This window comes from Sinomonas atrocyanea, from assembly GCF_001577305.1.
Lineage (GTDB): Bacteria > Actinomycetota > Actinomycetes > Actinomycetales > Micrococcaceae > Sinomonas > Sinomonas atrocyanea.
Map to the genome: position 1 here is coordinate 1,695,426 of NZ_CP014518.1, position 55,678 is coordinate 1,751,103.

The window sequence follows — 55,678 nt, forward strand, 5'->3', positions numbered from 1 at the left end:
ACGGCGAGGTGAGCACACGGGCCGCCGGATCGAGGTCCCACGAGCCGACGGCCAGCAGGGCGGGGGCGGGCGGCGCGTAGGACCTCGTGAGCGCGCGGAGCCGGGCCGCCAGCTCGTCGGAGTCGAAGGGCTTGACCAGGTAGTCGTTGGCGCCGGCGTCGAGTCCCTCGACCTTGTCCGGGACGCTGCCGAGGGCGGTGAGGATGAGGATCGGGACCGCGAGTCCCCGGGCGCGGATCGACTTCACGAGGGAGACGCCGTCCACGAGCGGGAGCCCGCGGTCCACCACCAGGGCGTCCCACTCCTCCCCGAGCGCGAGCCGGAGGCCCTCGCGCCCGTCGGGGGCGAGGACCACATCGAAGTCGTCACCGAGCAGCTCCGCCATGAGCGGGCCGAGCTGGGGATCGTCCTCGACGAGCAGGACGCGGGGCGTGGCGGTCATGGCTGCCATTGTGCCAAGCGGGGGCGCCGGGCGCCCCGGTGGCGCACGGGCCGGCTCAGTCCTGCTCGGCGCCCACCGGGGCCGGATCGGGCTGCGCGGCCTTGCGGCGGCGGCGCCAGATCTCGAGGGCGATGGGGATGACCGAGGCCGCGACGATCAGCACCGAGAGGATGTCGATGTTCTTGGCGATGAACTCCACGTGGCCGAGCCACACGCCCAGCAGCGTGATGGACACCGACCATGCGACGCCGCCGAGCACGTTCCAGCCGACGAACCGGCGGTAGGGGTAGTGCGCCATGCCCGCCGCGAGCGGGACGTAGGTGCGCACGATCGGCACGAACCGGGCCAGCACGAGGGCGCGGCCGCCGTAGCGGCCGAAGAACTCCTCGGCGCTGTCGAGGTAGGAGAGCTTGAGCACGCGCGCGTCGGCGCGGAACCAGCGCTTGCCGACGAACCGCCCGAGCAGGTACCCGGCCTGGTCGCCGCCCACCGCCGCGGCCGCGACGACGAGCATGAGCACGGGCAGGCTCAGCCCCAGCTGGGCGTGGAGGAGGCCCACGGTGAACAGGAGGGAGTCGCCGGGGAGGAAGGGGAAGAGCAGGCCGGACTCGATGAAGACCATGAGGGCGACCACGCCGAGGACCCAGGGGCCGGCTCCGGTCAGGAGTGCAGTGGGATCGAGCATGGGGGATCAGCGGCTTTCGAGTCGGGTGATGAAGGGCACCTTGGCGAGCACCGGCGGGACGAGGCGGTTCCAGAGGCCGGCGAAGAGGAAGATCCCGGCAATCGAGGCGGGGAAGGAGACGAGGACGTCCATCGGGTAGTGCATACCCACGTAGACGCGGGTCCACGCAACGAAGACGGACGCCGCGAACCCGACGACGAGCACCCAGACCCCCCAGCGCGTGTGCCTCAGGAGGAAGTACAGCGCGATGGTGAGCGAGACGGCGAAGCAGACGTGGCCGCTCGGGAAGCTGTTGGGGTCCATGGCATTGGAGATGGGGTGCGCGAGGAGGCCCTGGTCGGGCCGCTGGCGGTGCACCGCGTACTTGAAGATCAGGCTGTAGACCCAGCCGAAGCCCGTGATGCCGACGACGGCGAGGGCGTCCACCGGGGTGCGCCGCACGAACCACAGAGCCGCGAGCACTACGACGAGGATCACGATGGCGCCCTTGGGGCCGAGGATCTGCTCGAGGGCCAGGGAGACGGTGTCCATCCACGGCACATGGTGCAGGCTCATCCACGCGTCGACGTTGAATTCGGCGTTGGTGTAGGCGCTCGTGGTGGCGGCGAAGCCCAGGGCCAGCACCACGACGCTCATCGCGAGGGGCACGAGGATCCAGTGCTTGAGCGTGGGCAGGTGGAGGAGCCGGCTGCGGGCCGGGAGGTCGGCCCAGGCGCTCGGCCGGGGAGACGCGTCGTGGGAGGTCGTCATGGCCCCATCATGGGGCCGGCGGTCTAAGACGGTTCTAAGAACCCGTGCTCCGCCGGCCCGGGGCCAGCGGCGGCACGATCGTGCCGGTTCCAGGTCGTCGCTGTGGCTTGACTCACACCGCGGGCCCGCGCAAGCTGGACAGCGGAACGTTCGTGCCGGTACTTCCGTCGCGGCGCGGAGCCCGGATGGGGTCGGGCGGGGAGCGGGGGAGGCGTGTGGGCAAGCTCAGCAGGACGGTCGCCGGTGAGGTGAGGGCCCGCCGTCGGGCGCTCGGACTGACACAGCAGGACCTCGCGGAACTCGCCGGCGTGAGCGAGCGGTTCGTCCGCTTCGTCGAGCAGGCCAAGGCCAGCGTCCAGCTCGACGCCCTCGAAGCGGTCCTCGACGCGCTCGGGCTCGAGCTGCGCCTCGCCGGCCGGGGCGGGGCCCCGTGACCCGGCACCGCATCGCCGACGTCTACAAGGCGGGCTTCCTCGCTGCCCGGATCGAGCGCTTCGAGGGGGGACCCGCTTCGCCTACCTGCCCGGCTACGTCCTCTCCGGCGGCGAGCCGGTCGCGAGCACCCTGCCGCTCACGGGCCGCCCGGTCGTGACCGGCGCCGGCGCCGTGCCGCCGTTCTTCACCGGTCTCCTGCCGGAGGGCCGGCGCCTTGCCTCGCTGCGCCGCGCGGTCAAGACCAGCGCCGACGACGAGCTCGGGCTCCTCATGGCCGCCGGCGCGGACCCCGTGGGAGACGTGCAGATCGTCCCCCATGGCGAGCCGCTCCCCGGCGTGGGCGCCGCCACGGGCCCCGGCATTCCGGACGGCACAGGCACCCCGGAGGGCACAGGCGCCCCGGACAGCACACGCGGCCGTCCCGAGGAGCAGGCGGTGGTGCTGGACCCGCGCCGCACCCCGGACTTCGCCCGCCTCCTGGACGATCCGAACCTCGTGGACCCCAAGGCGCTCGCCGGCGTGCAGGACAAGGTCAGCGCGGGGATGATCTCGGTGCCCGCGGCCCAGTCCGGGCGCAGCTACATCCTCAAGCTCAACGCCCCCGAGTTCCCGCACGTGGTCGAGAACGAGCACCTCATGTACCGCTATGCGGTGAGGCTGCGGATCCCGGTGAGCCCGGTCAGGCTCGTGCACGACGTCGCGGGGAGGGCCGGGCTGCTCGTCGAGCGCTTCGACCGGCCGCCCCGCGAGGCGGGCGCGGCGGGGGCCGGCGTCCTCCGCCTGGCGGTCGAGGACGGCTCCCAGCTTCTCGGCCTGTACCCCGCGGACAAGTACAACGTGAGCTACGAGGAGCTCTGCAGCGTGGTGGCCGCCCACTGCGCCGCGCCGCTGCCGGCGCTGCGGAGCCTCGCCCTCCAGGGCGCCTTCGCGTGGCTCACCGGCAACGGCGACCTGCACGCCAAGAACGTCTCGGTGGTCCGCGGGCTCGCGGTGCCGGGGGAGTGGGCGGTCGCCCCCGTCTACGACATCCCCTCGACCGTGCCCTACGGGGACAAGTCGCTCGCCCTGCCGCTGGGAGGCAAGCGCACGGGGATTTCCCGGCGCCACTTCCTCGCCTGGGCGCACGAGCTCGGGCTCCCGGCCCGCGCGGCGGAGGGGGTGCTCGCCGTCGCCCTGCGGGCGGCCGGCCCGCTCGTGGCGGACCTGCAGGCGGCCGACGGCGGCCCCTCGCCGTTCGCGGCCGCCGTCACCCGCGCGTGGGTGAAGGAACTGCGGCACCGCCGCCGCCTCATGGAGGGCTGAGGGGCCGCCGCAGACCCCGCAGACCGGGGACGTTCGGGGCCCTAGGCGGCGGGAAGTCACAGACGGTCACAGTCTTCGGGCCCCCTCTCAGGCGCCCCTACACTCGTGCCATAGGTCATGAGTGCCAGCGCCAAACCCCGGTTCGCTGGCCGGCAACCCTCCGCCGCGGTGGGGTGCCCCGGGTGAAGACCTGGGCCGGCGAGAGCCGCCGGTCAAGCGCAGCGCAAAGGAGCTTGCTATGTCCAGCAACCCCCAGTGGTCCTTCGAGACCCGCCAGATCCACGTCGGTCAGACCCCGGACGCCGAGACCGGAGCCCGGGCCCTGCCGATCTACCAGACCACCTCGTTCGTGTTCCCGAGCGCCGAGAGCGCCGCGAACCGCTTCGCCCTCGCCGAGCTCGCCCCCATCTACACGCGCATCGGCAACCCGACCCAGGACGCGGTCGAGCAGCGCATCGCGAGCCTCGAGGGCGGCGTCGCCGCGCTCCTGCTCTCCTCGGGCCAGGCGGCCACCACCTACTCGCTCCTCAACGTCGCCGAGGCGGGCGACCACGTGGTGGCGAGCGCGAGCCTGTACGGCGGCACGTACAACCTGCTCAAGCACACGTTCGCCAAGTTCGGCATCGAGGTCACGTTCGTCGAGGACCCGGACAGCCTGGACGAGTGGAAGGCCGCGGTCCGGCCGACCACGAAGGCGTTCTTCGCCGAGTCGATCTCCAACCCGCGGCAGAACGTCCTCGACATCGAGGCCGTCGCCGGTGCCGCGCACGCGGCCGGGGTGCCGCTCATCATCGACAACACCGTGGCGACGCCGTACCTCGTGCGCCCGCTCGAGCACGGCGCCGACGTCGTGGTCCACTCGGCCACCAAGTACCTCGGCGGCCACGGCTCCGCGATCGCGGGCGTGATCGTGGACGGCGGCAGCTTCGACTTCGCCCAGGACCCCGAGCGCTTCCCGGGCTTCAACACGCCGGACGAGAGCTACAACGGGCTCGTGTTCGCCCGCGACCTCGGCGTCGGCGGCGCCCTCGGGGCCAACCTCGCGTACATCCTCAAGGCGCGGGTCCAGCTGCTCCGCGACCTCGGCTCCGCGGTCTCCCCGTTCAACGCCTTCCTCATCGCCCAGGGCCTCGAGACCCTCTCGCTGCGCGTCGAGCGCCACGTCGAGAACGCCCAGAAGGTCGCGCGCTGGCTCGAGGCAAGGGCCGACGTCGAGTCGGTCGCCTACGCGGGCCTGGCCTCGAGCCCGTGGCACGCGCTCGGGAAGAAGTACGCCCCGAAGGGCACCGGCGCGATCGTGTCCTTCGAGCTCGCCGTGAACGACGGCGCGGACCCCGCCGCGGCGGGAGCGGCCTTCGTCGACGCCCTGTCGCTGCACTCGCACGTGGCCAACATCGGCGACGTCCGCTCGCTCGTGATCCACCCGGCCTCCACCACCCACGCCCAGCTGACCGCGGAGCAGCAGCGGGCCGCGGGCGTCACCCCCGGCCTGGTGCGCCTCGCTGTCGGGCTCGAGGCCATCGACGACATCCTCGCCGACCTCGAGGCGGGCTTCGCCGCCGCCGGGGCCGTTGGGCAGTCCCAGGCCGGCGCCCGGCAGGGGGAGGCCGTCGCGGAGCCCGTCGCGTGACGCTCCTCGACCGCCCGGGCGTGCCCGGCTCAGCTGCCGCGCGCCGCGGCGAGCGCACGACGGCGCCGCGGCAGGACGGCGTCGTGCTCACCGCCGGCGTGGGGGCCCTCCAGCTCGAGGCCGGCGGCGCGCTGCCCGAGGTCGAGCTCTCCTACGAGACGTGGGGCACGCTCGACGCGGACGCCTCCAACGCCGTCCTGATCCAGCACGCCCTCACCGGAGACACGCACGTGGCCCAGGGCCACGGGGCCGAACCCGGCTGGTGGGACGCGCTCGTGGGGCCGGGCAAGCCGGTGGACACCGAGAAGTACTTCGTCGTCGCGGCCAACATGCTCGGCGGCTGCTACGGCAGCACCGGGCCCAGCAGCCTCGACCCCGAGGGCGTCCCGTGGGGGTCGCGGTTCCCGTTCGTGACGATCCGCGACTCGGTCCGCGCCGAAGCCCGGCTCGCCGACCGGCTCGGGGTCCGGCGGTGGCACGCCGTGCTGGGCGGGTCCATGGGCGGTGCCCGGGCCCTCGAGTGGGCCGCCATGTACCCCGATCGGGTGCGGCACTGCGTCGTCGTCGCCATCGGGGGGTACTCCACTGCCGAGCAGATCGCACTCGCGCAGGCCCAGCTCCTCGCCATCCGCCAGGATCCGGCGTACCGCGGCGGCGACTACTACGGCGGCCCCGAACCGGTGGCAGGCCTCGGCCTGGCCCGGCGCATCGCCCACATCTCCTACCGGTCCGAGGCCGAGCTGAACTTCCGGTTCGGCCGCCGCGGCCAGGGCGCCGAGAATCCGCTCGAGGCGCCCGGCGGCGCGGCAGAGCGGGGGCGCTACCAGGTGGAGAGCTACCTCGACCACCAGGCGGACAAGCTCGTGGGCCGCTTCGACGCCAACAGCTACGTGGCGCTCACCGAGGCGCTCATGAGCCACGACGTCGGCCGCGGCCGCGGCGGGATGCAGCGCGCCCTCGCGGGGGCCAGGGCCGAGTTCTTCCTGGCCTCGGTGAACTCCGACCGGCTCTACTTCCCGGAGCAGAGCGATGAGCTCGCGCGCGCCCTGCCCGGCGAGGTCCCGGTGCACTCGATCGATGCGAAGATCGGCCACGACGGCTTCCTGACGGAGATCGGCCAGCTCGGCGCGGAACTGCGCCGGCGCGTCTTCACGCTCTGAGCCCGCCGGGGCGCCCCGCAGCCCACGGGCGCACCCCATCGGCGGAGGCACAGGAATCACACAGCTTCCTCCCGCCCAAGCTACAAGTGCGTCCTCCATGCTGGAAGAAGACCAGAGGAGGACCAGATGGGTGAGAGCATCCGCGAAACGGGCCGGCGCCGGGCGCGCCTGGCCGCTGTGGCCGTCGGCGCCACCGGCGTCTTCGGCGTCGGCGCGATCGCTGCCGCCGTGTACGTCCCGGCCGTTGTCCAGAACGTCACGACCCCCGGCTCCTCGGACGACTCCGGCCAGAGCGGGGTGTCGGGGCAGGACGGCAGCGGGACCAACAGCGCCCCGCTGGACAACGGCGGCACGCGCCACAGCCGCTACCAGCAGTACCAGTCCGGCACGCAGGGCCTTGCGCCGTCCCAGGGCGGGGGCCCCATGGGCCAGTCCTCAGGGTCCTGAGATGGCGGCCCACGCCGACTTCGAGGCGTTCACCTGCGACTGCCGGGTGGCCGTCGCGGACTCCTCGGCCCTCCCCGCCGCCCTCGCCAGCGTCACGGCACTCCTGCGCCGCGTCGACCAGGCGGCCAGCAGCTACCGCGCCGACTCCGAGCTCGCCGTGCTCCAGCGCTCCGGCGGCGGCACGGTGAGCCCGCTGCTCGCGCACCTGATCCGCGCTGCGCTCGACGTCGCCGAACGCAGCGGGGGCGACGTCGTCCCGACCCTCGGGCGCGAGCTCACCTCCTTGGGGTTCGGCCCGCTGGAGGAGGACGCGGCCCCGGAGGCCCCCGTCCTCCGGCCGGCCGAGAGCTGGCGCGGCATCAGCCTGGAGGGCAACGAGCTGACGCTGCCGCGCGGCGTCGTCCTCGATCTCGGCGCGACGGCGAAGGCCGCCGCCGCAGACCTCGCCGCCCGCGGCCTCCGCGACGAGCTCGGCACCTCCGTCCTCGTCTCGCTCGGCGGCGACATCGCCACGGCCGGCGACGACGCGTGGGAGATCCTCGTCCAGGACCTCCCCGGCGATCCCGCGACCCAGGTCCGGCTGACGGGCGGGTGGGCCATGGCCACGTCGAGCACCCAGAAGCGCCGCCGCGGGGCCTCGGTGCACCACATCCTCGACCCCTGGACGGCGCTGCCCGCTCCCGCGACCTGGCGCAGCGTCACCGTCGCGGCCCCCGACTGCCTGAGCGCGAACATGGCCAGCACCGCCGCGATCGTGCGCGGACCCGCGGCGGTCGCGCGGCTGCGCGAGTCGGGATTCCCCGCGCGCCTCGTCAGGGACGACGGCGGCGTGATCGAGCTCGGCGGCTGGCCCGCGCCGCGCACCGGGGCCGACGCGCCCCTCGCAGCGGGGGCGCGCGGATGAACGAGATCATGTGGGCCATCGGACGGGCCGGCGGGATCGTCTCGCTCGGCCTCTTCACCCTGGTGCTCGTGCTCGGGATCGTGAGCCGGTCGGGGCGCCCGCTCCTCGGGCTGCCCCGCTTCTCCGTCGCGCTCGTCCACCGCAGCACCGCCCTCACCGCCGTGGTCTTCCTGGCCCTGCACGTGGGCACCCTCATGCTCGATCCGCACGCCAAGCTCGCACTCCCCGATGTGGTGGTCCCGTTCATCGCCGCCTGGAACCCCTTCTGGGTAGGCCTCGGGACGGTGGCACTCGACCTCGTGCTCGCCCTCGTGGTGACGGGGCTGCTGCGCCAGCGCCTCGGCCAGCGGGTGTTCAGGACCATCCACTGGGCGGCGTACGGCATGTGGCCGATCGGCCTCGCGCACGCCCTCGGCACCGGCACCAACGCGGTGGACCTGTGGTTCCAGGCCTACGCGTGGGGCTGCGCCGGCGCCGTGGCCTGTGCCGTCGTCTGGCGCCTGAGCGCGGGATTCGCCGAAACGTCCGCGGCGCGGCTCGGGCGAGCCTGAGAGGAACGGCCCACTCCATGGAAGCGACAACCGAGACGGACATCAGACTCCCCGCCCTCGGCACCGGCCGGCTCTTTGCCGCAGCCGGCCCCGGCAGGGCGGCCCACGAGGCGGCCTACGGCGCGCGCCGCGACGACTGGACCCGCGAGGCACTGCTCACCGAGCTCGAGGCCTCCGGCCTTGCCGGCCGCGGCGGAGCGGGCTTCCCCGCCTGGCGCAAGCTCTCCTCCATCAGCGGGCGCCGGCCCGTGGTCATCGCCAACGGCGCCGAAGGCGAGCCCGTGAGCCGCAAGGACGCCGCACTCCTGCGCCGGGCCCCGCACCTCGTGCTCGACGGCCTCCTCGACGCCGGGGAGGCGCTGGGCGCCTCGCAGCTGTTCGTCTATGCCCCCGCGGACGCGCTCGCGGCCGTGGCCGAGGCCGTGGCGGAACGCCGGGACGCCCGCCGCGTCCGGCTCGTCGAGGCCCCGCGGACGTTCATCTCCGGCGAGGCCACGGCGGTGGTCTCCGCCCTCGAGGGCGGCCCTGCCCTCCCGCGGGACACGACCGTGCGCCTGAGCACCAGCGGATACCGCGGGCAGCCCACGCTCCTGCACAACATCGAGACCCTTGCGCAGCTCGCCCTCGTGGCCCGCTACGGGTCCGCCTGGTTCCGCAGCACCGGCACCCGGGAAGACCCCGGCACGAGGCTCGTGAGCCTGGCAGGCGATGTGCCCGCCGACGCGGTGCTCGAGGTCCCCGGCGGCGCGACCGTCCGCGAGATCCTCCAGGCCGGGGGAGTGGACGCCGCGTCCACCGCCGCCGTCCTCGTGGGCGGGTTCCACGGCGCGTGGGTCCCCGCCGGCGGCTTCGACCGACCCATGACGGCGGCGGGCCTCGCCCGCTACGGCGGCCGCCCGGGCGCGGGGGTGCTCCTCGCAGTCGCGAAGGGGCGGTGCGGCCTGACGGCCGCGGCGCCGATCGCGCGCTACCTCGCCGACAGCTCGGCGCAGCAGTGCGGCCCCTGCATGTTCGGCCTGCCCGCCATGGCTGCCGTCGTGGAGCGGATCGCCGCGGGCGAGCGCACCCCGTGGCTCGCCTCGGAGGCCGAGCGGCTCGCGGGCCTCGTCACCGGCCGCGGCGCCTGCCGGCACCCCGACGGGGCCGCCGGATTCGTCCGGAGCACCCTGTCGGTCTTCCGCGACGAGGTCCACGCGCACCTCGGCGGGGCCTGCGTCCAGGGGTGGCAGCGATGAGCCGCACGCAGCTCGAGCTGCACATCGACTTCACCCGCTGCGAGGGGCGGGGGCTCTGCACGGAGCTCCTCCCCGAACTCCTCGTCCGCGACGACTGGGGCTACCCCGTGGGCCGCGGAGGGCGCGACGTGCCGGTCCCCGGCGCACTGGGCGGGGCCGCCCAGGACGCGGTGGACCTGTGCCCCGTCCAGGCGCTCCTGCTGCGACGCGTCAGCCGCGCATGACCTCTCAGCCGCGCATGACCTCGTTGCGCGCCTTCATGTACTCCTCGAGCGAGATCTTCTGCTCGGAGAACTGCCGGTCGAGCTCCGCGAGCTTCTTGGCGCGGTAGCCCTGCGGCGCATCATCCGGCGCCCCGGGCTCCACCGATGCCGTTGCCGCCGGCCGAGCCGGCCGAGCCGGGGCTCCGGCCTGGCCCTGCGGGGTGGACTGTGCCTGCGGGTTGGGCTGTGCCTGCGGAGCAGGCTGTGACTGCTGTGTCGGCTGGCCGGGGAAACCGGGGGGCAGGGGCTGCTGCCACCACGGCACGTCCGGCCGGGCCGGGCTCTGGCCCTCCGGAATCCCGCCCTGCGGGTACTGGCCGCCCTGGGGATACTGGGCGCCCTGGGGATGCTGGGCGCCCTGGGGAGACTGGCCACCCTGGGGAGACTGGGGGTACTGGCCGGGCTGCGGATACTGCGGATACTGGCCGTACTGGTCCCGGCCGTACTGGTCCCCGCGGTCCCGGGGGTACGGCGGGCGCCCCGTCCCGGGTCCGGGCTGGCGCATCTTCCGCATCACCATGGGGATCACCCACCAGAAGATGACGACCCAGAAGATCCAGTTCCCACTCATGCCACCAGCCTACGCCGCCACCTGAGGGCCAGCTGTGGGCCGTCTGGGCAGATCCCCGCGCGCGGCTCGGGTCAGCTCGGTTCGCCCGAGCCGAGGGGAGCTCCCGCGCCGAAGACGGGCCCCGCCGTCGGCCGCTTCGCCGAGATGCCGTCCCCGCTCGACTTGTGCCGCAGCCTCCGGATCACCCACGGGACGAAGTACTCCCGCGCCCAGACAAGGTCCTCGGTCCGGGCCGTACGCCAGGTGCGCACGGGAGTCGGGCTCGGGTCCATCGGCTCGAGGCCGTGGCGGACATTGAGGGTCTCGAGGGCCATGATCGCGATGGTGTGGTGGCCGAGTGGGGAGAAGTGCAGCCGGTCGGTGTCCCACATGCGCGGATCGGAGAGCTGGCGCAGGCCCCACATGTCGGCCACGACGGCGTCGTGCCGCGCCGCAACCACACGCAGGTTCTCGTTGTAGATGGCGACCTTGCCGCGGATGGCCGAGAGCACGGGGGTCGAGCCGATGTCCGGGCCGTTGAAGAGGAGCACCGTGGCGCCCGCGTCGGCGAGGCGTCCCACGGCGGAGTCGAGCCGGAGCGCGAGGGCATCGGGATCGCTCCCCGGCCGCAGCAGGTCGTTGCCGCCAGCCGAGACCGACACGAGGTCCGGTCGGAGCTCGAGGGCCGGCTCGAGCTGCTCGTCCAGGATGCGGCCCAGGAGGCGCCCCCGGATCGCAAGGTTCGCGTACGCGAAATCCTCGGTGCCGTGCGAGAGCTCCTCGGCCAGCCGGTCCGCCCAGCCGCGGTGGCGCCCCGGGTTCTGCGGATCGGGATCGCCGATCCCCTCGGTGAAGGAGTCCCCGAGCGCCACGTACCGGTGCCACGGGTGCCGGCGCCCCTCCGGGAGACCGATTTCTGCTGGGGCCTCGCGTTCGACGGTCATGGCTGCAATTATGCCGCGCAAGTAACCTGAACGGTCTTTCAGATAGGCAGTGCCGCGCTCGGCGAGAATAGTTGATGCTTCAACTATGTGTCACAATGGGGACATGACTGATGCCCCTGCCGACGCCCGGCGCGCCGCCTTCCCCGCCCACTACCCCGAGCACGTCGCCCTGTGGAACCGCCCCGAGGAGGACCGGGAGGGCACGCCGCTCCTCGTGCTGCTCCACGGCTACGGCTCCAACGAGGCCGACCTCATGGGCCTCGCCCCCTACGTCCCCGCGCAGTTCACCGTCGCCTCGCTGCGCGCGCCGCAGGAGCTGGCCCCCGGGGCGTACCAGTGGTTCCCGCTCATGGCCGCGCAGGACTTCACCATGGACGCCGTCGAGGCCGCCACCGAGTACGTCCTCGCCTGGCTGGATGACGTGCGCGGCCGGCACAGCTCCGTGACCGTGCTCGGCTTCTCGATGGGGATGGCCATGGCGACCTCCCTCGTGCGGCGCCGCCCGCACGACTTCGCGGCCGTGGTGGGCCTGTCCGGCTTCGCTGTCGATCCGTCCTCAGCCGGCGCCCCGGCGGAGGACTACGGCTACTTCCTCGACGGGGACCTCGACGGGACGCTCCCCATGTTCTGGGGCCGCGACCAGGCCGACCCCGTCATCACGCAGGACAAGGTCGAGTACACGATGGGCTGGGTGCGCAGCCACGTGCAGCTGACCAAGGTCACGTACCCGGGAATCGGGCACAGCGTCAGCGCGCCCGAGATCGCCCACGTGAAGGAGTTCCTCGAGCTCTCGGTCCTCAAGGGCTGAGCCCCGCGGGGCGCGACGGCGGCTGCCCGCCTCGGGCGGCTGCCCAGCCTCGCGCTCAGGCCGGGCCGGCGCTCCGGCCGGGCCAGGCGCTCCGGTCAGGACTGCGGCACGAGGCGGACGCGCTGGCCGTTGACCTCGACCGAGTCGCCGACCCCCAGCTGCCGCCCGCGGCGCTCCTCGATCTCCCCGTTGACCTTCACCAGGCCGTGGCGGATGAGCTCTGCGGCCTCGACGCCGTCCTCGACGAGCGAGGCGAGCTTGAGGAGCTGTCCGAGCCGGATCGTCCCCTCGCGGATCTCGACGGTCTCCTCGGCGCCGCTGCCCTGGGACGGGGGCTGGCCGGTGGCACGGGAGGATTCGCGGCGCGTCATGCTGCAACTCTAGGCTAGGCGGATGACTGATGCCCCCGCGCGCCCCTGCCCGTGTGGCTCGCAGCGGCCGTCCTGGCAGGCATCGCCATCCCGGCCCAGGGGCGCGTCAACGGCGCCCTCGGCCTCAGGGTCGGCGACGGGCTCGAGGCGGCGCTCGCGAGCTTCTCCACCGGGCTCGTCCTCTTGATCGGCATCGCCCTGGCACTCCCGTCCGGCCGGGCGGGCCTGAGCGAGATCGTGCCTTCGCTGCGTGGGGGCCGCGTCCCCTGGTGGTACCTCGGCGCGGGCCTGTTCGGGGCGCTGTTCGTCGTCGCCCAGACCTTCACCGTGGGAATCCTGGGCATCGCCGTGTTCACCATCGCCGCGGTCACCGGCCAGACCATCAGCGGTCTGCTCGTGGACCGGGTGGGCTTCGCGCAGGGGCGGAGGCGCCCGGTCACCGGAATCCGTCTCCTTGCCACGGTCCTCACGCTCGCCTCAGTCGCGTACACCGTGGCGCCCAAGCTCTCGGTCGCCGATCCCGCCGCGCTCCTCGCGGTCATCGTCCTCCCGGCGGCGGCAGGCTTCGGGCAGAGCTTCCAATCGGCCATGAACGGCGCAAGCGCCCGCGCGTACGGCAGTCCCCTCGCGGCCACGCTCATGAACTTCGTCTCGGGAATCGTGGGCCTCGCGCTCGCCTGGGGTGTCAAGCTCGCCGCCTCGGGCCCTGGCCGGCCGCTGCCCGGGGACTTCCCGGGGGACTGGTGGTACTACACCGGAGGCGTGCTCGGAGTCGTGTTCATCGGCGCGGCCGCCGTGCTCGTTCGGCACCTCGGCGTGCTCCTCACCGGCCTGGGCATGATCGGCGGCCAGCTCCTCGGCTCGCTCGCCCTCGATGCTGCGGCCCCGGTGCCGGGCAGTGTGGTTGCCCTTCCGACCGTGGTCGGCACCCTCGCCACGCTCGGGGCCATGGTCGTGGCGACCCTCCCGTGGGACCGGCGCCAGTTCCGCCGGTAGTCTTGGAGGCACACACCCGACGGACCGCACCCAGCGGCCTGAGCACTCTCGGAGGATTCCCCTTGGCACCCAAGACCGCACTGGACTCGATTGTCTCCCTGGCCAAGCGCCGCGGATTCGTCTACCAGGCGGGTGAGATCTACGGAGGGTCCCGCTCGGCGTGGGACTACGGTCCACTCGGCGTCGAGCTCAAGGAGAACATCAAGGAGCAGTGGTGGCAGACCTTCGTCCGCGGCCGCGAGGACATGGTCGGGCTCGACTCCTCGGTGATCCTGCCCAAGCAGGTCTGGGAGGCCTCGGGCCACGTCGCGACGTTCACCGATCCGCTCGTCGAGTGCCTCCAGTGCCACCACCGCTTCCGCCAGGACCACCTCATCGAGGCGTACGAGGCCAAGAAGGGCCGCGCGCCCGAGGAGGGCATGGACTCCATCACGTGCCCGAACTGCGGCACCGCCGGGAAGTGGACCGAGCCGCAGATGTTCTCCGGCCTGATGAAGACCTTCCTGGGCCCGGTCGACAACGCCGAGGGCCTGCACTACATGCGCCCCGAGACGGCGCAGGGCATCTTCGTCAACTTCAACAACGTCGTCACGACCTCCCGGAAGAAGCCGCCGTTCGGCATCGGCCAGATCGGCAAGGCCTTCCGCAACGAGATCACCCCCGGCAACTTCATCTTCCGCACGCGCGAGTTCGAGCAGATGGAGATCGAGTACTTCACCGCGCCGGCTGACGCCGACGCGTGGTTCAAGCACTGGGTCGACGCCTGCTGGAACTGGTTCATCGACCTCGGCATCAACCCCGAGAACATGCGCCAGTTCGACGTCCCCGAGGACGAGCGCGCCCACTACTCGGCGGGCACGATCGACATCGAGTACCGCTTCGGCTTCCAGGGCAACGAGTGGGGCGAGCTCATGGGCGTCGCGAACCGCACGGACTTCGACCTCTCGAGCCATTCGAAGGCCTCCGGCCACGAGCTCGCCTACTTCAACCAGGCCACCAATGAGCGCTACACGCCGTACGTGATCGAGCCCTCGTTCGGCCTCACCCGGTCCATGATGGCCTTCCTCGTCGACGCCTTCACCGAGGACGAGGCGCCCAACACGAAGGGCGGCGTGGACAAGCGCACGGTCCTGCGCCTCGATCCGCGCCTGGCCCCCGTCAAGGCCGCCGTCCTCCCGCTCTCGCGCAACGAGGACCTCTCGCCCAAGGCCCGCGACCTCGGCGCCGAGCTGCGGCGGCACTGGAACATCGAGTTCGACGACGCCGGCGCGATCGGCCGCCGCTACCGTCGCCAGGACGAGATCGGCACCCCGTTCTGCATCACCGTGGACTTCGACACCCTCGAGGACCAGGCCGTGACCATCCGCGAGCGCGACTCGATGAGCCAGGAGCGGGTCTCCCTCGACAAGGTGACCGGCTACCTGTTCGAGCGGCTCGGGAAGTGACCCGGGCGTGGCACAGCTGACCTACCGGCCCTGGCGCGAGGGCGACGACCGCACCCTGCTGCAGCTGTGGGGCGACGCCGAGGGCGCGTCGCCGGCGCAGTTCCGCGGTGCCTTCGCGCCGGACTCGGACGGTGCGGACGACGCCGCGCCGTCGCCTGCCGCCGCATGGCGCCGCTGCATCGTGGCGGAGGACCAGGGCATTCCCGTGGCGGCCGGCGTCGTCTACGAGGCGGCGCTCCATCCGGCGCGGCTGTGGGTGTACGTCGAGGTTGCCCGGGACCATCGTCGGGCAGGCATCGGGACCGAGCTCCTGCGGCGCCTGCGTGAGCGCACCGCCGACGTGCCCGCCCGCATCGCCGCGGCCGCGGGCGGAGGGGTCCCGCGCCTGCGCTCGAAGGTCGAGGCCGGGAGCGCGGGGGCGGCGTTCGCCGAGGCCAGCGGGTTCGGCCTGCTCCAGCGCTCCCGCGAGGTCGTCGTGCGGCCGGGGGCGCTCAAGCTCCCCGTCTTCGGCGACGGGCCGGCGGCGGAGACCGGGCTGGGCGATGACACTTCCCCGCTCGTCGAGGATCTGGCGACCGGCTCGGTCGAGCTGAGCGACGCCGTCGGCCGCTACTATGCCGCGGTGCACGAGTGGGACCCGCCGGCTGCGCTCAGCGTGGGCCGTGCCCAGCAGCTCTTCCTCTCTGACGCCGCGGGGGCCCACGGCGCCGTCGTGCTGCGAGCCCCGGCCGTGAGCGCGTTCGGCGCCGGGGTCGCGCCGTCGAAGAAGGGCCGGCTGCGGGCCTTCGCGGTGAGCTATGCCGGCCCGGCGAGCGCCGCCGCCGAACAGCCGAGCGAAGTGCTGCTCGGCCACGAGGTCCGTCTCGACCGGGCCGACGCCCAGGACGCGGTGCGCGGCCTCCTCGCGCTCGTGGCCTACCAGCATCCGGTGCGGCTCGAAGTCGACGACTCCATGGCCGCCGTGCGGGCCGCGGTCGATCCGCTGCTCGAGACGGGCACGGCAGAGCAGGTGGGGCCCGAGACCCTCACCGTCGGGGACTGACCGCCGGCTCCCGGCCCCGGGCGACTTACATCTTGTCGCGGTCGGGACGCAGCCCGTTCATGACGTCGCGAGCATCCCAGATGTCGCGCTCGGCCTCGGTCGGAGCCCCTCCGCCGAATTTCGCCGGCACCCACCACGCCCCGGCGGGGTGGCCCAGCGGGAAGTCGAGCACCGCGACGTCGGCGGCGGACTGGAGGGCCGTCTGGAGTCGCCGTCCGGCGTCCTCGGGGCCGGTGGTGCCGGCCACGTCCACGGGGGCGCCGAAGTGGATCCGGACCGGAGCCTGCCACAAGGCCCTGAGCGAGCCCGCCCCCCGCCTCGCCCTGGCCCCATGGCCCCGGGTCATGATGCGGTGGCCGCCCCAGACCGCCACGGGCACGAGGGGGACGCCGGTCTCGAGGGCCATCCGCACCGCACCGGTATGGCAGGCGCGCACGGTGAAGCTCCGGCTCACCCCGGCCTCGGGGAAGAGGGCAACGCTCCAGCCCGCGTCCAGGGTCCTCAGGGAGGCGTGGAGGCTCGCGTGGTTCGGCTTGCCCACGACGGCGAGCCCTCCGCAGGCATTGATCGCTGCGCCCAGCAGACGGCTGCGATAGGGGCGGGGGCCCACGAGGAACCGCAGCCTGTCCCGCCGGAGCTCCCACCACAGCAGGGCGACGGGAACGAAGTCGAGATACCCGAAGTGCGTGATGGTGAGGACAACCTGCCCCTCAGGGACGGCGTCGTGGCCCGTGGAGACGACGTCGACCCGAAACAGGTCCCGCAGGGCGGTGAACGCCAGGCGGGCCAGATCGTAAAGCCAGAAGTTGTCCGGCCGGAGACGGCGCGCCTGATCCGGGAGCCGCGGGCGGCCCGGAACGCGAGGTGTCGCCATGGCGCCCACCCTACAGGCGGCAGAGCCTCCGACGGGGGCTGCGTTGCTGGCAGGCGGCTCGCTGGCGGCTTGTCCACATAGGGCCTCTTCTCGGTTCCGGCCGGGCCGCCAGCTCCGTAGCGTCGGGAACCAGGTGCCGAAGGGGCACCGGACACCAGGGAACCCGGGGGTTGGCATGGCCAAGGCACAGCGCAATCGCACACGCAGAGGCGGGAGGACGCTGCCTGCTGGCCCCGGCGGGCTACCTGGACCCTCGGGCCCGAGCGGGCAGGGTGGACCTCGGGACCCGCATCTGCCCGAGTTCAGCCAGCGCCAGGCCGACGCCCTTACAGCCCACGCGGCAGAGGCCGTCCGCAGCCGCGGGTACCGGGCCAAGGACTGCGGGACGCACCTGGCCGTGACGGGAGGCCCCTTCACGGGCCCGGGCGCACAGCTGGGGTTCTCGACCATCGCCCGCGAGGCAGGGCGTCTTCCCGAAGCGGAGTGGGGCGCCATGGTCGCGGCCGTCGTCACCCAGATCCTCGACGTCGCCGTCCACGGCTGCCGAACCCGCGGCGGCCTCGGGTACGCGGGGCAGGCTCTGCGCGAACGGCTCTTCCCCCGCTTCGTGGCGCCAGAGCGGATGCCGCCGGGCCAGCTCGCCGAGGCCCACACGTACGCCCGCCACGTGGGAGGGCTGCCGCTGATTCTGGCCCTCCGCCACGACCAGGCCTCCCTCTACCTCGCCGACGACCACCTCGCCAAGGCGGGCGCCCCCGACGCGGCCTGGGCGGCCGCGGAGTCCAACCTCTTCGCAGCGGGCCTCGGGAGGGGAGAGGCCGTCGTCCGCGAGGGCACGGCCGTTCTGCTGCTCGAGTCCGATCATCCGCGCCAGGCATCGTGGATGGCCTATCCGGAGCGGCTCATGGACCACTTCGGGATCGAGCCCGGCCCCCTCGGGGTCCTCTTCAGCGTTCCGGCGCTGAGGATGATCGCCTTCACCGTGACCGAGGACAGCGTCTCGAGCGAGGGCATCCGTTCGATGCTCGAACTCAACGCCGTCCTCGCCCAGGACGAGGTGGCGCCGCTGAGTCCGCACGTCTACTGGTGGCGCCCGGGCGCCCCCATGCAGCAGGCAACGGCATGGGAGGACGGCGCGGTCGTCGTCTCCGCGCCCGCGGAACTGGTCCGCCTCCTCGGCGGACAGGACGGCTCACAGGACGGCAGGGCGGTCGCGTGAGAGGGGGCACGCCGCCCGCGCCCAGAGCGGGTGCGCCGGCGTTTTGCATCGCTTTGACACAATGGAGGGGTGACTGCTGTGCCAACCGTCCTTCCCGGAACCCCCTCGGGTGCCCCAGCCGAACCCGTTCGACTCGAGCTGCCGCCCCTGCACCTGGGGCGCCTCACCGTCGACACCCCCGTGGTGCTCGCGCCGATGGCGGGCATCACGAACACGGCCTTCCGGCGCCTGTGCCGCGAGTTCGGCGGGGGGCTGTACGTCGCGGAGATGGTCACCTCGCGGGCACTCGTCGAGCGGCACCCCGAGTCCCTGCGCATGATCAGGCACGACGACGATGAGGCCGTCCGCTCGGTGCAGCTCTACGGGGTGGATCCCGTCACCGTGGGCCAGGCCGTCCGCATGCTCGTCGAGGAAGACCTTGCCGACCACATCGACCTCAACTTCGGCTGCCCGGTCCCGAAGGTCACCAAGCGCGGAGGCGGCTCGGCCCTGCCCTGGAAGACGGACCTGTTCACGCAGATCGTCACCACCGCGGTCCGCGAGGCGGACCGGGGCGGCCTCCCGCTGACCGTGAAGATGCGCAAAGGCATCGACGAGGACCACCTGACCTACCTCGACGCCGGCCGGATCGCGCGGGACGCCGGCGTCGCCGCGGTGGCACTGCACGGGCGCACCGCGGCCCAGTTCTATTCCGGGACGGCGGACTGGAGCGCCATTGCCCGCCTGCGGGAGGCCCTCCCGGACGTGCCGGTGCTCGGCAACGGCGACATCTGGAGCGCCGAGGACGCGGTGCGCATGGTGCGCGAGACGGGGGTCGACGGGGTCGTCGTCGGGCGCGGCTGCCAAGGCCGCCCCTGGCTCTTCGGCGACCTGCAGGCGGCCTTCGAAGGCCGCGCGGACCGCATCCAGCCCGGACTTGCGGAGGTCGGCGAGGCGTTCTTCCGCCACGCGCAGCTCCTGGTCGAGTACTTCGAGGACGAGGGCAAGGCGCTGCGGGACATCCGCAAGCACGTCGCCTGGTACTTCAAGGGATACGCGGTGGGAGGGGAGCTGCGGGCCCGCCTCGCGCAGGTGAACACGCTCGAGGAGCTCCGCGGCCTCCTGGGCACGCTCGACGCGGACGCACCCTACCCGGGCGCCGATGCCGAGGGGCCGCGGGGCCGGGCGGGGTCGCCGAAGCGCCCCGCCCTCCCGGACCGCTGGCTCGAGAGCCGGACCATGGACAGCGCCCAGACCCGCGACATCGCCGCCGCAGAGCTGGACGTGTCCGGTGGCTGAGGCCGTCGCCGAGGGCACGCGCGGCTACGCGTCGCAGGACACGCAGCGCTGGGTCGAGGAACCGACCAAGAAGTCCTACCGCAGCGACTTCGAGCGGGACAGGGCCCGCGTCCTCCACTCGTCCGCCCTGCGCCGGCTCGGGGCGAAGACGCAGGTCGTCGCACCGGACACCGATGACTTCGTCCGCACCAGGCTGACCCATTCGCTCGAGGTCGCCCAGGTCGGCCGCGAGCTCGGGCGCGTCCTGGGATGCGATCCGGACGTCGTCGACGCGGCGTGCCTGAGCCACGACCTCGGCCACCCGCCGTTCGGCCACAACGGCGAGAGCGCCCTGAACGACATCGCCCACGCCATCGGCGGCTTCGAGGGCAACGCCCAGACCCTCCGCCTGCTGACGCGGCTCGAGCCGAAGGTCCTCGACGCCGCAGGGCGCCCCGCCGGGCTGAACCTGACGCGCGCGAGCCTGGACGCCGCGTGCAAGTACCCCTGGACCGCCGTCGACGCGCCGCTGGTCCACGGCCATCGCACCAGCAAGTTCGGCGCGTACGAGGACGACCTCCCGATCTTCTCCTGGATCAGGGACGGCGCCCCCACCGGGCGGTCGTGCATCGAAGCCCAGGTCATGGACCTCTCGGACGACATCGCCTACTCGGTCCACGACGTCGAGGACGCGATCGTGGCCGGGAAGTTCCAGCTGCGCTGGATGGAGAACCCGGACCACCGCGCCCGGGTCATCGGCTACACCCAGCAGTGGTACCTGCCGCACAGCGACGCCGCCGCCATCGACGCGGCGCTCGCCCGGCTCGAGGCGACCCCTGTGTGGGTCCGCGAGGCGGACGGCTCGCGGAGGTCCATGGCCGCGCTGAAGAACATGACGAGCCAGCTGATCGGGCGCTTCTGCGACAGCGCGCTCGCGCTGACCAGGGCCGCCTACGGGTCGGCGCCGCTCACGCGGTACAACGGCGAGGTCATGGTCCCGGAGGAGACGGTCCTGGAGATCGCGGTCATGAAGGGCCTCGCGACCACCTTCGTCATGACCACCGACCACCGGCAGCCTATCTACGAGCGTCAGCGCGAGGTCCTGCACGCCCTCGTCACCGCCCTGAGCGCCACCGGCGAGCGGCATCTCGAGCCGATGTTCGCCGCGGACTGGCGCGCTGCGGAGGACGACGGCGCGCGCCTGCGCGTCATCGTGGACCAGGTCGCCTCGCTCACGGACGGCTCCGCGCTGGCCTGGTACGAGCGCCTCGTGGGGAGCCTGCCGAGCCTGTGGTGAGCCCCGAAGATGCCGGGCAAGGACTGACGGCGGCAGTGGCTAAGGTAGATCCGTGGCTGGCCTGATCAAATCCGAGGACATCGCGGAAGTCCGCGCGCGCACGGACATCAGGGAGGTCGTCGACGGCTACGTGACCCTCAAGGGAGCGGGCATCGGCTCGTGGAAGGGCCTGTGCCCCTTCCACGACGAGCGCAGCCCCTCCTTCCACGTCCGCCCGCAGGTGGGCACCTATCACTGCTTCGGCTGCGGCGAGAGCGGCGACGTCATCAGCTTCCTGATGAAGATGGACCACACCGCGTTCGCCGAGACCGTGGAGAAGCTCGCGGCGCGCATCGGCTACGAGCTGCACTACGAGGAGGGCGCCGGCCCCCGGCGCGAGGAGGTCGGGCGTCGGCAGCGGCTGCTCGACGCCCACAAGATCGCCGCCGAATTCTTCCAGGCGCAGCTGCTGACGCCCGCAGCCGCGGCCGGGCGGCAGTTCCTGTTCGAGCGCGGCTTCGAGCGCAACGTCGCGGAGCAGTTCGGCGTCGGCTTCGCCCCCCAGGGGTGGGACTCCCTCCTGAAGCACCTGAGGTCCAAGGGCTTCCGCGACGACGAGCTCAAGCTGACGGGCATGTTCTCTGAAGGCAACCGTGGCCTCTACGACCGCTTCCGCGGCCGGCTCATCTGGCCCATCCGGGACATCACGGGGGACGTGATCGGGTTCGGCGCCCGCCGCCTCTTCGAGGACGACCAGGGGCCCAAGTACCTCAACACCCCGGAGACGACGCTCTACAAGAAGTCGCAGGTCCTCTACGGGATCGACCTCGCCAAGCGCAACATCGCCAAGAAGCGCCAGCTGGTCGTCGTCGAGGGCTACACCGACGTCATGGCCTGCCACCTCGCCGGCGTCGACACGGCGGTGGCCAGCTGCGGGACCGCGTTCGGCGCCGAGCACATCAAGGTCGCCCGCCGGCTCCTCTCCGACGACGGCACCGGGGGAGAAGTCGTCTTCACCTTCGACGGCGACGCCGCCGGCCAGAAGGCGGCGCTCAAGGCCTTCGATGAGGACCAGCGCTTCGTGGCCCAGACCTACGTGGCCGTCGAGCCGAGCGGCATGGACCCGTGCGAGCTGCGCCAGCACCGCGGCGACGCGGCGGTGGTCCAGCTCATCGGGACGCGGCGCCCGCTCTTCGAGTTCGCGATCCAGGCCACGCTCCGCAAGCACAACCTCGACTCGGTCGAGGGCCGGGTGTCGGCCCTGCGCGAGGCCGCTCCCGTCGTCGCCCAGATCCGCGACCCGGCGATCCGTCCCGCCTATGCCCGGGAGCTCGCGAAGTGGCTGGGGGTGCCCCTTGAGGACGTCACGCGGGCGGTGCAGTCGGCAGCCCGGCGGGGCGCGCCGTCGTCCGCGCCGCGCCAGGGACCGTCCCAGCAGGAGGGCCCCGCGCACGACGGCGACGGCGCGGCCCCCGCCGCCTTCTCGCCGGCCGCGTGGCGGCCGGACCCGCGCGACCCGGTCGCGGTCATGGAGCGCCAGGCACTCGAGGTCGTGCTGCAGCAGCCCCAGATGCTCGCCGACTCGGCCTGGACCGAGTTCGCCGCGGCGCGGTTCGCCGCGCCCGCCCACGCGGCCCTCCACGCCGCCATCGTGGCCGCGGGCAGGCCGGCGCCGCAGGAGCCGACCGCCGGCTGGATCGAACGGGTGCGCCACGAGCTGCCCGAGGCCCTGCGGCCCCTCATGGCCGAACTCGCCGTGACCCCGCTGCCGGCCACGACCGAGGAGTCCCTCGAGAGGTACTGCCGGGACATCCTCGCGGGGCTCGCCGAGCTCCAGATCACCGCCCAGAAGGCCGAGATGATGGGCCAGCTGCAGCGACTCGGCCCCGACAGCCCGCCGGAGGAGTACCAGCGGCTCAACCGGGCGCTGCTGGACCTCGAGCTGCGCCGCAGGGCCCTCCGTTCGCCCGACTGATCGGCCCGGAGGGCGCGTCGCGGCGGCCCCGGGCGCCGATTTCGCTCGAAGCGCGCGCCCTGATAGGGTAGAACCCGCTGCAATCCCCCGTAGCTCAATTGGCAGAGCATTCGACTGTTAATCGAAGGGTTACTGGTTCGAGTCCAGTCGGGGGAGCCACTTGCAGCCATTCCCCCGTAGCTCAATTGGCAGAGCATTCGACTGTTAATCGAAGGGTTACTGGTTCGAGTCCAGTCGGGGGAGCCATGGTGTGCGCCACCGGCCGGAAGGCCGGTGCAGCGCCGCCCGCGGCCTCTATCATGAACGTATGCCCGAGCCGTCGGCTTCCCTCCCGGCAGGGTGGACACGCTATGAGGGTCCACTCCTGACCGTGTGGCGCGCCCGGTTCGAGAGCGTGTACGGCGAGGGGTCCGCCGCTGGGTTCAGTGACGGCATACTGCTGCGGGACCATCGCCGCCCCATCGCCCAGTGGGTCAACTTCGCCCTCAGGTCTGCGGTCCTGGTCGCCCCCGAGACGCCCGCGGGGTGGCCCGTCCAGCGCTTTGCGATCTACTACGCACCCCCGCGCGAGGGATTCGAGACCATCCGGACCGAACGCCACGAGTGGCTCCCGCGCGGCCCCCGCGGCTCGGCCACCGACACCGACGCCTTCGACGCCGCGGTCCACGCTGCCGAGCAGTTCCTGCAGGTCGAGGCGGCCTTCGGTGCGCTCGGGACCGGGAGCGCACCCGGCTGAGGCCGGCTGCGCGGCGGCGGCCTTCCGCGCGTCCCCGGGTGGTAGTTTGGTCACGGATTGCGCCTCGCGCGTTCTGGACCGACTGGAAGGAACCCGACGACGATGAGTGGACGCCACAGCATGCCGGACGATCGGCGGCCGAAACTGGCGGCTCTGCCGGACCTCGCAGGCCAGGCCGCACGGCTCGCACCGCGCCAGCTGAACGATGAGCTGACGCTCGCGAAGATCGAAATGAAGCAGAGGGGGAAGCAGGCCGGCATCGGTGCCGGCCTGTTCGGTGTGGCGCTCGTGTTCCTCGGGCTCCTCGTGATCGCGCTCGTCGTGGCGGCGATCCTGGGCCTCGCCACCGTGATGCCGGGCTGGCTCGCGGCACTCGTGGTGAGTGCTGCCTTCCTCGTGATCCTGGCGATCGCGGCGCTCATCGGGCTCCGCTGGGTCAAGAAGGCCATGCCGCTCGTCCCGGCCGACGCCATCCGCGGGCTGCGGTACGACGTCGGCATCGTGACCGAGGGCCGCAGCTTCGACCCGCGCCTGCTCGACCCCTCCACGATCCAGTACAAGCGCGCCCAGGCCACCAAGGAGGCCGAGAAGGCGCGGCAGCAGCTGGAGAAGGAGGCCCAGGACCGGGCCCACGGCAAGGTCAAGCTCCCGACCCCCACTGAGGCCGAGCTGCGCGAACGCCTCGCCAAGCGCCGCGAGCATCTCCTCGACGTCCGCGAGGGACTTGTCGCCGAGATGGACGTCAAGCGCCAGGCCGGCTACCTCGCGGATGATGTGCGCTCGGCGCTGGCCGGCGCCTCCGGCCGCAGCCCCTTCGCGAAGGGCGCCCCGGGCGCCCAGCACAACGAGGACGCCGCGCGCCGCGGCGCCGAGGCAGCCGAGATGATCCGGGAGCGCTGGGCGCCCCTGACGGTCTTCACCGTCTCGGCGACTGCGTTCGTCGTCTTCCTGCGCAAGCTGGTCAAGAGCTGATCGGCCGGGGGAGCTCGAGTGCACGGCAGTACGTCGGCCGTGGGGGGAACGGAAGCGATGCGGGGGCATGAGCGGGCGGAGCGGTCCCCGTGAGGCTCTTCAATGCCGGTGCGCGTCCGGGCCGCGGTCAGACCGAGACGGACGCGGTCCTGACCCTGCCGAACGTCATCACCATCCTGCGCTTCCTCGGCGTGCCGCTGTTCATGTGGCTCGTCCTCGGACCGCGGGAGTACGGGTGGGCCGTTGTGGTGCTCGCCGTCATGGGGAGCACTGACTGGGTCGACGGGTACATCGCGCGGCGGCTCGGGCAGACCTCGACCCTCGGGCGCGTCCTCGACCCCGCAGCGGACCGGCTCGCGCTCCTCGCCGTCGCCCTCACGCTCGTGCTTGCCGGGGTCGTCCAGTGGTGGTACCTCGCCGCGCTCCTCGTGCCCGATGTCGCCCTCGGCATCGCGTCCCTCTTCTACTTCCACAGCCACCCCGACCTGCCGGTGTCCAAGGTCGGCAAGGTCCGCACCGCCCTGCTCCTCGTGGGGACCCCGCTCCTCGTCCTCTCCAAGCTCGCCCTGCCGGGCGCCTCGCTGTACTCGGCCGTGGCGTGGTCCCTCCTCGTGCTCGGCCTGCTCGGACACTGGGTCGCGGCCATGGACTACTTCCGGGCGATCGTCGTCAAGGGACGGCCGATCCGGAAGGGCCGGCGCGGAGACGGCGGCAGGGAGGCGGGGCGCTGATGGTGTGGTTCGCCGTGGTCCTCGCGGTCCTGGGCGCCTTCTTCCTCGCCATCGGAGCCCAGCGCCAGGGAAGCGCCGTGAAGGCCGACATGGGAGGCCTCGCGCTCAGCTCCCGCGGGTTCGTCCGCCTCGTGAGGAACCCGCGCTGGATCCTCGGGCTGGCGCTGCTCGGGGCGGGAATGCTCTGCAACATGGTCGCGCTCGTCTCGGCGCCGCTCACGGTCATCCAGCCGATCGGCGCCATCGCGCTCGTCATCACCACCGTGGTCAATTCGAAGGACCAGGGGATCACGATCAACCGGCCCACCGTCGTCGCCATCAGCGCCTGTGTCACGGGCTCGGCCCTGTTCGTGCTCCTCGCCGTGAACGCGACCGTCGAGAACCACCATGTGGGGCCGGACGCCGAGCTCGCCATCGTCCTGCTGCTCGCGCTCGCCGTGGGGATCTTCGGCTCCCTCGCCGCGATGTTCCGCCACCGGCTCGGTGCGTTCGTCTACATCCTCGGAGCCGGGGTGCTGTTCGGGTTCGTCGCGGTCCTGACCCGGATCATCGGCCGCGACCTCCTCGCAGCCAACGGCCAGTTCCTGCTCAACGTCCAGTGGTACTCGGTGGTCGCGATCGCCGCGGCCGGGGGACTCGGTTCGTGGTTCGTCCAGAATGCCTACTCGTCCGGTCCGCCCGATCTCGTCATCGCGGGCCTGACTGTCATCGACCCGATCGTGGGCATCGCGATCGGCATCACGATCCTCGGTGAGCTGCGTCCCGATGTGCCGCCAGTGCTCGCGGTGTCCATGGGTGCGGCCGCGGTCGTTGCTATCGTGGGGGTCATTGCCCTGTCCCGGCACCACCCCGAGGTCGCGAAGCGGAGAAAGGACGCCGCCCGTGAACTCCGCGGAGGATCCGGGCCCGATGCACGTTCCCACGCCGGCTGATGCGCCCGCCGCCGCCGGCACCGCGGGCCGGAACCGCCGGCCTGCCCGACCAGGAGAGCCCTCGTGACACTGCCTGACTCCGACACGGACCTGACCAGCAAGCCACTGACGATCCTCATCGGTGCCGACACCTACCCGCCGCACGTCAACGGCGCCGCGCAGTTCGGCTACCGCCTCGCCAAGGGCATGACCGCTCGCGGGCACCACGTCCACGTCGCCGCCGTGCGTTCCGACAAGGGCAAGAGCTTCACCGAGGTGCGACCCGAGGCCACCGTGCACCGCCTCCGCTCCCACTCCGTGCCCACCCACGAGTACTGGCGCATCGTGTTCCCCTGGGAGGTCAAGAAGGAGATCGCGCTTCTGTTCGACCACGTCCAGCCGGACGTCGTGCACATCCAGAGCCACTACATGATCGGCGAGCACGTCCTGTACGAGGCGGTCAGGCGCGGTATCCGCGTAGTTGCGACGAACCACTTCATGCCGGAGAACCTCAATCCGTTCCTGCCCTTCCCGCAGTGGTTCATCGACATCATCGGCCGGCAGTCGTGGAAGGACATGGGCAAGGTCATGGGCCAGGCCGACGTCGTCACGACACCCACGCCGCTCGCGGCGAAGGCGATGCACGACCACGCGTTCCTGACCGACGTCCTGCCGCTCTCCAATGGCATCGACATCGCCGCCTACGAGCCGCGGCCAGACGAGGTCGTCCAGAAGAACCCGTACCCGACGGTGCTGTTCGCCGGCCGGCTGGCCGAGGAGAAGCACGTGGACGTGCTCATCAGGGCCATCGCGAAGACGCCCGCCGAGCTCAACGTGCACCTCGAGATCGTCGGCGGGGGAGAGGTGCGCCCCTCCCTCGAGAAGCTCGTGGAGAGTCTCGGCGTGCGCGACCGCGTGCGGTTCCTCGGGCTCGCCCCCGACGACGAGCTGCGGCTCGCGTACCTGCGCGCCGACCTCTTCTGCATGCCCGGCACCGCCGAGCTCCAGTCCCTCGTCACGCTCGAGGCGATGAGCGCCTCGACCCCCGTGGTCCTCGCGAATGCCATGGCGCTGCCGCACCTCGTGGCCGACGGCGAGAACGGCTATCTCTTCACGCCCAATGACAGCGACGACCTTGCCTCGAAGATCACCGCCGTGCTCGGCTTGCCGGAGCAGGAGCAGGCCCGCATGGGCGCGGAGAGCCACCGCATGGTACAGAAGCACGGCATCAAGGCGACGCTGGACACCTTCGAGGCCCTCTACCGCGGGACGGACCTGGGCGGCGACCTGGCCCGGGCGTAGTCCAGCGCCGCGGTGCCACTAGGATGAGATGGTCCTGCCAGCGCGGAGACGCGGGGCGTTAGCTCAGCCGGTTAGAGCAGGGGACTCATAATCCCTTGGTCGTGGGTTCAAGTCCCACACGCCCTACCCGCAAGGCCCGGAGCCACCAGTGGCTCCGGGCCTTCGGCGTCTCATCGCGCACCGTGCCGCGGGAAGACGGGTGTTGTGGGAACCGGGCAGGCAGCGTATGTTACTGACCAGTAGTTACCCATCAGTAGCATCATGACCGGGAGACCCCATGCCCCAGCACCGCACCGCGGCCGACCTTCCCTACGCCGACGGCGACTTCTACTCCTTCGAGGCCCTGCTTGCGGACAAGGAGCGCGACCGCCTCCACGAGGTGCGCGACTGGCTGGCCCGTGAGGTGGCACCGATCGCGGTCGACTGCTGGAACCGCGCCGAGTTTCCGCACGAGCTCGTCCCGCGGCTGGCGGAGCTCGACGTGATGAGCCCCATCCGCAGGCAGGGGCATTCGAGCCTGCTCGCCGGGCTCCTCCACGCCGAGTTCACGAGGGCCGACGCGTCGATCGCGACGTTCATGGGGGTCCATGACGGCCTCTTCACCGGCTCGATCGAGCTCCTCGCCTCCGAGGAACAGAAGGCGAAGTGGCTCCCGGAGGCGTACACGCTGGAGAAGATCGGGGCGTTCGCGCTCACTGAGCCCCTGGGCGGCTCCGATGTCGCTGGCGGCACCCGGACCATCGCCCGAAGGGAGGGCGACGAGTGGGTGCTCAACGGCGCGAAGCGGTGGATCGGGAACGCGACCTTCTCCGACTGGGTCGTGGTCTTCGCCCGGGATGTCGCGGACGACCAGGTCAAGGGCTTCCTCGTCGACACCACCCTACCCGGCTACCGGGCGACCAGGATCGAGAACAAGATCGCACTGCGCACCGTGCAGAACGCGGACATCGTCCTGGAGGACGTCCGCGTCCCGGCCGAGTTCAAGCTCGCCCACGCCAACAGCTTCCGGGACACGAACAAGGTCCTCAAGGTCACCCGGCTCGCGGTCGCCTGGCAGGCGGTGGGCCAGCAGTTGGCGGCCTTCGACGTGGCGCGGCGGTACGCGGTGGAGCGCGAGCAGTTCGGCCGTCCCATCGCCTCCTTCCAGCTGGTCCAGGACCAACTCGTGACCATCCTCGGCAATGTGGTGAGCTCGCTGGGCATGATGGTCCGACTCGCCCAGCTCGAGGATGCCGGGCAGGCCCGCGACGAGCAGTCCGCCCTTGCCAAGGCCTTCACCACGGCCCGGATGCGCGAGAGCGTCGCGATCGGCCGCAGCCTGCTCGGCGGCAATGGGATCGTGAGCGATTTCGGCATGGCCAAGGTGTTCGCCGACGCCGAGGCCATCTATTCCTACGAGGGCACCCACGAGATCAACACCCTCGTGACCGGCCGCGCGATCACCGGCATCTCCGCGATCGTCTGACCCGCGGCGGGCGCTCGCCGCCGGTGCGGCGCCGGGCTCAGGGTGCCCCGTCCCACGGGAGGAGCACCGAGGGCCGGCGGTCCCCGAGGAAGGCGAGGGGGTCGACGTAGTCCTCCCCGCGGCGCACTCCCCAGTGAAGGCAGGCGCCGTCGGCGCAGTGGGCCGTCCCCGGCGCCGACACCACCCCGAACTCCTCGCCCTGCGCCACCGCGGAACCGACCGGGACCGTGGCCTGGACGGGCTCGAAGCTGCTGCGGAGCCCGTCCCCGTGGTCGATCGTGACGACCGGCCGGTCCACGACCCAGCCGCTGAAGGACACCGTCCCGGCCTGGGGAGCCCTGACCGCCGCGCCGGGCGCGCCGGCCAGGTCGACCCCGCGGTGGCCCGAGAGCCAGGGGCGGGCCGGCGGGTCGAACGGGTGGGCCACCGCGGGCTGCGGCTCGAGCGGCCAGGTCCAGCCAGCCTCTGTGGCCGGACCCCCGGGCAGCGCCCCAGCGGCAGCCGGGACCGGCGGCGCCAGCAGCGCTCCCACGAGGGCCAGCGCCACTGCGAGGTAGGGGGCTGCCCGCGTGCGGGCCGTCCGGTGGGAATCGTCCATTCCCTCAGCATGGCCGCGGCTCCGTCGGCTGCGCGTGGCGCCGGGCGCCCATGTGGACGACCCGCCGGGGACCGGGCCTGTGGAGGCCATGTCCAGGCAGGAAGGGGGGCGCCGGCGCCGCTCCCGGGCGTGTCGCGCTGTAGTACACTGGAAACCGCGGCTTTCGAGCCCGCTTCGCTGTGCCGGATTCAGTGCTCTGCCACCTCCGGCCCGGTCTGCGGGGGAGGAGGCCGACTCCGCGCATCCAGCGCCCCGTCTCCCTGATCGTCCGGCCCCGGCCGGAGCGTGCCGGGAGGGGGCACTGCCAGCCCATCGGTCCGCGACTGCGGTAGGGCAGGGAGGGGATGCCAGGGACGGACGGCCACCCGGCCGTCGTCGTCAGTAACCGTCAACTATGGCAGGGGCAAGGGCGTACCCAGGGTCGTCCTCGGAGAAAGACCTGCCGGAAGGAGCGTCGGCATGCCCGTCGTTACCATGCGCCAGCTGCTCGACAGCGGTGTCCACTTCGGCCACCAGACCCGCCGCTGGAACCCGAAGATGAAGCGCTTCATCCTCACCGAGCGCAACGGCATCTACATCATCGACCTCCAGCAGTCGCTGTCGTTCATCGACCGCGCCTTCGAGTTCGTCAAGGCGACGGTCGCCCACGGCGGCACCGTGCTCTTCGTCGGCACGAAGAAGCAGGCCCAGGAGGCCATCGCCGAGCAGGCCACCCGCGTCGGCCAGCCGTACGTCAACCAGCGCTGGCTGGGCGGCATGCTCACCAACTTCTCCACTGTTGCCAAGCGCATCCAGCGCCTCAAGGAGCTCGAGGAGATCGACTTCGAGGATGTGGCCGGTTCGGGCCACACCAAGAAGGAACTCCTCATCCTCCAGCGCGAGAAGGACAAGCTCGAGAAGACCCTCGGCGGCATCCGCAACCTCTCCCGCACTCCGTCCCTCCTCTGGATCGTGGACACGAAGAAGGAGCACCTCGCGGTCGACGAGGCCAAGAAGCTCGGCATCCCGGTCGTGGCCATCCTCGACACGAACTGCGATCCCGACGAGGTCGACTTCCCGATCCCGGGCAACGACGACGCGATCCGCTCCGTGAACCTCCTCACGCGCGTCGTCGCCGACGCCGTGGCCGAGGGCCTCATCGCCCGCCAGAACCGCGGGTCCGGGTCCGAGGGCACGCAGGCCGAGCCGCTCGCCGAGTGGGAGCGCGAGCTCCTCGAGGGTGAGAAGGCGGAGGCTCCCGCGGAGGCACCGGCCGAGGCTCCTGCCGCTGCCGAGCAGCCGGCCGAGGCTCCTGCCGCCGCCGAGCAGCCGGCCGAGGGCACGAACTAACTCGACCAAGACCCTCTCCGGGTGCTCCTGAAGGACCCGGAGGCCGCCGGCAGGATGGCCGCCCCCGACGAGGCTGCCATCCTGCTGGCGGAAAGACCTGCAGAACATACGAGACGAGGGGTTCATATGGCGAACTACACCGCCGCTGACATCAAGGCCCTGCGCGAGCGCACCGGCGCCGGCATGATGGACGTCAAGAAGGCTCTTGACGAGGCCAACGGCGACGCTGAGAAGGCCGTCGAGATCATCCGCATCAAGGGCCTCAAGGGCGCCACCAAGCGCGAGGGCCGCTCCACCGCCGAGGGCCTCGTGGCCGCCAAGGTCGAAGGCGGCGTCGGCGTCATGGTCGAGGTCAACTGCGAGACCGACTTCGTGGCCAAGTCCGCCAAGTTCATCGAGCTCGCCGACAAGGTGCTCGCCACGGCCATCGCCTCCGGCGCTGCCGACCTCGAGGCCCTCCTGGCCGCGGACGTCGACGGCAAGCCGCTGAGCGAGTACGTCGTCGAAGAGGGCGCGGTCCTCGGCGAGAAGGTCGCCGTCCGCCGCATCGCCCGCATCGAGGGCACCACGGTCGACGCCTACCTCCACAAGACGTCCAAGGACCTCCCGGCGCAGGTCGGCGTCCTCCTCGCCGTGAACGGCGAGGGCGAGGCCGCCGATGCTGCCGCGCACGATGTCGCTGTGCACGTGGCCGCGATGGCCCCGAACTACCTCCGCCGCGAGGACGTCCCGGCCGACCTCGTCGAGTCGGAGCGCCGCATCGCCGAGGAGACCGCCAAGGCCGAGGGCAAGCCCGAGGCTGCCCTGCCGAAGATCGTGGAAGGCCGCGTGACCGGCTTCTACAAGGGCGAGGTGCTCGTCGACCAGGCGTTCGCCAAGGATGCCAAGAAGTCCGTCGGCCAGGTGCTGTCCGAGGCCGGTGTCGAGGCGACCGCGTTCGCCCGCTTCCGCGTCGGCGCCTAGCACGCACACCACAGGGGCGGCCACTTCGGTGGCCGCCCCTTTGCTGTGGCTGCCGCCGCGCAGGCCGTCGGCAAGTGCCGCTACTCTAGACCCAGGCTCCCGCCCAGACGCTCCACACGAGGGGACACATCCATGGAATCCGTAACGACTGCCGACCCCACTATCCCCTCCACCGCCGACGAGCCCCTGGACGAGACGGCGGTGGACGCCTCGGGCATCGACGACCCGCAGCCGCGCCGCCGCCGGGTCCTGCTCAAGCTCTCGGGGGAGGTGTTCGGCGGCGGCAAGCTCGGCGTCGACCCCGGGACCGTGCGGGCAGTGGCAGAGCAGATCGCCGCGGCAGTGGACGAGGTGGAGATCGCCATCGTCGTGGGCGGCGGCAACTTCTTCCGCGGCGCCGAGCTCTCCCTCTCCGGCATGGACCGCTCGCGCGCGGACTACATGGGGATGCTTGGCACCGTCATGAACTGCCTCGCCCTCCAGGACTTCCTCGAGCAGGCCGGGGTCGAGACCCGCGTGCAGAGCGCCATCACCATGGGACAGGTCGCCGAGGCCTACATCCCGCGCCGCGCGATCCGGCACATGGAGAAGGGCCGGGTGGTGATCTTCGGCGCCGGGGCCGGCCTGCCCTACTTCTCGACCGACACCGTTGCCGCGCAGCGCGCCCTCGAGGTCCACGCCGACGAGGTGCTCATGGCCAAGAGCGGGGTCGACGGCGTGTACACGGCGGACCCGAAGAAGGACCCCACCGCCATCAAGCTCGAGCACCTCACCTACGACGAGGCGCTGCGCCGGGACATCCGGGTCATGGACCAGACGGCGATGACCATGTGCAAGGACAACAAGCTCGACATGGTCGTGTTCGGCATGGAGGGCGAGGGCAACGTCACGAAGGCGATCCGCGGCGAGTCCCTCGGCACCCGTGTGACCGCCTGACGGCCACCCACATACAGCTAGGATGTTCCTAGTCCCCTCCGGCGGGGGCCGGCGCTGCGCGCCCGGCCCCTGCCGTACGCTGCAAACGAAGTCCACAAGGAGTGCGACGTGATCGAAGAGACCCTGCTCGAAGCCACCGAGAAGATGGAGAAGGCGGTCGAGGTGGCCAAGGAGGACTTCGCGTCGATCCGCACGGGCCGTGCCAACCCCGCCCTGTACGCGAAGGTCATGGTGGACTACTACGGCACGCCCACCCCGCTGCAGCAGCTGGCCTCCTTCCAGGTCTCGGACGCCCGGACGATCCTCATCACCCCGTACGACAAGAGCGCGCTGCGCGACGTCGAGAAGGCGCTCAGCGACTCCGAGGTCGGAGCCAACCCGTCCAACGACGGCAACGTGATCCGCGTGGTCCTGCCGGAGCTCACGCAGGAGCGCCGCAAGGAGTACGTGAAGATCGTCAAGGGCAAGGGCGAGGACGCCAAGGTCTCGATCCGCAGCATCCGCCGCAAGGCCAAGGAGTCCCTTGACAAGCTCGTCAAGGACGGCGAGGTCGGCGAGGACGACGGCGTGCGCGGCGAGAAGGAGCTCGACTCCCTCACCAAGAAGCACGTCGATGCGGTCGAAGACCTGGTCAAGCGCAAGGAAGCCGAGCTGCTCGAAGTCTGATGAGCGAGCCCCAGCCCGACGCGCCGAGCCCGGGGCCCCCCTCCTCAGACGGACAGGCACCGGGGGGCGGGCTCCCCGGACTGCGCCGTGACCGCAGGCCTAAGCCGCTCTCGCGCGCCGGCCGCAACCTGCCCGCCGCCATCTCAGTGGGCCTCGCCCTGCTGATCCTCCTGCTCGCGGGCCTGTTCCTGTGGCCTCTGGGCTTCGTGCTGATCGCCGTCGCGGCAGCGCTGCTGGGGGTCTGGGAGGTGTACCGGGCGCTCGAGACGCACGGCACCCGGATTCCGGCCGTGCCGGTGCTGGCGGCAGCCGTGGCGATTCCCGCCACCGCCTACTTCGGCGGCCAGGAGGCGCAGCTGTTCGCGCTCCTGGCCAGCTGCGCGGCCGTGCTCCTGTGGCAGAGCCTCGAGCACCCGGAGGGCGCCGCGCGGGGCGTCTTCGCCGGCGTGTTCGTGGTCCTGTGGATCCCGTTCCTCCTCGGATACGCCGTACTGCCCCTGCATGCCACGGCCCCCCCTCCGGGCCTCGGCCTGTGGCAGGGCGGCACGGTGCCGCACCCCACCCTCGAGCTCGCGCTGACGCTGCTGCTCGTCGTGGCCAACGACACCTTCGGCTACATTGTGGGCGCGAGCCTCGGCCGGCACCCGATGGCCCCCAAGATCAGCCCGAAGAAGTCCTGGGAGGGCTTCGCGGGCTCGGTCGGCGGAGCGATGGTCGTGGGGGTGCTCGGGGCGGTGCTCCTGCTGGGGCGCCCCTGGTGGGAGGGCCTCGTCCTCGCGGTCGTGATGGTCGGCGCTGCGACGGCTGGCGACCTCGCCGAGTCGATGGTCAAGCGCGAGCTGGGGATCAAGGACATGAGCAGTATCCTCCCGGGCCACGGCGGCATGATGGATCGTCTCGATTCGATCCTCTTCGCCACGCCGGCGGCGTTCCTGGTCTTCAGTCTCCTGCCGGGCTCCTAGCCGGCGGGTTCCCATGATGGTCTTTCGAGCACTCCAGAGAGGACGCACACACGTGGCGCACACCGAGGACAGCGCGGCGGCAGGGTTCGATCGTGTCGCCCGCGGCGAGCTGGGCTACAGCCCCAAGCAGGTTGAGAAGTTCATGTCGGCGGCCCGGGACTTCCTCGAGGACCCGTCCGCCCCAGCGGTGACGAGCCACGACGTGCGCACGGTCTCCTTCGACGCCGTCCGCGGCGGCTACGACGCCGCCGAGGTCGACGCCGCGCTGGACCGCCTCGAGGACGCCTTCGCCCGCCGCGAGCGGGACGAGCTGATCCAGCATTCGGGCGAGGACGTCTGGCTGCGCGAGATCGGACAGCTCGCCGGGATCCTGCGCGGGCGGCTCGTGCGCGCGGACGGCGAGCGGTTCCGGCGCCCCTCGAGCCCGAAGGCCCCCAGCTACCACGTCGACGACGTCGACAGCCTGTGCATCCGCCTCCTCGACTACCTCGAGCACGGCTCGCCGATGACGGCCGACGACGTGCGCACGGCCGTGTTCCGCACCGTCACGGGCCGGGAAGGCTACGAGGAGACCCAGGTCGACGCCTTCCTCGACCGCGCCGTCGAGCTCATGGCCGCCATCGACTGACGCACGACGCCGGCCGGCCGCCACGCGCTGCCGGCCAGCGTCAGCTCCGCGGCTCGGGCGAGTGGAGCCGCACCAGGAAGCGGTCCGCGCCCCGGGGGACGCTGCGCCTGCTCGCGCGTGAGACGACGATCATCACCGCGAATGCGAGCGGCACGGTCCAGGCCGCCGGCTGGGCGCACGCGACGGCGAGCGCGGAGACGCGGGCCGCCTCGCCCCAGAGGCCCGCCCCCAGCGCCGCAGAGGCCACGAGCGCGCCGCCGCACGCCACGGCGCCGACGCCCATGCCCGCGATCGCGCCCGCCGGCGTCAGCCGCCGCCACCAGATGCCCAGCACGAGCAGGGGACAGATGGTCGAGGCCGTGAAGGCGAACACGAGCCCCACGCTCCCGGCGAGGCCCTGGCCGCCCATGCCCAGGGCGGCCACGAGGGGAACCAGGGCCGAGAGCGCCGCGGCCGTCCTGAAGCCGCGCACGCTCCCGCCGAACAGCTCCTGGCTGATGACCCCTGCCACCGAGACGAGCAGCCCCGAGGTCGTGGACAGGAAGGCGGCCATCGCGCCGGCGAGCACGAGGGCCGAGAGCGCGGTCCCGAGCGGGCCGGCGAGCAGCCGCTCGGGCAGGAGGATCGCGACCGCGTCGCCGTGCGCCGCGAGGTCCGGCGCGGCGAGCCGGCCGATGAGGCCCACCGCGGTGGGGAAGACGTAGAACACCGTGAGCAGCCCGAGCACGATCACCGTGGTCCTCCGGGCCGTGACTCCGTCCGGGTTGGTGTAGAAGCGGACCAGGACGTGCGGGAGCCCGAGGGTCCCGAAGAGCAGGGCGAGCAGCAGCGAGAAGGTGCGGTAGCCGCCGTCGGACGCCCCCGGCACGGCGGCCAGGGCCGCGAGCCCCTCCCCAGGGGCCGCCGGCAGGCCCCGGCCGGCGATCAGCAGCACGAGGAAGAAGACCGGCACGGCCAGGCACGCCAGCTTGAGCCAGAACTGGAAGGCCTGGACGAACGTGATCGAGCGCATGCCGCCGAGCATGACCGCGAGGACGACGACGGCGACCACGGCCGCCGAGCCGATCCAGCCGGGCAGCCCGGTGGTGATCCGCACCGCGAGCGCCGCCCCCTGCAGCTGCGGGATGATGTACAGCCAGCCGATCAGGACCACGAGGACGCTCGTGGTGCGACGGGCCGCGAGGGAGCCGAGCCGCGCGGCCGCGAAGTCGGGGATCGTGTACGCCCCCGAGCGGCGCAGCGGAGCGGCCACGAACAGCAGGAGCATGAGGAAGCCGGCGGTGTACCCCACCGGGTACCACAGGGCCTGGGAGCCGCTGACCATGATGAGCCCGGCCACGCCCAGGAAGCTCGCCGCGGAGAGGTACTCCCCGCCGATGGCCGAGGCGTTCCACCAGGGGCGCACCGTGCGGGACGCGACGTAGAAGTCGCTCGTGGTGCGGGAGATCCGCAGCCCGTAGAAGCCGACGAGGACCGTGGCGACCGCCACGGCGCCGAGCGCCGCGAGGCCGATGGCCGCAGTCACGGGTGGTCCTCGAGGAGCTCGGCATAGCGCTGCTCGGTGCGGTTCGCGGCCCGGTAGTAGGCCACCGCCGCGACGAGCGCCGCGGGGTACGGCAGTGCCCCCACCAGCAGCCACACGAGCGGGACCCCGGGCAGCCAGGGCAGGTCCCCCGCGGCCTCGGAGATGACCCACAGCACGGCCACGGCCGTGAGGAAGGCGCCCGCGACGAGCGCCGCCAGGCGGAACTGGGAGCGCAGGAGCGAGCGCAGCACCACGCCGCCGAGCTCCGACTGCTCGGCCACCTCGCGCGCGAGCGGCGGAGTCCTGGGCGCCCTGGCGGCGCTCGAGGCCGGCGCGGTCACCCGCACCCGCCGCGAGCGGTCGATCCGCCGGTCCCCGGCCTCCGGCGCCGTCACGGCAGCGGCCGGATCCGGCCCGCTGCGAGCCGCTCGCGCAGGCCCGGGAGGCAGCGGCGGCTCACCGGGAGCTCCGAGCCGCCGGCCAGCACGGTCGGCTGCGGGCCGCCGAGCCGCAGCTGCTGCACGGCGTCCATGGCCACGAGGTAGGAACGGTGGATCCGTACGAAGCCCGCCGCGCCCCACTGCCGCTCCAGGTCCGTCAGGGGGACCCGTACCAGGTAGCTGCCCTCCGCGGTGTGCAGCCGGGCATAGTCGCCCTGGGCCTGCACGAAAGCCACCTCGTCCCGGCGGATCATCCGGGTGATCCCGCCCTGCTCGACTGTGATGACCTCGGGGGCATCCGCCTGCGGGGCCCGGGTGCCCTCGCGCGCCTCGGCGACCCGCGCCACGCACCGCTCGAGCCGCTCGGGGCGGACCGGCTTGAGGAGGTAGTCCACGGCGGCGAGGTCGAAGGCCTCGACGGCGTGGTCGTCGTCGGCGGTGACGAAGACGACGGCGGGCGGGGCGGCGAAGCGGGCGATCACGCGGGCCAGCTCGAGCCCGCTCAGGCCGGGCATGTGGATGTCGAGGAAGAGGGCATCGATCTCCTCGCGCTCGAGGACCTTGAGGGCCTCGGTCCCGGAGGTCGCCGAGTGGACCGCGCCGATGCGCTCGTCGCGGCCCAGGAGGTACGTCAGCTCCTGGACCGCGGGCAGCTCGTCGTCGACGACGAGGGCACTGATCATGCGGCTCAGTCTATCGGCGGACGCACCTCGTGCTCCGGCTGCGACTTGGGGACGCGCACGGTCACGAGCGTGCCGTGCCCAGGCGCGGTCTCGATGACGAGGCCGTGGTCGTCGCCGTAGACCTGCCGCAGCCGCGCGTCCACGTTCCGCAGGCCCACGTGGAGGCCGCCGGCGCGTCCGGCCAGGACCTCGCGGAGCCGTTCGGGGTCCATGCCCGCGCCGTCGTCCTCGATCTGCACGAGCGCCTCGTGCGGGGAGTCCTCGGCGGTGATGCTGATGTGCCCCGTTCCCTCCCGGGCCTCAAGACCGTGCCGCACCGCGTTCTCGACCAGCGGCTGGAGGCTCAGGAAGGGGATGGGGACGCCCAGCACCTCCGGAGCAATGCGCAGGCTCACCTGGAGCCGCTCGCCGAAGCGGGCCCGTTCGAGCAGGAGGTACTGGTCGATGCTCTTGAGCTCCTCCGCGAGCGTCGTGAAGTCGCCGTGCCGGCGGAACGAGTACCGGGTGAAGTCGGCGAACTCGACCAGGAGCTCCCGCGCCCGGGCCGGGTCGGTGAGGATGTAGGAGGCGATCGCGGTGAGCGCGTTGTAGATGAAGTGCGGGCTGATCTGCGCCCTCAGTGCGCGCACCTCGGCCTCCATGAGCAGCGTCCTGGACCTGTCCAGCTCGGCGAGCTCGGCCTGGGCCGCGACCCAGTCCGCCACCTCGCGGGTGGCCCGCACGAGTCCCGCTCCGGCCGAGGGCGAGAACGCCACGACCGTGCCGATCACGCGGGCGCCGACCCGGACGGGCGCGACGACGGCGCCGCGCAGGCGGCAGTCCGCCTCCGTGCAGCCCACCGCCGCGCAGCCGACCTCGTCCCCGCCGGCCACGCGGGCGCGCCCGTGGGCGAGCGTCCTCGCGGCCAGCGCCATCACGGCATCCGCGTGCGCCGGGCTCTCGCCGTCCCAGGCGAGCAGGCGCGAGTCGTCGGTCAGGGCGAGCGCGGGCGCGCCGAGCATGGAGCGCAGGTGGTGGGCGGCCTTCGCCGCGCCCTCGGGGCCGAGGCCCCCGCGGAGGGAACGGCCCGCCTGCGCGGCCGAGTGCAGGATCGTGTAGCTCGCCCGCTCCGCATCGCTGCCGAATTCCCGGCGTGATCCCCACGTCCGCCACGCGACGGCGCCCACGGCCACGCCGGCCGCCAGCACGAGGGCCAGGGCGACGAGCGTCAGTGCATCGGGGGACATGGTGCAAGGCTAGCCGCACGCGGCAGCCACTCGGCGTGGGCGCGGCACCGTTCGGCGCACGCTCGCGGCCGCTCGGCGCTCGCCCCTCGCGCGGCTCTGGCTGGCACCGCCGGGGGACGCAACAGTGATGTGCATCACGCATCCGCCGGGCACCGCGCCGGCATACCTCAGGAGGACTCATGGGCAACGACGCCTCCCGGGACGCGAGGGCCGGCACGGCCCCGCACCCGGACTTCCAGCTGGTCCAGTCCAGCGACGAGTTCCGCGCGCTGCGCGCCAGCCACCGCAGCTTCGTGTTCCCGATCGCCGGAGCGTTCCTGCTCTGGTACTTCCTGTACGTCCTGCTGGCCGACTACGCGCACGACTTCATGTCGATCAAGCTCGCCGGCAGCATCACGGTCGGCCTCGTGCTCGGCCTGGCGCAGTTCGCGAGCACGTTCGCCATCACCGCCTGGTACGTCCACCACGCCAACAAGAGGCTCGACCCGGCCGCAGAGGCCATCCGGAACGAGATCGAGCAGGGCGGCGCCTCGTCGGGCGCCCACGCCGCAGGCAGCGAGGAGAGCACCCGATGAACGTCGCAGCAAGCCTGCAGAGCAGCACCTGGCTCAACATGTCGATCTTCGCCCTGTTCGTGGCCGTCACGATCGTGATCGTGATCCGCGCGGGCAGGAACAACAGGACCGCGGCGGACTACTACGCGGGCGGCCGGTCCTTCACCGGCGGCCAGAACGGCACGGCCATCTCCGGCGACTACCTCTCCGCCGCCTCGTTCCTGGGGATCACCGGCGCGATCGCCGTCAACGGCTATGACGGCTTCCTATACTCCATCGGCTTCCTCGTCGCCTGGCTCGTCGCCCTGCTGCTCGTCGCCGAGCTCCTGCGCAACACCGGCAAGTTCACCATGGCGGACGTCCTCGCGTTCCGCCTCCGCGAGCGCCCCGTGCGCATTGCGGCCGCCATCTCGACCCTCGCCGTGTGCTTCTTCTACCTCCTGGCCCAGATGGCAGGGGCCGGGGGACTGATCGCGCTGCTCCTGGGCATCTCCGACTGGGGCGGCCAGGCGGTCGTCATCACCGTGGTCGGCGCCCTCATGATCATGTACGTGCTCCTCGGCGGCATGAAGGGCACCACCTGGGTGCAGATCATCAAGGCGATCCTGCTCATCGCGGGGGCGTTCGTCATGACGATCATGGTGCTGGCGATGAACGGCTTCAACCTCTCCACGCTCCTGGACAGCGCGGTGCACACCGCCGGAGCGGGCGGCGAGAAGCTGCTGAACCCGGGCCTCGCCTACGGCAAGGACGGCACCTCCAAGCTCGACTTCGTCTCCCTCGGCCTCGCGCTCGTCCTCGGCACCGCGGCCCTGCCGCACGTCCTGATGCGCTTCTACACGGTGCCGACCGCGAAGGAGGCCCGCAAGTCGGTCGTGTGGGCGATCTGGATCATCGGCGCCTTCTACCTCTTCACGCTCGTGCTCGGGTACGGCGCGGCGGCCCTCATCGGCGCGGACGCGATCAAGAAGGCCCCCGGCGGGGTGAACTCGGCGGCGCCGCTGCTCGCGTTCCAGCTCGGCGGCCCGCTCCTGCTCGGGTTCATCTCGGCGGTCGCCTTCGCGACCATCCTCGCCGTCGTGGCGGGCCTGACCATTACCGCGGCGGCCTCGTTCGCCCACGACATCTACGCGAACGTCCTCGCCAAAGGCAGGACCACCCCGGCCTCGGAGGTCAAGGTGGCGCGCCGCACCGTCGTCGTGATCGGCATCTTCGCGATCGTCGGCGGCATCTTCGCCAACGGCCAGAACGTCGCCTTCCTCGTGGCCCTCGCCTTCGCGGTGGCGGCCTCGGCCAACCTGCCCACGATCCTCTACTCGCTCTTCTGGAAGAGGTTCACCACCCAGGGCGCGCTCTGGAGCATTTACGGCGGCCTGGCCTCCGCGGTCCTGCTCATCGCCTTCTCGCCGGTGGTCTCCGGGTCGAAGACGTCGATGATCCCCGGTGCGCACTTCGCCTGGTTCCCGCTGAGCAACCCCGGCATCGTCTCGATCCCGCTCGCCTTCGCCCTCGGCTGGCTCGGCACGGTCCTCGACAAGCGGCGGGAGGATCCGGCCAAGCAGGCGGAGATGGAGGTCCGGTCCCTCACCGGCGTGGGCGCCGAGAAGGCGGTCTCGCACTAGCGTCACCCTCGCGCACGACGGCGGGCGGCGGCTCCCAGCGGGGGCCGCCGCCCGCCGTGGTTCCGGGCAGCGCGGGCCGGGCACGCGCCGTCGTGCGTCAGCGGGGCTGGATCCTGATGCCGTCGAGCATGAGCGGGTCGCCCTCCCAGCGGTAGGAGAGGTCGAACGCCCGGCTGCCGCAGACGAGGACCCCCTCGGCGGTGCCGCGGGGCCGCTGGCCGGCGCGGGCGAGCGAGTCGGCCCGCTGGATGTCGGCGGCGCACGTCGGATCGATCTGGAGTTCGGTGAGCCTGCTCGTGAGCTCGGTCTCGCTCAGGTGCTGCTTGAGGGCCGGGGTGAACTCGCCGTAGGCGCGGGAGAGGTTGCCCGAGGCGAGGTCGGCGCTCATCTGCTCGGAGGCCCGCTTGACGCCCGCGCCGGGGCTGAAGACCACGAGCGCCAGGACCACCGCCGCGGCCACGGCGAGGAGGGCTGCGGCGCCGCCCACGCCCAGCCCGATCCACAGCCACGGGCTCCGCTTCCTCGGCGCCCCGCCCGGCCCCGCCCACAGCTCCTGCGGGGTGGGCTCGCGGGGCCGCTCCATGCGGGCCTGGCTCTGGTTGGGCAGCTGGGGGAACGTCATCGTGCGGGTCAGTCCTCGGCGCTAGGCGGGCGGTCGGGGGCCCCTCGCGAGGAGCGGGTCCATCCTGAATGGTATGAGGTCGCCCATCGCGAGGGCGGTATCGGTCCGCTCGACGCCGTCCACGGCGAGGATCTTGCCGTTGATCCTGAACAGGTCCTCGGCGTCGAGGGCCACGACCCGGAGCAGCAGGTCGGCTGTCCCGGTGAGGCCGTGCCCCTCGAGGACCTCGGGAATCCCGGCGATGTGCTCGGTGATCTCGGCGAGCTTGCGCTGCTGGACGTGGACGGTGATGAACGCCAGCAGGGGATAGCCGAGGGCCGCCGGGCTGATGCGGCGGTCGAAGCCGAGGAACACGTGGCCGGCCTCGAGGCGCGCGAGCCTCGCCTGCACCGTGTTCCGGGAGAGGCCCAGTTCCTGGGCGAGGGCCACGACGGTGCGGCGGGGATCCTCGGACAGCGCCCGCAGGATCCGGGCGTCGGTGGCGTCGACGACGTGCATGGTGCGCAGGCTAGCACGCTCCGGACCTGTCAGTTTGGGCACCGTGCGCAGTGTGCGTGCGATTGGTTGTACCCCCTGATGGTTGTGAGTATCGTCACATTAACCCGGCGGCCCACAGGCCTCCCGAGATCAGAGAGGGATGCGTACCCAGTGTCCAGCTACCAGATGTCGACCGGCGACGACGGCTCGCCGATCCAGCTTCTCTCCCCCCACGGCGAACGCCGGCCCCATGAACGGTACGACGCCCTCGTGGCCGACCTCGGCCCCGAGGCCCTCGCCTCGCTCTACGAGGACATGGTGGTCGCCCGCCGCATCGACGCCGAGGGGACGGCCCTCCAGCGCCAGGGCCAGCTCGGCCTGTGGCCGCCGTTCCTCGGCCAGGAGGCCGCGCAGATCGGCTCGGCCCACGCCATTGCACCCGATGACTTCATCTTCGCCAGCTACCGGGAGATCGCGGTCGCCTACGCCCGCGGCATCCCGCTCCCGGACCTCATGCGGCAGTGGCGCGGCGCCGCGAACGCGGGCTGGGACCCGTTCCGGCACAACATGGCACCGACCCAGGTGGTGATCGGCGCCCAGTCCCTGCACGCCGTCGGGTACGCCATGGGCGTCCAGTTCGACGGCGCGGAGACCGCCGTCATCACCTACTTCGGCGACGGCGCCACGAGCCAGGGCGACGTGAACGAGTCGATGGTCTTCGCGGCCAGCTTCCAGGCCCCGGTCGTGTTCTTCTGCCAGAACAACCACTGGGCGATCTCCGAGCCCGTGGGCGTGCAGGCCCACGTGCCGATCGGGCTCCGCGCGCCCGGGTTCGGCATCCCGAGCGCGCGGATCGACGGCAACGACGTCCTCGCCTGCCTCGCCGCGACCCGTGAGGCCCTCGGGCGGGCCCGCTCGGGCAACGGACCCTCGTACATCGAGGCGGTCACCTACCGGATGGGCGCCCACACCACCGCGGACGATCCCACGAGGTACCGCGACGCGAACGAGCTCGAGGACTGGCGCGGCCGCGACCCGATCTCCCGGCTCGAGGCGTACCTGCGCGCCGAGGGCGTCCTCGACGACGGCCTCCGGGCCCGGGCCGCCGAGAAGGCCGACGACGTCGCCGCCGCCCTGCGCGAGGCCACGATCCACATGCCCGATCCCGCGCCGGGGGAGCTCTTCGAGCATGTCTACGCCGGGCCGCACGCGGCCCTGGACCGGCAGCGCGAGCACTTCGAGCGGTTCCACGCCGGGTTCGACGACCACGCCGCGCACGCCGCCGGCGCACACACGGAGGGGGCCCGCTGATGGCCGGGATGACGTTCGCCAAGGCGCTCAACGCAGGCCTGCGCAAGGCGATGGAGCGGGACCCCAAGGTCGTGCTCATGGGCGAGGACATCGGCCGCCTCGGCGGGGTGTTCCGCATCACCGACGGGCTCCAGAAGGACTTCGGCGCCCACCGGGTCATCGACACGCCGCTCGCGGAGTCCGGCATCATGGGCACTGCCATCGGCATGGCCTACCGGGGCTACCGACCCGTCGTGGAGATCCAGTTCGACGGCTTCGTGTACCCGGCCTTCGACCAGATCGTCTCCCAGGTCGCCAAGATGCACTACCGCACCCGGGGCGCCGTGACCCTGCCGATCACCCTGCGCCTGCCCTACGGCGGGGGCATCGGCTCGCCCGAGCACCACTCCGAGTCGCCGGAGGCGTACTTCGCGCACACCGCCGGGCTGCGCGTCGTCTCGCCCTCCACCCCGCAGGATGCGTACACGATGATGCAGGAGGCCATCGCCTGCGACGACCCGGTGGTGTTCCTCGAGCCCAAGCGCCGCTACCACGACAAGGGCGAGGTCGACGAGGGCCTCGGGCCGGGCGCCGGGGCGCTGCCGATGGGCTCGGCCCGGATCGCCGCGGAGGGGAGCGACGTCACCCTCCTCGCCTATGGGCCGATGGTGAAGACGTGCCTCGACGCCGCGGTCGCGGCCTCCGACGAGGGGGTGTCCATCGAGGTGATCGACCTGAGGTCCCTCTCGCCGGTGGACTACGGCCCGCTCGAGGCGTCGGTGCGGAAGACGGGCCGGCTCGTCATCGCGCACGAGGCCTCGCAGACGCTCGGGCTCGGCGCCGAGCTGGCCGCCGTCCTCACCGAGCGGTGCTTCTACCACCTCGAGCACGCCCCGGTGCGCGTGACCGGCTTCGACGTGCCCTACCCTCCGTCCAAGCTCGAGTTCCACCACCTGCCTGACCTGGACCGGATCCTCGACGGCGTGGACCGCGCCCTGGACAGGCCCAACTCCCTCAGCGGACTGGAGGATGGGGCATGAGCGCGGCCACGGTCGGGCCGGGATCCGGCGTGACGCGCCCGTTCCTGCTCCCGGACCTGGGCGAGGGCCTCACGGAATCCGAGATCGTCTCCTGGCGCGTCGCGGTGGGAGACTCCGTCCGCCTCAACCAGGTCATCGGCGAGGTCGAGACCGCCAAGGCCGTCGTCGAGCTCCCGAGCCCCTACACCGGCACCGTCACGGCGCTGCTCGCCGAGCCGGGGGACGTCGTGGCCGTCGGGGCACCGATCGCCGAATTCGAGGTCGCGGCCGACGCCGGCCGCCCGCCTGCCGCTGCCGCCTCGCCTACGTCCTCGGGTGCGGCAGGGGAGGCGCCCCAGCGCCAGGCGACGCTCGTGGGCTACGGCGCCATGCCGGAGACCGGAGCACGGCCCGCGCGCCGCGCCCGCCTCTCGGTCGTGGGGCCGGCCCCGGCAGCCGAGCCGGGCGGAGCGCAGCCGGCACCCGCTCCGGCACCAGGGCCCGGCGCGGGGGAGACCGAGCCCCGCCCCGCGGAGCGTCCCCGGTCCACCCCTCCTGTGCGCAAGCTGGCCAAGGACCTCGGGGTGGACCTCGCGGGCCTGGCCGGCACGGGCCCGCGAGGGCTCATCACCCGCGACGACGTGCTCGCCTCGATCGGAACCGGTGCTGCCGGCACGGCCCCTGCGGGCACCGCCCCGGCGGCAGGCGCCCCGGCCGCCCAGCCGCCCGCCGGCGCCGTGCGCGAATCCAGGACGCCCATCAGGGGCGTGCGCAAGCACACGGCGGCGGCGATGGTCGCGAGTGCGTTCACCGCCCCCCACGCCAGCGAGTTCCTCACCGTGGACATCACGCCCGCGATGGAGCTCCTCGGGCGGCTGCGCGAGAGCCGCGCGTTCGCGGGCCAGAAGATCACCCCGCTCACGCTCGTCGCGAAGGCCGTGCTCATCGCTCTGCGCCGGAGCCCGTCGCTCAACTCGCGCTGGGACGAGGACGCGCAGGAGATCGTCCAGTACCACTACGTGAACCTCGGCATTGCCGCCGCCACGCCCCGCGGGCTCGTGGTGCCGAACGTCAAGGACGCCCAGGAGCTCTCGCTCGCCGACCTGGCCGCTGGGATCGCCGCGCTCGCCGAGACGGCGAAGGACGGCCGCACGGCGCCGGCCGACCTGTCCGGGGGAACGATCTCCATCACCAACGTCGGCGTCTTCGGAGTCGACGCGGGCACCCCCATCCTCAACCCGGGCGAGGCCGCCATCCTGGCCATGGGCCAGGTCCGCAGGCTCCCCTGGGAGCATCAGGGCCAGATCGCCCTGCGGCAGGTGATGACGCTCTCGCTCTCCTTCGACCACCGCCTCGTGGACGGCGAGCAGGCCTCCCGGTTCCTCACCGATGTCGGTGCCATCCTCGCCGATCCGGGCATGGTACTCACCATGGTGTGACGCCCACCGGAAGCCCGGCTGGCCCGCGGAATCGCGGGCCCGCCGGGCTTCCGTGTGTCCGGCTCCCGCTGGCCCCCGTAGTGGCACTCTGTGCAGCCGAGTACCCGGCCAGTGGGGCCCCCGCGGTCCCCTGCGTACACGGTCAGAAATCGCCCGAGTAGGGCCCCCTGGAGTCCCCGGAAAGACGGGTACGGATTACTCGGGCGCCTCATGGGCCCCAATTTTTACGCTCCTTCTATCACGCCGCCAGCAGCCCGCCGGCGGCGGCGACGGTAGGGGAGCCTGCTCATGGAGCCCATCGGAAGCCTACGGATCCGCGGCCCGCGCCATGCCCGGCACCGCACCGCCAGAGTGCCCCGGAGAGCCATCTCCGCGGTGCTGGCCGGAGCGCTCGTCGGGGCGGGGCTGCTCGTGGGCACGACGGCCTCCGCGGACGTCGGCACGATCGCGGTGGACAGCCTGCGGACGGGCTGGGACAGCAGCGAGAGCGCCCTCTCCCCGTCAGCCGTCGGGTCTACGAACTTCGGCAAGCTGTTCTCCACCGCGGTGGACGGGCAGGTGTACGCGCAGCCGCTCGTGGTCGGCCAGACGGTCGTCGCCGCGACCGAGAACAACGCGGTCTACGGCCTCGATGCCACGACCGGCGCGGTGAAGTGGACCCGCTCCGTGGGTCCCGCGTGGCCGGCCTCGACGGTGAGCTGCGGGGACCTGGTGCCCAACATCGGCATCACCTCCAGCCCGGTCTACGATGCGGCGACGAACAGCGTCTTCCTGACCGCGAAGACCAACGACGGGGCGAATGCGCAGCTGCCCCACTGGTACATGCACTCGATCGACATCACGACCGGCGCCGAGCGGGCCGGCTTCCCGGTGATGATCAACGGCGCCCCCACCAACGACCCCACCCACCCCTTCAACGCGCTGACCGCGATGCAGCGGCCAGGCCTGCTGCTCATGGGCGGGGTGGTGTACGCCGGCTTCGCGAGCCACTGCGACTACAACCCCTTTGTGGGCTATGTGGTCGGGGTCTCGACGGCGGGCAAGCAGACCACGATGTGGGCCACCGAATCCGGGGTCAGCAACGCCGAGGGCGGCATCTGGCAGTCCGGCGGCGGGCTGGTCTCCGACGGGCCCGGGCGGATCCTCTTCGCCACCGGCAACGGCATCGCCCCGCAGGCCTCGCCCGGATCCTCTCCGCCGGCCACCCTGGCCGAGTCCGTGGTGCGGCTGCAGGTCGGCACGGACGGCAACCTGACGGCGAAGGACTTCTTCAGCCCGGCCGCGAACGTGAAGCTGAACCAGAACGACGCGGACCTGGGCTCCGGGGCGCCGATCGCGATCCCGGACGGCTACGGCACCTCCGCGCACCCGCACCTGATGGTGCAGACCGGCAAGGACGGGCACATCTACCTGCTCGACCGTGACAACCTCGGGGGCATGGCCCAGGGCACCGGCGGCACCGACGCCATCGTGGACACGGCCGGACCCTACAACGGGGTGTGGGGGCGCTCCGCGTTCCTCGGCACCACGCAGGGCGGGTACGTCTACCAGGTCGAGAACAACGGCTACCTGCGCGCCTCCAAGATCGTCCCCACGAGCACGGGCGGGGTCCAGCTCGCCTCGGTCGGGACCTCGAGCGGGACCTTCGGCTTCTCCTCCGGGTCCCCCGTGGTGACCTCCTCCGGCACCGACCCGTCCACGGCGCTCGTGTGGGTCGTCTACGCCGGCGACGGCACGGGCACCAACGCCCAGCTCCGCGCGTACCGGGCCATCCCGGACAGCACCGGCAAGCTCGCCCAGGTCTTCAGCGCCCCGATCGGCACGGCGGCGAAGTTCGTCTCTGTCGCCACCAACGCCGGCAAGGTCTACGTGGGCACCCGGGACGGGCACGTCCTCGCCTTCGGCATCCCGACGCAGGCTGCCGTGGGCTCCACGAACAGCGACCTGGGCCAGGTCGCGGTCGGCACGAGCTCCACGACGGCCGTGACCATCACGGCCACGCGCGCCGTGACGATCAGCTCGATCACCACGAGCGCCCCCTTCGGGATCGGCACCTCGGCCACCTTCCCCACGTCCCTGGCCGCCGGGGCCAGCCTCTCCCTCCCCGTGACGTTCGCCCCCACGACCACCGGCGAATCAGACGGCACTCTGACCGTGAAGACCTCCGACGGCGAGACCGACCTCCTGGGCGTCCACGGCATCGGCACCAAGGACGGCCTCGGCGCCACGCCGACGTCGCTCACCTTCACCAACGTCCCGACGGGCGCAGTCAGCCGACAGACCGTCAACATCGTCAACACCGGCACGACGGCGGTCACCGTCAGCGCCGTGACCCTGCCCACGAACTCGGCCCTCGTGGTGGATCCGACCACGGTGCCCGCGATCGGGTCCACGATCCAGCCGCTCGCCTCCGTCCCCGTGTCGGTCACGTTCACCCCGACGGTCGCGGCCACCGTGAGCGACTCGTTGACCGTGACGAGCAACCTCGGCGGAGTGACGGTGCCGATCAGCGCCACGTCCATCACCGGGGCGTCCCACCTGCAGGTCCCCGCGTCCCTCGACTTCGGCAACGTCCCGGTCGGCGGCTGGGCCACCAGTTCCTTCCAGATCCAGAACACCGGCAACATCCCGATGACGATCACCAAGGCGAAGGCGCCGCAGGGCGTGTTCACCACCACGACCCCCGTCTCCGAGGGCCTGGTGATCCCGCCCGGGGACTCCGTGTTCCAGAGCGTGACCTTCTCCCCGACCGCGGTCGGGCAGGCCGGGACCGCGGACACCTACTACCTCATCACGGCCGACGACGGCTCCGGCGCCCAGGAGGTCATGCTCACCGGCTACGGCGTCAACGATCCCGTCGCCGCGTACGCGCAGAAGATCGGCGCGGGGACCTGGTCCTCGCCGCTCGGACAGGCCCTCACCGCCGAGTACAGCGTGGGCACCGGCACGTGCCAGGACTACACCTCCGGCATCATCTGCTGGTCGCCCACCACGGGGACCCACGAGGTCAACGGGGCCATCTACACCCGCTACGCCGCGGCGGGCGGCCCCAAGGGCTTCCTCGGCTTCCCGACCACGGACGAGACCAAGACCCCGGACGGCATCGGGCGGTACAACCACTTCTCCGGCTCGGGCGGCGCCTCCATCTACTGGACGTCCACGACCGGGGCGCATGAGGTGCACGGCGCCATACGGGCCAACTGGGCGGCCTCGGGCTGGGAGCGGGGCCCCTTGGGCTACCCGACCACGGACGAGCTGGGCACCCCGGACGGCAAGGGCCGGTACAACCACTTCAACGGCTCCGGCGGCGCCTCCATCTACTGGACGTCGACGACGGGTGCGCACTCAGTTCGCGGGGCGATCCGGTCCAACTGGGCGGCCTCGGGCTGGGAGCGGGGACCGCTGGGCTACCCCACGACGGATGAGATGGGCACGCCGGACGGGATCGGTCGCTACAACCACTTCAACGGCTCCAGCGGCTCCTCCATCTACTGGACCCCGACCACGGGGGCGCACTCGATCCGCGGCGCGATCCGGGCCGAGTGGGCAGCGTCCGGCTGGGAGCGGGGACCGCTGGGCTACCCGACGACCGACGAGAAGGGGACCCCCGACGGCTCGGGGCGCTACAACCACTTCTCCAAGGCGGCCTCGATCTACTGGACCCCGTGGACCGGAGCGCACTCGGTGCTCGGCGCGATCCGGGCGACGTGGGCTTCGATGGGCTGGGAGCAGAGCTGGCTCGGCTACCCGACCTCTGACGAGTACTCCGTCCCCGTGGGACGCGCGGAGGACTTCGAGAACGGCAGCCTGACCTGGAGCTCCACCACCGGAATGGTGAACGCCTCCAGCTGAGGGCCTGGGCCAGCGACCTGTCCCGTCTGCTGGCCTGAAGGGGGAGCGGCGCTCACGGCCTGGCCGTGAGCGCCGCTTCCGCCATGACGGCCAGTGTCGCCCGGGCCGAGGAGGCCCCCAGGCTGCCCCCGGGCCTGCGCACCGAGTGCGGCGTCGAGTTGATGAGGCCGAACACGGCCTGGGCCCGCATCCGCAGCTCGGCGGCGCTCGCCGCCGGGTGCACGGGCCGCAGCGCGTCGCACCACACCTCGACGTAGGCGAGCTGGAGCGAACGCACGCGCCTGCGGTCGGCGTCCGCGAGGGAACCGAAGTCCCGGTCCTGCACCCGGATGACGTCCGGCTTGGCGAGGGCGAAGTCCACGTGGAAGGCGACGAGCGCGCGGAGGGGGGCGGCGTCGTCGGCCGCGTCCGAGGCTGCCTCGAGCGCCACCCGGCGTCCCCCCTCGAGCAGGTCCTCGCTCACGCCGACCAGCAGCGCCCCGAGGACCGCCTGCTTCCCGGGGAAGTGGCGGTAGATGGCCGGTCCGCTCACGCCCGCCGCCGCACCGAGGTCCTCGAGCGAGGCCCCCGCGTAGCCCTGGGCGGCGAACAGCCCGGCCGCCGCGTCGAGGATGGCCTGCCGCCGCTCGGCCTTGGCCTGCACGCGCGGGCTCACGCTCTCGCCCATATCCCTCCCCGGTCCGGCGGAAAATCCCTGTGCTGGACATCACAGTTAATCCACATTAACTTAGAACTCAGTTAGCCGTCACTAACCGAGTTGATGCGGGCGCTGCCCGTCCCGGAGGACAGATGGAGACCCTGACCAGCCGGATCGATCCGGCAGGCCCCGACTTCGCCGAGAACGATGCCGCCCAGCGCGCCCTCGTCGACGAACTGCGTGCGCGCCTCGCCGCCGCCGCGCTCGGCGGCCCCGAGCGGTCCCGCGAGCGCCACGTGGCACGCGGCAAGTTGCTCCCGCGCGAGCGGATCGACGTGCTGCTGGACGAGGGCTCGCCGTTCCTCGAGGTCGCCCCGCTCGCTGCGGACGGGATGTACGACGGCGAGTGCCCGGCGGCGGGGGTCATCGCCGGCATCGGCCTCGTCCACGGCCGCCACGTGATGGTCGTGTCGAACGACGCGACGGTCAAGGGCGGCACCTACTACCCCCTGACGGTCAAGAAGCACCTGCGCGCGCAGGAGATCGCCCTCGAGAACCGGCTTCCCTGCATCTACCTCGTCGACTCGGGCGGGGCGTTCCTGCCCAAGCAGGACGAGGTGTTCCCCGACCGCGACCACTTCGGCCGGATCTTCTACAACCAGGCGCGCCTCTCCGCCGCCAAGGTCCCCCAGATCGCGGCCGTCCTCGGCTCCTGCACCGCCGGCGGGGCCTATGTGCCGGCGATGAGCGACGAGACCGTGATCGTGCGGAACCAGGGCACGATCTTCCTCGGCGGGCCGCCGCTCGTGAAGGCGGCGATCGGCGAGGTCGTCACCGCCGAGGAGCTGGGCGGGGGAGAGGTCCACGCGAAGGTCTCGGGCGTGGCCGACCACCTCGCCGACAACGACGAGCATGCGCTCGAGATCGTGCGCAGCATCGTCGAGACCCTCCCGCCCCCCGGACCGGCCCCGTGGGAGGTGCGCGCCGCCGTCGAGCCCAAGGTCGAGCAGTCTGAGCTGTACGGCGCGGTGCCGGTCGACGTCAATGCGCAGTACGACGTCCATGAGGTCATCGCCCGACTCGTGGACGGCAGCGAGTTCCACGAGTTCAAGAAGGACTACGGCCCCACGCTCGTCACCGGGTTCGCGCACCTCGAGGGGCACCCGGTCGGGATCGTTGCCAACAACGGGGTCCTGTTCTCCGAGTCGGCGATGAAGGGGGCGCACTTCATCGAGCTGTGCGACCAACGGGGCATCCCGCTCGTCTTCCTGCAGAACATCTCCGGCTTCATGGTGGGCCGCGACTACGAGCACGGAGGCATCGCGAAGCACGGGGCGAAGATGGTCACGGCAGTGGCCACGACCCGCGTCCCCAAGCTCACGGTGGTGATCGGCGGCTCCTTCGGCGCCGGCAACTACTCCATGTGCGGGCGCGCGTACTCGCCCCGGTTCCTGTGGATGTGGCCCGCGGGCCGCATCTCGGTCATGGGCGGCAACCAGGCCGCATCCGTGCTCGCGACCGTCAAGCGCGATCAGTTCGAGGCCCGCGGCGAGGAGTGGGCCGCTGCCGAGGAGGACGCCTTCAAGGCCCCGATCCGCGCCCAGTACGAGTCCCAGGGGAGCCCCTACTACTCGACCGCGAGGCTCTGGGACGACGGCGTGATCGACCCGGCCGACACGCGCCGCGTCCTCGGCATGGCCCTCGCCGTCGTTGCCCAGTCACCCCTGCCGGAGACGTCCTTCGGCGTCTTCAGGATGTGAGCCGCATGACCGCCACCACTGCTTCCGTCCGGCCCTTCGCCAAGGTCCTCGTGGCCAACCGCGGCGAGATCGCGTGCCGCGTGATCCGCACCCTGCGCCGGCTCGGCATCTCCTCAGTCGCGGTGTACAGCGACGCCGACGCCGGGGCGCGCCACGTCCACGAGGCCGACGAGGCCGTCCGCATCGGCCCCGCCGCCGCGGCCCAGAGCTACCTGAGCATCCCCGCCATCGTCGACGCGGCGCGCGCCACCGGGGCAGAGGCCGTCCACCCCGGCTACGGCTTCCTGAGCGAGAATGCCGAGCTCGCCCGCGCGCTCGCGGACGCCGGCATCGTCTTCGTGGGCCCCGGCGCCGAGGCCCTCGCCGTCATGGGGGACAAGATCCGGGCCAAGAACCACGTGGCCGGCTACGGCGTCCCGGTCATCCCCGGCGTCGCGGAGCCCGGGCTCACTGACGCGGAGCTCATCGAGCGGGCCGCCGAGGTGGGGTTCCCGATCCTCATCAAGCCCTCGGCCGGCGGGGGCGGCAAGGGCATGACCGCCGTCGAGTCCGCGGCAGACCTCCCGGCCGCCCTGGCGACCGCGCGCAGGGTCGCGACGGCCGCCTTCGGTGACGGCACGCTCCTCCTCGAGCGGCTCGTCCGCGCCCCGCGGCACATCGAGGTCCAGGTCCTCGCGGACACCCACGGCACCACGATCCACCTCGGCGAGCGCGAGTGCTCCCTGCAGCGCAGGCACCAGAAGGTCATCGAGGAGGCCCCCTCGCCGCTGTTCGCCACGGACCAGGGCGCCCGCACCCGGGACCGCATCGGGGCCGCGGCCTGCGAGGCCGCCCGCTCCGTCGGCTACGTCGGCGCCGGCACGGTCGAGTTCCTCGTCTCCGACGAGGCCCCGGACGAGTTCTTCTTCATGGAGATGAACACCCGCCTCCAGGTCGAGCATCCCGTGACGGAGATGGTCACCGGCATCGACCTCGTCGAGCAGCAGCTCCGCGTCGCCGCGGGCGAGCCCCTGGCCCTGCGCCAGGAGGAGATCCGCCTCGACGGCCACGCGATCGAGGCCCGCATCTACGCGGAGGTCCCCGCGCGGGGCTTCCTGCCGGCGACCGGCACCGTCGCGCTGCTGCAGGAGCCGGCCGGGGAGCACGTGCGGGTGGACAGCTCCCTCGAGCCGGGCCTGGCCATCGGCTCGGACTATGATCCGATGCTCGCCAAGTGCATCGCGTGGGGCCGCACCCGGGGCGAGGCGCTCGGGACGCTCGACGCGGCGCTCGGGCGCTACACCGTGCTCGGCGTCGAGACCAACATTGAGTACCTCAGGCTCCTGCTCGCCGACGAGGACGTGCGCGCCGGGCGTCTGGAGACGACCCTGATCGAACGCCGGCTGCCCGGCCTGTCCTTCCGGGGCCCAGGGGAGGCCGAGTACGCCGCCGCGGCGCTCCTGGCCGCCGGGGCCGTGCCGGCCGCCGGCAGCGGCGCCGCCCCGGCTGCCGCCCTCGGCCCCTGGGCCCCGGACGGCTGGCGCCTGGGCGCCCCGGGCGCCCGGCGCGTGAGCCTCTCAGCCGCGGACGGCGGCGTCGTGACCGTCACCCTGCGTGGCCCCGTGGGCGGCGCGGACCCCTGCGCCGCCACGGTCCGCATCGACGTCGGCAGCGAGCGCGGAACCGAGCGGACGGCGAGCCTGCGGCGCGAGGGACCGGCCGGCGTCGTGCTCGCCCTGGAGGGCGCAGAGCACCGCTTCGCGTGGGCCCTCACGGAGGGCCCGGCGGGGGAGCGCACCGTGCACCTCGGCGACACGGGCTGGTCCGCCGCCCTCCCCGTCCTCGGCCGCGCGGAGCGGCTCGAGCGGCTCCGCGCCGCCGTGCACCGGCACGAGGGCGAGGCAGCCCCCGAAGTCCGCACGCCGATGCCCGGCACGGTCGTCTCCGTCGCCGTCGACCACGGCCAGGCCGTCGAGGCCGGCCAGCCGCTCGTCTCCGTGGAGGCCATGAAGATGGAGCACCAGCTCGTCGCGGCCCTCGCCGGGACCGTGGCACTGCACGTCACCCCCGGCGCCCTCGTCAAGGCCGACCAGGTCGTTGCCACCGTCACCCCCCACGAAGCCACACCGCGCGATGCGCACGAAGGAGCCTGACCCATGGACTTCCAGCTCACCGACGAGTACCAGGAGCTCTCCGACACGGTGCGCGAGTTCGCCGACGAGGTCGTCGCGCCCGTGTCCGCCCGCCACGACGAGGAGCACAGCTTCCCCTACGAGGTGATCGCCCAGATGGGCGAGATGGGCCTGTTCGGCCTGCCGTTCCCCGAGGAGTACGGCGGGATGGGCGGGGACTACTTCGCGCTCGCCCTCGCGCTCGAGCAGCTCGGGCGCGTGGACCAGTCGGTCGCGATCACGCTCGAGGCTGGCGTCTCGCTCGGGGCCATGCCGATCCACCGCTTCGGCACCGAGAAGCAGAAGGAGGCGCTCCTGCCCGACCTCGCCGCGGGCCGCGCGCTCGCCGGCTTCGGCCTGACGGAGCCGGGGGCCGGGTCGGACGCCGGCGGGACCAAGACGACCGCACGGCTCGAGGACGGGGCAGACGGGCGCGAGTGGGTCATCAGCGGGTCGAAGGAGTTCATCACGAACTCCGGCACGGACATCACGAGCTTCGTGACCGTCACGGCGGTCACCGGCACGGAAGAGCGGCCCGACGGGACCGCCCGCAAGGAGATCTCCACGATCATCGTGCCCACCGGCACGCCGGGTTTCCGTGCGGAGAAGGCATACAACAAGGTGGGCTGGAACGCCTCGGACACGCACCCGCTCTCCTTCAAGGACGCCCGCGTCCCCGAGGAGAACCTCCTCGGCGTGCGCGGCCGCGGCTACGCCAACTTCCTCTCCATCCTCGACGAGGGCCGCATCGCGATCGCCGCCCTCGCCACGGGCGCCGCCCAGGGCTGCGTCGACCTGTCCGTGAAGTACGCCAAGGAGCGCACCGCGTTCGGGACGAACATCGGCAAGTACCAGGCCATCCAGTTCAAGATCGCCCGCATGCAGGCCCGCGCCCACACCGCCAGGCTCGCCTACTACGACGCGGCCGCGCGCATGCTCGCCGGCAAGCCGTTCAAGACCGAGGCCGCGATCGCCAAGATGGTCGCGGGGGAGGCGGCGATGGACAACGCCCGCGACGCTACCCAGGTGTTCGGCGGATACGGCTTCATCAACGAGTCCACGGTCGCCCGGCACTACCGCGACTCGAAGATCCTCGAGATCGGCGAGGGCACCACCGAAGTCCAGCTCATGCTCATCGCGCGCGAGCTGGGGCTGTGAAGCCGCCCCTAGCCAAACGGGGCGCCCTGACGTTGGATGAGGGCAGGTGCGGCGCGGCAGAGCGGGCGCAGCGCCGCCGGCAGCTCGGAACGAGGAGGGGCACGTGATCGACAAAGTGGTGGCGAGCGCCGAGGAGGCGGTCGCGGACATCGGAGACGGGGCCTCGCTCGCCGTCGGCGGGTTCGGCCTGTGCGGCATCCCGGTGGCCCTCATCGACGCCCTGCACGCCCAGGGCACCACGGGGCTGACCACCATCAGCAACAACTGCGGCGTGGACGACTGGGGCCTCGGGATCCTCCTCGCGGACGGCCGGATCACCCGCACCATCAGCTCCTACGTGGGCGAGAACAAGGAGTTCGCACGCCAGTTCCTCGCGGGAGAGCTCGAGGTGGTGCTGACCCCGCAGGGCACGCTCGCCGAGAAGCTCCGGGCCGGCGGCGCCGGCATCCCCGCCTTCTACACGG

54 protein-coding genes, 3 tRNA genes and 1 riboswitch (2 of these 58 only partly in view) are annotated in these 55,678 nt (G+C 72.2%); of the genes, 42 read left to right on the top strand and 15 right to left on the bottom strand.

The window, feature by feature from the left end; all coding sequences use genetic code 11:
* The 3 genes in view from SA2016_RS07765 to SA2016_RS07775 are tightly spaced (at most 55 nt apart) and all read right to left on the bottom strand, a layout consistent with a single transcriptional unit that may run on beyond the window.
* Nucleotides 1–442: the 5' portion of a response regulator transcription factor gene (locus SA2016_RS07765; protein ID WP_066497120.1), read on the bottom strand. Its footprint begins 227 nt before the window's first position; 442 of the gene's 669 nt are visible here — the first part of the coding sequence; its start codon is at nt 440–442; the stop codon falls past the left edge of the window.
* A gap of 55 nt (nt 443–497) precedes the next feature.
* Nucleotides 498–1,127, bottom strand: a complete 630-nt coding sequence (locus tag SA2016_RS07770; RefSeq protein WP_066497121.1) for a VTT domain-containing protein — start codon at nt 1,125–1,127, stop codon at nt 498–500.
* A gap of 6 nt (nt 1,128–1,133) precedes the next feature.
* Nucleotides 1,134–1,877, bottom strand: a complete 744-nt coding sequence (locus SA2016_RS07775; protein ID WP_084249398.1) for a phosphatase PAP2 family protein — start codon at nt 1,875–1,877, stop codon at nt 1,134–1,136.
* Between the two features lie 215 nt (nt 1,878–2,092).
* Between SA2016_RS07775 and SA2016_RS07780 the strand changes: the two genes are divergently transcribed.
* From SA2016_RS07780 to SA2016_RS07820, 9 genes are all read left to right on the top strand, one after another.
* Nucleotides 2,093–2,311 (top strand): type II toxin-antitoxin system Y4mF family antitoxin, encoded by a 219-nt coding sequence (locus tag SA2016_RS07780; protein ID WP_066497122.1) that lies wholly within the window; start codon nt 2,093–2,095, stop codon nt 2,309–2,311.
* Between the two features lie 85 nt (nt 2,312–2,396).
* Nucleotides 2,397–3,614, top strand: coding sequence for a type II toxin-antitoxin system HipA family toxin (locus SA2016_RS07785; protein WP_169803100.1), 1,218 nt, complete (start codon nt 2,397–2,399; stop codon nt 3,612–3,614).
* 113 nt (nt 3,615–3,727) lie between these two features.
* Nucleotides 3,728–3,839, top strand: a riboswitch (SAM riboswitch).
* A 13-nt stretch (nt 3,840–3,852) separates the two neighbouring features.
* The gene (locus SA2016_RS07790; protein WP_066497123.1) at nt 3,853–5,244 is read left to right on the top strand and encodes a bifunctional o-acetylhomoserine/o-acetylserine sulfhydrylase; all 1,392 of its coding nucleotides are present in this window, start codon (nt 3,853–3,855) and stop codon (nt 5,242–5,244) included.
* Between the two features lie 20 nt (nt 5,245–5,264).
* Nucleotides 5,265–6,404: a homoserine O-acetyltransferase MetX gene (gene metX / locus SA2016_RS07795; RefSeq protein ID WP_066502177.1), complete on the top strand. Its 1,140-nt coding sequence runs from the start codon at nt 5,265–5,267 to the stop codon at nt 6,402–6,404.
* Nucleotides 6,405–6,530: 126 nt separating this feature from the next.
* Nucleotides 6,531–6,851: a hypothetical protein gene (locus SA2016_RS21750; protein WP_066497127.1), complete on the top strand. Its 321-nt coding sequence runs from the start codon at nt 6,531–6,533 to the stop codon at nt 6,849–6,851.
* Nucleotide 6,852: 1 nt separating this feature from the next.
* Nucleotides 6,853–7,755, top strand: coding sequence for an FAD:protein FMN transferase (locus SA2016_RS07805; protein ID WP_066497129.1), 903 nt, complete (start codon nt 6,853–6,855; stop codon nt 7,753–7,755).
* Nucleotides 7,752–8,306 (top strand): ferric reductase-like transmembrane domain-containing protein, encoded by a 555-nt coding sequence (locus SA2016_RS07810; protein ID WP_229710969.1) that lies wholly within the window; start codon nt 7,752–7,754, stop codon nt 8,304–8,306. The genes SA2016_RS07805 and SA2016_RS07810 overlap by 4 nt, the downstream gene beginning before the upstream one ends.
* Nucleotides 8,307–8,323: 17 nt before the next feature.
* Nucleotides 8,324–9,541 carry an NADH-ubiquinone oxidoreductase-F iron-sulfur binding region domain-containing protein gene (locus SA2016_RS07815; RefSeq protein ID WP_066497131.1) on the top strand — a complete coding sequence of 406 codons (1,218 nt, stop codon included), beginning with the start codon at nt 8,324–8,326 and terminating at the stop codon, nt 9,539–9,541.
* Nucleotides 9,538–9,765, top strand: coding sequence for a ferredoxin (locus SA2016_RS07820; protein WP_066497133.1), 228 nt, complete (start codon nt 9,538–9,540; stop codon nt 9,763–9,765). The genes SA2016_RS07815 and SA2016_RS07820 overlap by 4 nt, the downstream gene beginning before the upstream one ends.
* A gap of 4 nt (nt 9,766–9,769) precedes the next feature.
* Here the strand turns inward: SA2016_RS07820 and SA2016_RS21400 are convergent, their stop codons facing one another.
* Both SA2016_RS21400 and SA2016_RS07830 read right to left on the bottom strand, forming a co-directional pair.
* Nucleotides 9,770–10,375, bottom strand: coding sequence for a hypothetical protein (locus SA2016_RS21400; RefSeq protein WP_066497134.1), 606 nt, complete (start codon nt 10,373–10,375; stop codon nt 9,770–9,772).
* A gap of 71 nt (nt 10,376–10,446) precedes the next feature.
* Nucleotides 10,447–11,298 carry an SGNH/GDSL hydrolase family protein gene (locus tag SA2016_RS07830; protein ID WP_066497137.1) on the bottom strand — a complete coding sequence of 284 codons (852 nt, stop codon included), beginning with the start codon at nt 11,296–11,298 and terminating at the stop codon, nt 10,447–10,449.
* A gap of 103 nt (nt 11,299–11,401) precedes the next feature.
* Between SA2016_RS07830 and SA2016_RS07835 the strand changes: the two genes are divergently transcribed.
* The gene (locus SA2016_RS07835) at nt 11,402–12,106 is read left to right on the top strand and encodes an alpha/beta hydrolase (RefSeq protein ID WP_066497138.1); all 705 of its coding nucleotides are present in this window, start codon (nt 11,402–11,404) and stop codon (nt 12,104–12,106) included.
* 95 nt (nt 12,107–12,201) lie between these two features.
* Here SA2016_RS07835 and SA2016_RS07840 read toward each other — a convergent pair whose 3' ends face one another.
* On the bottom strand, nt 12,202–12,477 hold the full coding sequence (locus SA2016_RS07840; protein ID WP_084249401.1) for an RNA-binding S4 domain-containing protein: 276 nt from the start codon (nt 12,475–12,477) through the stop codon (nt 12,202–12,204).
* Nucleotides 12,478–12,528: 51 nt separating this feature from the next.
* On the opposite strand from SA2016_RS07840, the gene SA2016_RS07845 reads away from it, so the two are divergent.
* The 3 genes from SA2016_RS07845 to SA2016_RS07855 all read left to right on the top strand — a co-directional run bounded on the left by SA2016_RS07845 (nt 12,529) and on the right by SA2016_RS07855 (nt 15,960).
* Complete coding sequence (locus SA2016_RS07845) at nt 12,529–13,473, top strand: DMT family transporter (RefSeq protein WP_257125856.1); 945 nt, start codon at nt 12,529–12,531, stop codon at nt 13,471–13,473.
* A gap of 62 nt (nt 13,474–13,535) precedes the next feature.
* Complete coding sequence (locus tag SA2016_RS07850) at nt 13,536–14,918, top strand: glycine--tRNA ligase (RefSeq protein ID WP_066497141.1); 1,383 nt, start codon at nt 13,536–13,538, stop codon at nt 14,916–14,918.
* Nucleotides 14,919–14,925: 7 nt separating this feature from the next.
* Nucleotides 14,926–15,960, top strand: coding sequence for a GNAT family N-acetyltransferase (locus SA2016_RS07855; protein WP_084249402.1), 1,035 nt, complete (start codon nt 14,926–14,928; stop codon nt 15,958–15,960).
* 25 nt (nt 15,961–15,985) lie between these two features.
* On the opposite strand, the gene SA2016_RS07860 is transcribed toward SA2016_RS07855, so the two are convergent.
* The gene (locus SA2016_RS07860) at nt 15,986–16,834 is read right to left on the bottom strand and encodes a lysophospholipid acyltransferase family protein (RefSeq protein WP_066497142.1); all 849 of its coding nucleotides are present in this window, start codon (nt 16,832–16,834) and stop codon (nt 15,986–15,988) included.
* Between the two features lie 397 nt (nt 16,835–17,231).
* On the opposite strand from SA2016_RS07860, the gene SA2016_RS07865 reads away from it, so the two are divergent.
* The 13 genes from SA2016_RS07865 to SA2016_RS07925 all read left to right on the top strand — a co-directional run bounded on the left by SA2016_RS07865 (nt 17,232) and on the right by SA2016_RS07925 (nt 28,678).
* Nucleotides 17,232–18,053 (top strand): hypothetical protein, encoded by an 822-nt coding sequence (locus SA2016_RS07865; protein ID WP_066497144.1) that lies wholly within the window; start codon nt 17,232–17,234, stop codon nt 18,051–18,053.
* 78 nt (nt 18,054–18,131) lie between these two features.
* Nucleotides 18,132–19,331: a tRNA dihydrouridine synthase DusB gene (dusB, locus tag SA2016_RS22195; RefSeq protein WP_066497146.1), complete on the top strand. Its 1,200-nt coding sequence runs from the start codon at nt 18,132–18,134 to the stop codon at nt 19,329–19,331.
* Nucleotides 19,324–20,607, top strand: coding sequence for a deoxyguanosinetriphosphate triphosphohydrolase (locus SA2016_RS07875; RefSeq protein WP_066497147.1), 1,284 nt, complete (start codon nt 19,324–19,326; stop codon nt 20,605–20,607). The genes dusB and SA2016_RS07875 overlap by 8 nt, the downstream gene beginning before the upstream one ends.
* A gap of 52 nt (nt 20,608–20,659) precedes the next feature.
* Nucleotides 20,660–22,561, top strand: a complete 1,902-nt coding sequence (gene dnaG / locus SA2016_RS07880) for a DNA primase (RefSeq protein WP_066497148.1) — start codon at nt 20,660–20,662, stop codon at nt 22,559–22,561.
* 83 nt (nt 22,562–22,644) lie between these two features.
* Nucleotides 22,645–22,720, top strand: a tRNA-Asn gene (locus tag SA2016_RS07885).
* A gap of 11 nt (nt 22,721–22,731) precedes the next feature.
* Nucleotides 22,732–22,807, top strand: a tRNA-Asn gene (locus SA2016_RS07890).
* A gap of 61 nt (nt 22,808–22,868) precedes the next feature.
* On the top strand, nt 22,869–23,297 hold the full coding sequence (locus tag SA2016_RS07895; protein WP_066497150.1) for a hypothetical protein: 429 nt from the start codon (nt 22,869–22,871) through the stop codon (nt 23,295–23,297).
* A 102-nt stretch (nt 23,298–23,399) separates the two neighbouring features.
* The gene (locus SA2016_RS07900; RefSeq protein ID WP_084249404.1) at nt 23,400–24,269 is read left to right on the top strand and encodes a phage holin family protein; all 870 of its coding nucleotides are present in this window, start codon (nt 23,400–23,402) and stop codon (nt 24,267–24,269) included.
* Nucleotides 24,270–24,358: 89 nt separating this feature from the next.
* Complete coding sequence (locus SA2016_RS07905; RefSeq protein ID WP_066497153.1) at nt 24,359–25,000, top strand: CDP-alcohol phosphatidyltransferase family protein; 642 nt, start codon at nt 24,359–24,361, stop codon at nt 24,998–25,000.
* Complete coding sequence (locus SA2016_RS07910; RefSeq protein WP_066497154.1) at nt 25,000–25,932, top strand: DMT family transporter; 933 nt, start codon at nt 25,000–25,002, stop codon at nt 25,930–25,932. The genes SA2016_RS07905 and SA2016_RS07910 overlap by 1 nt, the downstream gene beginning before the upstream one ends.
* A 63-nt stretch (nt 25,933–25,995) precedes the next feature.
* The gene (locus SA2016_RS07915; RefSeq protein ID WP_066497156.1) at nt 25,996–27,213 is read left to right on the top strand and encodes a glycosyltransferase; all 1,218 of its coding nucleotides are present in this window, start codon (nt 25,996–25,998) and stop codon (nt 27,211–27,213) included.
* Nucleotides 27,214–27,265: 52 nt separating this feature from the next.
* Nucleotides 27,266–27,339: transfer RNA gene (locus SA2016_RS07920), tRNA-Ile, on the top strand.
* A gap of 151 nt (nt 27,340–27,490) precedes the next feature.
* The gene (locus SA2016_RS07925; RefSeq protein WP_066497157.1) at nt 27,491–28,678 is read left to right on the top strand and encodes an acyl-CoA dehydrogenase family protein; all 1,188 of its coding nucleotides are present in this window, start codon (nt 27,491–27,493) and stop codon (nt 28,676–28,678) included.
* Nucleotides 28,679–28,715: 37 nt separating this feature from the next.
* On the opposite strand, the gene SA2016_RS07930 is transcribed toward SA2016_RS07925, so the two are convergent.
* Nucleotides 28,716–29,276 carry a M23 family metallopeptidase gene (locus tag SA2016_RS07930; protein ID WP_066497160.1) on the bottom strand — a complete coding sequence of 187 codons (561 nt, stop codon included), beginning with the start codon at nt 29,274–29,276 and terminating at the stop codon, nt 28,716–28,718.
* A 459-nt stretch (nt 29,277–29,735) separates the two neighbouring features.
* Here SA2016_RS07930 and rpsB point away from each other — a divergent pair, with 459 nt between their 5' ends.
* The 6 genes from rpsB to SA2016_RS07960 all read left to right on the top strand — a co-directional run bounded on the left by rpsB (nt 29,736) and on the right by SA2016_RS07960 (nt 34,760).
* Nucleotides 29,736–30,605: a 30S ribosomal protein S2 gene (gene rpsB / locus SA2016_RS07935; RefSeq protein ID WP_066497161.1), complete on the top strand. Its 870-nt coding sequence runs from the start codon at nt 29,736–29,738 to the stop codon at nt 30,603–30,605.
* Nucleotides 30,606–30,731: 126 nt separating this feature from the next.
* Complete coding sequence (gene tsf, locus SA2016_RS07940; protein ID WP_066497163.1) at nt 30,732–31,568, top strand: translation elongation factor Ts; 837 nt, start codon at nt 30,732–30,734, stop codon at nt 31,566–31,568.
* A 132-nt stretch (nt 31,569–31,700) separates the two neighbouring features.
* Nucleotides 31,701–32,504 carry a UMP kinase gene (gene pyrH / locus SA2016_RS07945; RefSeq protein ID WP_229710953.1) on the top strand — a complete coding sequence of 268 codons (804 nt, stop codon included), beginning with the start codon at nt 31,701–31,703 and terminating at the stop codon, nt 32,502–32,504.
* 108 nt (nt 32,505–32,612) lie between these two features.
* On the top strand, nt 32,613–33,170 hold the full coding sequence (frr, locus tag SA2016_RS07950; protein ID WP_066497164.1) for a ribosome recycling factor: 558 nt from the start codon (nt 32,613–32,615) through the stop codon (nt 33,168–33,170).
* A complete protein-coding gene (locus SA2016_RS07955; protein WP_066497165.1) occupies nt 33,170–34,132 on the top strand; it encodes a phosphatidate cytidylyltransferase in 963 nt (320 codons plus the stop codon). The genes frr and SA2016_RS07955 overlap by 1 nt, the downstream gene beginning before the upstream one ends.
* A gap of 52 nt (nt 34,133–34,184) precedes the next feature.
* Entirely contained in the window at nt 34,185–34,760 is a 576-nt protein-coding gene (locus tag SA2016_RS07960; RefSeq protein ID WP_066497167.1) for a DivIVA domain-containing protein, read from the top strand.
* A gap of 40 nt (nt 34,761–34,800) precedes the next feature.
* Here SA2016_RS07960 and SA2016_RS07965 read toward each other — a convergent pair whose 3' ends face one another.
* From SA2016_RS07965 to SA2016_RS07980, 4 genes are read right to left on the bottom strand one after another with little or no spacing between them, the layout of a single operon-like run.
* The gene (locus tag SA2016_RS07965; RefSeq protein WP_066497168.1) at nt 34,801–36,285 is read right to left on the bottom strand and encodes a sodium/solute symporter; all 1,485 of its coding nucleotides are present in this window, start codon (nt 36,283–36,285) and stop codon (nt 34,801–34,803) included.
* Nucleotides 36,282–36,680, bottom strand: a complete 399-nt coding sequence (locus SA2016_RS07970) for a hypothetical protein (protein WP_066497171.1) — start codon at nt 36,678–36,680, stop codon at nt 36,282–36,284. Before SA2016_RS07970 ends, SA2016_RS07965 begins: the two co-directional genes overlap by 4 nt.
* Nucleotides 36,677–37,408: a LytR/AlgR family response regulator transcription factor gene (locus SA2016_RS07975; protein WP_066497173.1), complete on the bottom strand. Its 732-nt coding sequence runs from the start codon at nt 37,406–37,408 to the stop codon at nt 36,677–36,679. The genes SA2016_RS07970 and SA2016_RS07975 overlap by 4 nt, the downstream gene beginning before the upstream one ends.
* A 5-nt stretch (nt 37,409–37,413) precedes the next feature.
* A complete protein-coding gene (locus SA2016_RS07980) occupies nt 37,414–38,634 on the bottom strand; it encodes a histidine kinase (RefSeq protein ID WP_066497175.1) in 1,221 nt (406 codons plus the stop codon).
* 179 nt (nt 38,635–38,813) lie between these two features.
* Here SA2016_RS07980 and SA2016_RS07985 point away from each other — a divergent pair, with 179 nt between their 5' ends.
* Nucleotides 38,814–39,209 (top strand): DUF485 domain-containing protein, encoded by a 396-nt coding sequence (locus SA2016_RS07985; RefSeq protein WP_066497176.1) that lies wholly within the window; start codon nt 38,814–38,816, stop codon nt 39,207–39,209.
* Nucleotides 39,206–40,810, top strand: a complete 1,605-nt coding sequence (locus SA2016_RS07990; protein WP_066497178.1) for a monocarboxylic acid transporter — start codon at nt 39,206–39,208, stop codon at nt 40,808–40,810. The genes SA2016_RS07985 and SA2016_RS07990 overlap by 4 nt, the downstream gene beginning before the upstream one ends.
* Nucleotides 40,811–40,907: 97 nt before the next feature.
* Here the strand turns inward: SA2016_RS07990 and SA2016_RS07995 are convergent, their stop codons facing one another.
* Both SA2016_RS07995 and SA2016_RS08000 read right to left on the bottom strand, forming a co-directional pair.
* Nucleotides 40,908–41,432, bottom strand: coding sequence for a hypothetical protein (locus SA2016_RS07995; RefSeq protein ID WP_066497179.1), 525 nt, complete (start codon nt 41,430–41,432; stop codon nt 40,908–40,910).
* A gap of 21 nt (nt 41,433–41,453) precedes the next feature.
* Complete coding sequence (locus SA2016_RS08000; RefSeq protein ID WP_066497180.1) at nt 41,454–41,930, bottom strand: Lrp/AsnC family transcriptional regulator; 477 nt, start codon at nt 41,928–41,930, stop codon at nt 41,454–41,456.
* 165 nt (nt 41,931–42,095) lie between these two features.
* Here SA2016_RS08000 and pdhA point away from each other — a divergent pair, with 165 nt between their 5' ends.
* The 4 genes from pdhA to SA2016_RS21405 all read left to right on the top strand — a co-directional run bounded on the left by pdhA (nt 42,096) and on the right by SA2016_RS21405 (nt 49,509).
* Complete coding sequence (gene pdhA, locus SA2016_RS08005) at nt 42,096–43,220, top strand: pyruvate dehydrogenase (acetyl-transferring) E1 component subunit alpha (protein WP_066502198.1); 1,125 nt, start codon at nt 42,096–42,098, stop codon at nt 43,218–43,220.
* Nucleotides 43,220–44,239 carry an alpha-ketoacid dehydrogenase subunit beta gene (locus tag SA2016_RS08010; protein WP_066497181.1) on the top strand — a complete coding sequence of 340 codons (1,020 nt, stop codon included), beginning with the start codon at nt 43,220–43,222 and terminating at the stop codon, nt 44,237–44,239. Before pdhA ends, SA2016_RS08010 begins: the two co-directional genes overlap by 1 nt.
* Nucleotides 44,236–45,657, top strand: coding sequence for a dihydrolipoamide acetyltransferase family protein (locus SA2016_RS08015; RefSeq protein WP_066497183.1), 1,422 nt, complete (start codon nt 44,236–44,238; stop codon nt 45,655–45,657). Before SA2016_RS08010 ends, SA2016_RS08015 begins: the two co-directional genes overlap by 4 nt.
* A gap of 288 nt (nt 45,658–45,945) precedes the next feature.
* Nucleotides 45,946–49,509, top strand: coding sequence for a choice-of-anchor D domain-containing protein (locus SA2016_RS21405; RefSeq protein ID WP_157089121.1), 3,564 nt, complete (start codon nt 45,946–45,948; stop codon nt 49,507–49,509).
* A gap of 52 nt (nt 49,510–49,561) precedes the next feature.
* Here SA2016_RS21405 and SA2016_RS08025 read toward each other — a convergent pair whose 3' ends face one another.
* Nucleotides 49,562–50,176, bottom strand: coding sequence for a TetR/AcrR family transcriptional regulator (locus SA2016_RS08025; RefSeq protein WP_066497188.1), 615 nt, complete (start codon nt 50,174–50,176; stop codon nt 49,562–49,564).
* A gap of 122 nt (nt 50,177–50,298) precedes the next feature.
* On the opposite strand from SA2016_RS08025, the gene SA2016_RS08030 reads away from it, so the two are divergent.
* The 4 genes from SA2016_RS08030 to SA2016_RS08045 form a co-directional block, all read left to right on the top strand.
* Complete coding sequence (locus tag SA2016_RS08030) at nt 50,299–51,906, top strand: carboxyl transferase domain-containing protein (RefSeq protein ID WP_066497189.1); 1,608 nt, start codon at nt 50,299–50,301, stop codon at nt 51,904–51,906.
* A gap of 5 nt (nt 51,907–51,911) precedes the next feature.
* Entirely contained in the window at nt 51,912–54,038 is a 2,127-nt protein-coding gene (locus SA2016_RS08035) for an acetyl/propionyl/methylcrotonyl-CoA carboxylase subunit alpha (RefSeq protein ID WP_066497191.1), read from the top strand.
* A gap of 3 nt (nt 54,039–54,041) precedes the next feature.
* Entirely contained in the window at nt 54,042–55,214 is a 1,173-nt protein-coding gene (locus tag SA2016_RS08040) for an acyl-CoA dehydrogenase family protein (protein ID WP_066497193.1), read from the top strand.
* Between the two features lie 103 nt (nt 55,215–55,317).
* On the top strand, nt 55,318–55,678 hold the start of the coding sequence (locus SA2016_RS08045) for a CoA transferase subunit A (protein WP_066497195.1). 416 nt of this gene lie beyond the right edge of the window; 361 of the gene's 777 nt are visible here — the first part of the coding sequence; the start codon lies at nt 55,318–55,320; its stop codon lies off the right edge, out of view.

Bases quoted from the DNA above. Each gene is read 5' to 3' on its own strand.
- SA2016_RS07770 (WP_066497121.1), bottom strand. From the start codon at position 1,127: ATGCTCGATCCCACTGCACTCCTGACCGGAGCCGGCCCCTGGGTCCTC.
- SA2016_RS07775 (WP_084249398.1), bottom strand. From the start codon at position 1,877: ATGACGACCTCCCACGACGCGTCTCCCCGGCCGAGCGCCTGGGCCGAC.
- SA2016_RS07790 (WP_066497123.1), top strand. From the start codon at position 3,853: ATGTCCAGCAACCCCCAGTGGTCCTTCGAGACCCGCCAGATCCACGTC.
- SA2016_RS21750 (WP_066497127.1), top strand. From the start codon at position 6,531: ATGGGTGAGAGCATCCGCGAAACGGGCCGGCGCCGGGCGCGCCTGGCC.
- SA2016_RS07805 (WP_066497129.1), top strand. From the start codon at position 6,853: ATGGCGGCCCACGCCGACTTCGAGGCGTTCACCTGCGACTGCCGGGTG.
- SA2016_RS07810 (WP_229710969.1), top strand. From the start codon at position 7,752: ATGAACGAGATCATGTGGGCCATCGGACGGGCCGGCGGGATCGTCTCG.
- SA2016_RS07815 (WP_066497131.1), top strand. From the start codon at position 8,324: ATGGAAGCGACAACCGAGACGGACATCAGACTCCCCGCCCTCGGCACC.
- SA2016_RS07820 (WP_066497133.1), top strand. From the start codon at position 9,538: ATGAGCCGCACGCAGCTCGAGCTGCACATCGACTTCACCCGCTGCGAG.
- SA2016_RS21400 (WP_066497134.1), bottom strand. From the start codon at position 10,375: ATGAGTGGGAACTGGATCTTCTGGGTCGTCATCTTCTGGTGGGTGATC.
- SA2016_RS07830 (WP_066497137.1), bottom strand. From the start codon at position 11,298: ATGACCGTCGAACGCGAGGCCCCAGCAGAAATCGGTCTCCCGGAGGGG.
- SA2016_RS07835 (WP_066497138.1), top strand. From the start codon at position 11,402: ATGACTGATGCCCCTGCCGACGCCCGGCGCGCCGCCTTCCCCGCCCAC.
- SA2016_RS07840 (WP_084249401.1), bottom strand. From the start codon at position 12,477: ATGACGCGCCGCGAATCCTCCCGTGCCACCGGCCAGCCCCCGTCCCAG.
- SA2016_RS07860 (WP_066497142.1), bottom strand. From the start codon at position 16,834: ATGGCGACACCTCGCGTTCCGGGCCGCCCGCGGCTCCCGGATCAGGCG.
- SA2016_RS07895 (WP_066497150.1), top strand. From the start codon at position 22,869: ATGCCCGAGCCGTCGGCTTCCCTCCCGGCAGGGTGGACACGCTATGAG.
- SA2016_RS07900 (WP_084249404.1), top strand. From the start codon at position 23,400: ATGAGTGGACGCCACAGCATGCCGGACGATCGGCGGCCGAAACTGGCG.
- SA2016_RS07910 (WP_066497154.1), top strand. From the start codon at position 25,000: ATGGTGTGGTTCGCCGTGGTCCTCGCGGTCCTGGGCGCCTTCTTCCTC.
- SA2016_RS07925 (WP_066497157.1), top strand. From the start codon at position 27,491: ATGCCCCAGCACCGCACCGCGGCCGACCTTCCCTACGCCGACGGCGAC.
- SA2016_RS07930 (WP_066497160.1), bottom strand. From the start codon at position 29,276: ATGGACGATTCCCACCGGACGGCCCGCACGCGGGCAGCCCCCTACCTC.
- rpsB (WP_066497161.1), top strand. From the start codon at position 29,736: ATGCCCGTCGTTACCATGCGCCAGCTGCTCGACAGCGGTGTCCACTTC.
- tsf (WP_066497163.1), top strand. From the start codon at position 30,732: ATGGCGAACTACACCGCCGCTGACATCAAGGCCCTGCGCGAGCGCACC.
- pyrH (WP_229710953.1), top strand. From the start codon at position 31,701: ATGGAATCCGTAACGACTGCCGACCCCACTATCCCCTCCACCGCCGAC.
- SA2016_RS07955 (WP_066497165.1), top strand. From the start codon at position 33,170: ATGAGCGAGCCCCAGCCCGACGCGCCGAGCCCGGGGCCCCCCTCCTCA.
- SA2016_RS07975 (WP_066497173.1), bottom strand. From the start codon at position 37,408: ATGATCAGTGCCCTCGTCGTCGACGACGAGCTGCCCGCGGTCCAGGAG.
- SA2016_RS07980 (WP_066497175.1), bottom strand. From the start codon at position 38,634: ATGTCCCCCGATGCACTGACGCTCGTCGCCCTGGCCCTCGTGCTGGCG.
- SA2016_RS07985 (WP_066497176.1), top strand. From the start codon at position 38,814: ATGGGCAACGACGCCTCCCGGGACGCGAGGGCCGGCACGGCCCCGCAC.
- SA2016_RS07990 (WP_066497178.1), top strand. From the start codon at position 39,206: ATGAACGTCGCAGCAAGCCTGCAGAGCAGCACCTGGCTCAACATGTCG.
- SA2016_RS07995 (WP_066497179.1), bottom strand. From the start codon at position 41,432: ATGACGTTCCCCCAGCTGCCCAACCAGAGCCAGGCCCGCATGGAGCGG.
- SA2016_RS08000 (WP_066497180.1), bottom strand. From the start codon at position 41,930: ATGCACGTCGTCGACGCCACCGACGCCCGGATCCTGCGGGCGCTGTCC.
- pdhA (WP_066502198.1), top strand. From the start codon at position 42,096: ATGTCGACCGGCGACGACGGCTCGCCGATCCAGCTTCTCTCCCCCCAC.
- SA2016_RS08010 (WP_066497181.1), top strand. From the start codon at position 43,220: ATGGCCGGGATGACGTTCGCCAAGGCGCTCAACGCAGGCCTGCGCAAG.
- SA2016_RS08015 (WP_066497183.1), top strand. From the start codon at position 44,236: ATGAGCGCGGCCACGGTCGGGCCGGGATCCGGCGTGACGCGCCCGTTC.
- SA2016_RS21405 (WP_157089121.1), top strand. From the start codon at position 45,946: ATGGAGCCCATCGGAAGCCTACGGATCCGCGGCCCGCGCCATGCCCGG.
- SA2016_RS08025 (WP_066497188.1), bottom strand. From the start codon at position 50,176: ATGGGCGAGAGCGTGAGCCCGCGCGTGCAGGCCAAGGCCGAGCGGCGG.
- SA2016_RS08030 (WP_066497189.1), top strand. From the start codon at position 50,299: ATGGAGACCCTGACCAGCCGGATCGATCCGGCAGGCCCCGACTTCGCC.
- SA2016_RS08035 (WP_066497191.1), top strand. From the start codon at position 51,912: ATGACCGCCACCACTGCTTCCGTCCGGCCCTTCGCCAAGGTCCTCGTG.
- SA2016_RS08040 (WP_066497193.1), top strand. From the start codon at position 54,042: ATGGACTTCCAGCTCACCGACGAGTACCAGGAGCTCTCCGACACGGTG.